Here is a 56,361-nt window from a genome sequence, read left to right on the forward strand (position 1 = left end):
TATGGATCCATTTGATTATGAATCGGACAACGATTGGAGTAAGATTTTTGACAACAACAACGGAGTGACGGTCATCCAACTTGAGGGATATGACCAAGATGAGATCAAAAAATTACTAGCAGAGTTTATTCTTTGGGATTTATGGTATTATTCTTTATCTGGTTCAGAAAGCCGACCGATGCCGGTCATCTTGGATGAGGCGCAGAACCTATCTTTCCGTAAAGGTTCTCCATCTGAGAAAATCTTAAGAGAAGGTCGGAAGTTCGGTTGGTCGGCTTGGTTCGCCACACAATCGTTCAGCAACTTCGATAAAGAAGAACTTGCGATTTTGGATAATGCCGCTACAAAGATTTACTTTGCACCAGCTGACAGCGAATTAAAAGTGATTGCTAATCGTATTGGCGCAGTCTCACTTGAAGATCTAAGAGGTCTAAAGAAAGCACATTGTTTGGCGGTAGGACAATATAAAATAAATGCCGAGGAATTAAGTAACCAAGAGCATCATCATCTTAAAGTCCCGCCAATGAATTAAAAAATCACGCATCCTTTTTCGGATGCGTGATTTTTTGTCACTCCAGAACTTCCTCTAAATACAATCCCTTCTCAAATCCACCCTTCCGCTCCCGCTTCTCTGCACGAATCGCATTCATCTCTTCGAACGAAGCCCCATGCATTTTACCGAGCTCATACGCGAGTTCAAGAATATCCGCTAGCTCTTCAAGACATTCCTCATCGATATTCGTCTCTTCATACTCTTTCAGTTCTTCATATAGCTTCAGGCGTGCCTGTTCAAAGTGCTCGGCTTGATTCAACTGTTTGACGATGACTCGTTTTCCGTCCGCACGGATCAGTTCAGGTACACGGTCTCGGACCAACTTATTATGTTTCACCATAGCTGCCTCCTACTCCACAATCTCAAACGCCTTCACATACACGACATGATCAAGGAAAATGATCCATTCATCCTCGAACTGGACGAAGCCGTCCGAAGCATGCCGGAACGACTGATAGATGGCTTCAAGTGCCGCATAGCGACTATCTGCCTCGACGACTTGCGTCAACACCTCATCATTGATCATGTGGAATTCGATCTCGAACTGTTTCATCGTCCTCACTCCTTTCTCACTCGTTTCCGTACTTTCTCTTAACCCTTTTCCCCATTCTGCTCGATTCTCCTTCACTACGTCCAATAATACTCTGTCTTGTAAGAGATGGATTCTTTACGAATTTATTCTTACAGGTATCTTTATACAGAGTCTTTATGGAACGGAATCTCTTCACTTCGGCTCATACCGGAAATCGGAGACTTTTGCGCTTGCTCTCGAGTAAAGAGTTTCCATCGAGAAGCGACTTGGACTGTTCGTGCCTCCACCGTATAACTCCTCGATGGTTTGATTGATATACGTGTTTTCCGCTTCTAAATATTCAACAACGAGGTCTTTGAACTCATCGGCCGAGGGGTCTTCATGCTGTAGTCTTTCAAGTTCGGCCAAATACTTGTCAGTGTCTGCTTTCATCCCCTGCAATTCTTTAACCGCTCCGGATATTGCGACGATATCTGTTGGCATACTCGATAACATGAGCATCTTGGTTTGATGGTCGCGTGCTGACGAAATGATTGAAGAGGCATCGAAATGAATGACGGGTCTGTCGTCAATCGTTTCAACCGTGCCCATTCCTCCGCAACCGGTTAAAGCCATCGTTGCTCCTGTGAACAAAGAGACGGACAAGAATAACTTTTTCATCATCGATCCCCTTTCGCACTTGTTAGACGTTCTTAAGAAAGTTCATCTATGGTTTCCACCACAACCCCTGTATTCCCGACTTTCCCCAAGTCGCGGACGGTCGGATCGTCGTATGCCAAGACGTGAAACTCTTGTTCAAACGTATTAAAATCCGGTCACGCCCCTCGCACCACGTCAACAGCATCGTCGCATCATTTCGACTGGTAACTATGCTGTTCGTCCCCTACGCTCAGACACTCTCCCTTAACATTTCAAAATCCTCATCCATAATATCCGGATTTTCTTGTTTCATCTCTTTGAAACTGGCTACAAGTTCTTCATCAGAGAGATCGATACTTTCTTCAAGTGCAGTGAACAGTCTGTTCCCCATCTGCCTCATCGATGAATACGTGATCCAACCCGAAAGCACACCTCCTGCGATTGGAATCACTTTAGACACACTTTGAGCAAACGATCTTCTCGTCATCTTCACCCCGATGTAGCTTCCCATTTTCTTAAGAATCGGATAATAAATCGTCCGCATCATGGCTCGATTCGGAATTTTCTTCAATGCTTGATTCGAGAATTGCGAAGACAGTACTTTAATGGTGGCCGTCGCTCCCCCGACACCGAACATCACACCGAGAAACAAAATCAATTCTCCGTTCACCCGATCAACATCCAACCGGTTCTCATCCCAAAAATCTTCATACCCGTATAAATAACCGATTTCTTGAGCCAATCGGATTGCCACGCCAAAAAATTGGGCGGTATCAGCCGGAATAGTGGCCGCCATCGCGACGCCACCTGGTAATCCTGCGGCAAACGACGCTGATGTACTTTTCATAGTCCGATTCCGAACGGTCTTCTTCGCGATTCGTCTGATTAATTTTTTAGGGATGTTCGCTTGAACAGGGCCTTTCTCAAGAAGGGCTGCTAATTGATTCGGGGTCACGTGCTTGCTAAAACTTGTGGCTAAAAACTCCGTTCGGTCTACTTTCACACCTGGTAATTTAACTCCATTCACCACTAACAGTTCGAAAAATTTTGCACCATTGTCCATTTATCCACACCTCTTCGCCTTCGATATATGCTTTGCCTTAAGCTCTCGCTCCTATACTCTTTCCTGCAAGTCCGTTTGGGGAAACATTTATCACCAGCTCCATGCTGCTGACACAAATAAAAAAGGAACGCCTCGGGAGCGTCCCAGTTTTATGTTCAATAAAAGATAAACCACAGCGCCGCTGCCACTAAAAACAGCCCGGCCCCGATAAAGAGAATCTTTGCCAATCGTTCGTATACCATGTCTTCACCTCACCAACGCCGCGCCGACGACGAGCGAGACCCCGATCGAGAGCATGAACGCGAGCAATCCGACCGCGATGTTGCCTTTCCCGATCTCCTCGTTCACTTTGAGCGACGGCGTCAAAAATTCAAACAACCAATACGTGACGAGCAGTAAGAAGAAGCCGAAGCTCCCTCCAACCAACACGTCGACCATCCGCTCGTGATGGCTCTCGACGACACGGAAGATGTTGGCCAGCCCGACGACCTTGCCCCCGGTCGCGAGCGCGACGGCGATATTCCCTTTTTGAACCTCGCGCCAGTTGCTGTACGGCGTCGTCATCTCGAAGATGGCGAGCCCGACGACGATCATCAGACCGGCGATCGAGTACAATCCGAGCGACTCGAGCATCACGCCAAACGTTACGTTCCCCATCATCATGCGTCCCTCACTTCAATTCGACGACCGTGACCCCGAGTCCACCTTCGCCCATACCACCCGGGCGTTGACTCTTCACGTGACGATGTCCTTTCAAATACTCTTGCGTCGCTTGTCGCATCGCGCCCGTACCGAGCCCGTGGATGATGCGGACGTTGTCGTATCCGGACACGAGCGCCTCGTCGATATATTTGTCTAGGCGCGAGAGTCCCTCTTCGACCCGAACACCGCGAAGATCAAGCTCCGACTTCGTCGAACTCTGCCGCTTCAGTGAGCTGCCTTTCGACTGGAGCGCTTGTTCTTTCGAGGGTCCGACTTTTTGAAGGTCGTCCGCTTTGACGTTCACTTTCATGATCCCGACTTGGACGTTGTACTCGTTGTCGTTGATCTGGTTCACGATATACCCTTTTTGGTTGAACGTCGTCACTTTCACTTCTTCGCCTTTACTGAACGTACGTTTTTGTTGCGCTTTTTGTTTCACTTTTTTGATCTTTTTATCTTGAAGCGTCGGTTTCGCCGATTCGAGCTGTTTCTTCGCGGCGATGATCTCGTGCTCTTTGACGATGCCTTGCTCACGCAGCTTCTTCAACCGGTCGATGACTTCGTTCGCTTCCCGCTTCGCTTTCTCGACGGCCTTCTCGGCACGTGCCTCGGCCTCGCCGTACATCGTGTCGCGTTCGGTCTCGAATTCACTCATCTTCGCCTCGAACGCCGCTTGCTCTTGTTCGAAGTCGTGGCGTTTGATGATCAGTTCTTGCTCGAGCTGCTCGGCGCGTTGTTTCGCCGACTCGAGCTCGTTGATCATCGATTCGACCGACTCGGCGTCGGTGCCGACGTGGCTCCGTGCCTTATCGATCACTTGTTCGGACAGACCGAGGCGTCGGCTGATCTCGAACGCGTTCGAGCGTCCCGGTACACCGATCAACAAACGATACGTCGGGCTGAGCGACTCGATATCGAACTCCATCGAGGCGTTGACGACACCTTCTCGGTTATAGGCATACGCCTTCAACTCGGAATAGTGGGTCGTCGCCGCGACGCGGGCCCCGCGACGCTTCACTTCATCAAGAATCGCGATGGCGAGCGCGGCCCCTTCTTGCGGGTCGGTCCCGGCACCGAGCTCATCGAATAGGACGAGCGACATGAAGTCGACTTTGTCGAGCATGCTGACGATGTTCGTCATGTGCGAGCTGAACGTCGACAAGCTCTGCTCGATCGACTGTTCGTCACCGATGTCGGCGTAAACGGCGTCAAATACCGAGAGCTCTGTCCCGAACTCGGCCGGGACGTAGAGCCCTGACTGGACCATCAGTTGCAGTAATCCGATCGTCTTGAGCGTGACCGTCTTACCACCCGTGTTCGGCCCGGTGATGACGAGCGACGTGAAGTCTTCCCCGAGCTCGACCGTGATCGGGACGACCTCGTCTTGCGGAATGAACGGATGACGCGCCTGCTTCAGTTTGATCTCGCGGGCGTCGTTCAACTTCGGCTCCGTCGCTTTCAGTTGATGTCCGTACGCGACTTTCGCGAACACGAAGTCGAGTTCGGCCAAGACGTCGAGGTTCGTCACGACGGAATCGGCTACTCCGCCGACGAGATTTGACAGTTCTGTCAAGATGCGGTCGATCTCCGAACGTTCTTTCAAGCGGACTTCTTGGATCTCATTGTTGATCGAGACGATCGCTTGCGGCTCGATGAAGAGCGTCTGCCCTGACGCCGACTGGTCGTGGACGATCCCGCCGAACGCTTGGCGATACTCTTGCTTGACCGGGACGACGAAGCGGTCGTTCCGGATCGTGACGATCGCGTCTGAGAGCATCTTGGCGTTGTTGCGGAGGATGTTGTCGATCCGCGAGCGGACACTGCCCTCAAAGCTGCGGAGTTGCGTCCGCAGACCGCGCAGTTGCGAGCTCGCCGAATCTTGGACCGTACCTTGGTCGTCGATGGCGTGACGGATCGATTGCTCGACCTCGATCAGCTTCGTCAAACGCTCGGCATATTCGTCGAGGCGCGGGATTTGGATGTCTTCGTTGTCCTCGTGCAACTTCTCGAAGAAGTTCTTCACTTGGCGGCCGCTGTACATGACGGCGGCGACGGCGAGCAGTTCGCTCGTCGAGAGCACCGAGCCGATGGCAGCCCGTTTCACTTCGGCGCGGACGTCTGAAAGTCCACCGAGTGGCAAACGGTCCCGGAGCCGGACGACCTCGGTCGCCTCGCGCGTGACGTTCAAGTTGGCGAGTACCCGGTCGTACGAGTAGTCAGGCTGCATGTTTTGCGCCCGGTTTTTCCCGAGCGAGCTGGCCGCATGCACGGCGAGCTGTTGACGTAACTTTTCATATTCTAATACGCGTAACGCGTGATCCATCTAGCATGTTCCTTTCTGTCGCTTCGCGTCGAAGAACGCTGTCGCTTCTTCGAACGTGAGGCAGTTAATAATGTCTGACGGTTCGAGATAGGCTTTTCTTGCGTGCAAGACGCCGAGTGCCATATCTTCCATCATATCAGGGTGGTGGGTGTCGGTGTTGACCATCAGTTTGACACCGGCCGCCTTCGCTTTCTTCAGCGTCGAGGCGGTCAAATCGAGACGGTTCGGGTTGGCGTTCAGTTCGAGCCCTGTCCCTGTCTCTTTCGCGAGGGCGATCAAGCGCTCCTCGTCGATCGGGTAGCCGTCACGACGTCCGATCAGGCGGCCGGTCGGATGGGCGATGACGTTGACGTACGGCGAACGGCACGCATTCTCGAGCCGCACCATGATTTCGTCGACACCTTGGTCCATTTTCGAGTGGATCGAGGCGACGACGTAATCGAGCGTCGCTAAAAACTCAGGCTCGTAGTCGAGCGTCCCGTCCGGACGGATGTCCATCTCGACTCCGCGCAAGACGTTCATGTCATGTTTTTTGGCAGCGGCATAAATCTCTTCCGCTTGCGCTTCAAGTCGTTCCTCGGTCAACCCGTTGACGAACGACATATACTTGCCGTGATCGGTGATGGCGATCCACTCGTAACCGCGCGCTTTCATCGCGGCGACGAGCTCGTCGACCGTCAACTTTCCGTCCGACCAGACCGTGTGCATATGCGCGTCGGCCTTGATGTCGTCGAGCGTGACGAGCTTCGAGAGGTCATGCTCGAACTCCGCGTGCCCTTCTCTGAGCTCCGGTGGGATGAACGGGAGGCCGTAACGTGCGAACAGCTCCGCTTCCGTCTCTGGCTGCCAGAGGCCGTCAGCGGTCTCGACCCCGTACTCCGAGATCGATTCGCCTTTTGACTTGGCGAGCTGACGCATGCGCACATTATGGTCTTTTGATCCGGTGAAGTGGTGGAGCGTCGCCGCGAAAGCACCGGGCTCGACCATGCGGAAGTCGACCGACACCATCTCTTCACGCTCTAAGACGAGCGACACTTTCGTCTCACCGGCCGCGATGACTTCATTGACGAACGGAAGTGCGAGCAGTTTGTCGCGCAGTGCGACAGGTTCCTCGGTCGCGATGATGAAGTCCAAGTCTTTACACGTCTCTTCGGCCCGGCGGAAACTCCCCCCGACAGAATGGCGCAGGACGAGTGCCTCGTCTTCTAGCACTTTGTCGATCTCTTCGACGACCGGACGCATCATCGCGTACGCGAGACGCTCGGGACGCGACTCCAAGTTCCGAGCTGCTGTGAGCAACTTCTCGACGCTCTTTGTGCCGAAGCGCGGCAGCTCTGAGGCCGTCCCGTCTTCTAGCACCCGGATGAGTGACTCGAGGTCAACGACACCGACTTCTCTTAACTGGGCGAGTTTCTTGCCTCCGAGTCCTTGAATTTTGAGCAATTTCATCAAGCCGTACGGAATCTCTTCTTGAAGTGACTCGAGCACTTCGCTTCGTCCCGTCTGGCGCCACTCCTCAAGTACGGCTGCCGTCCCTTTACCGACACCAGAAATCGTCGTCAAATCATCGATCTCGTCGAGTTCGAGCTCCGTGTTTTCGAGCGCCGTTGCCGCTTTCCGGAAGGCGTTGATCTTGAACGGGTTCTCGCCTTTGATCTCCATGTATTGCGCGATTTTCTCTAACAGCATCATCGCTTCTACTTTATTCATCGTATTTCCCCCTTTTTCATACAGAAAAGACCGAGACACAAGCGCTTGCTTGCATTCCGGCCTGTCGTGTCACAGCATCTTATTCGAGAACCATTCAGAGAGATATGGCGTGTCTTGGATGATATACGTCGCGAGCGACGAATTGTCGACCGCGTTTTGGACGCCCGCCATCGGGACGAACGCGATCACCCAAAGGATGAAGAACGTGATGACGTATGACTCGAAGAATCCGAGCACGGCACCGATGATCCCTTTCAGTTGGCGCAAGATTGGCAAGTCCGTCAAGAAGTCGAGCATCGACAAGATGAGATGCAAGACGAGCTTCGTGATCAGGAACAAGATGACGAACCAAAAGACGTTATAGAATATCATCTCGATGCCTGACAGTGAGTTCAAGTCGAGCACACCGCCTGGTAACGTCCCGTCAAGTTGTGACGGATATGGGATCCAAAGCTTGAACGCTTCGGCGAGATCCCGGTAATAGGCGTTGGCGACAAAGAAACTGATGATGAGCGCGACCCAATGGCCGAGCTGGAGGATCGCTCCACGGCGGAAGCCGTTAATGATCCCGATAAACAAGAAAAACAGTATAAGTAGAGTAACCATGGATTGATTTATTCTCCCGTATTTCGTTTAATTTTGACGTGATCGCTCGCAATTTGGATGGCGGCGAGGACCGCTGCCTGACGAGCGTCTAGCTGAGGGGACTGTTCACGAATCTCGCGGATCTTACTATCGACGAGAAAGCCCACTTCCCTCACATGATCGGCTGACTCCTCGCTAACAATCGTATAGTCTTGCCCCGCAATGTGAATCGTTGTTCGTTGTACCTGCACGTGTCACCCCTCCTTTACGTCTGTTCCAAATTAATCATAACATCGTTTGTATATTAGGAAAAGGAGAAGACCCCTTCCTTTTTCCCACTAACATTTTGTGATACCCTGTTCAGAAGTTGTCAAACGTCAATCTTCACTAAAATTCGAAGATAGGCTGGCAACACGCAGGGAAATGTGCGAAAATAGCAACAATTCAAACATTTAGAAAGGATGATTTATTTGAAATTAAGGATTGGTCTTCTAGGCCGCATCATCATCGCTATCGCTTTCGGGATATTAGTCGGTAGCATCGTACCAGAAAGCCAGAACTGGATTGTACGGACGTTCGTCACGTTCAACACGGTCTTCGGACAATTCTTAGGCTTCGCCATCCCGCTCATCATTCTCGCCTTCATCATTCCAGGTATCGGGGAACTTGGAAAAGGCGCCGGGAAACTAGTCGGCTTGACGGCCGCGATTGCTTACGTATCGACGATCGTCGCCGGTACACTCGCCTACTTCGCGACGAGCAACCTGTTCCCGCAGATCTTAGCACGCAGCACGGCATCAGCTGAAAACCCAGAAGAAGCACTCTTGAAAGGTTTCATGGAGTTTGAGATTCCACCGGTATTCGGTGTCATGACGGCGCTCATTCTCGCGTTCGTCATCGGAATCGGGATCGCCGCGATCGAGAGCAAACGCTCACTCGACCTCGCCATGGACTTCCGCGATATTATCGAACTACTCATTAGTAAAGTCATCATTCCATTTTTGCCGATCCACATCGCCGGAATTTTCATGAACATGACGTACGCCGGTCAAGTCGCCGAAATTTTGTCGGTGTTCTCGCTCGTATTCGTCACGATCATCGTCCTTCACGCGACGATGCTCATGATTCAATATTCAATCGCAGGCGGGCTCAATAAAGAGAATCCGTTCAAACTGCTCAAGACGATGATGCCGGCTTACTTCACAGCCATCGGCACACAGTCGTCAGCCGCGACGATCCCGGTCACGCTTCGTCAGGCAAAATTGAACAACGTCGATGAAGGCGTCGCCAACTTCGTCGTCCCGCTCTGCGCGACGATCCACTTATCAGGCTCGACGATCACGCTCACATCGGTCGGTGTCGCCCTCATGTACTTGAACGGCATGCCGATGTCATACGCGATCGTCCTCCCGTTCATCCTCGCCCTCGGCGTGACGATGATCGCGGCGCCAGGTGTTCCTGGTGGGGCCGTCATGGCATCACTCGGATTGTTCGGGTCGATCCTCGGATTCGATGCGACGATGCAAAGCCTCGTCATCGCGCTCTACTTGGCGCAAGACAGCTTCGGTACGGCGACGAACGTCACAGGTGACGGCGCCATCGCCAAAATCGTCCATTACTTCAAACGCAACACGAACTTGCTCGACGACGCGAAAGCGCGCGAAGACATCGCTTAACGAGTTACGAGCTAGACAACGGGCAGGCCTCACGGTTTGCCCGTTTTTCATACATATACAGAAAGGGTGTCGACTTTGGAAGTGAAAGTTTGGAACGACCCGTTCGCGTTTTCGGAACGCATCATGTCGGAATTGTTGAAAAAAGAGGCCGAGAACAGCTTGATGATCGGCATCCTTGAAAATATTAAGCGAGACCTATACGACACCTACCATCAGTTGACGGTCGAGGACGATGGACAGCTCCTCGCCATCATGCAAGTCACACCGCCGCACCCGTTCAATTACGTCGTCGTCGACACGTCTCAGGCAACATCGATCCACGCGGCTGTCATCCCGGCTCTACTACAGCTAGACATCCCGTTCACAGAAGTCGTCTCCGAAAAGACACATGCCGAGACGTTCGGTGCCATGTGGGAGAAACGGACGGATAAAGCAGCGTCGACGTTCATGTCGCAAGGGCTCTATCGATTAGACCGCGTCAACGACATCGTTCTGGCCGGCGGGTCGATGCGCCAGGCGACCAAGTCCGACCAGCCTCTTTTAGAGACGTGGTACCGTGCCTTTGAACAAGACTCGGGACTCGAACCATCACGTGACGAAAGAATGGTCGCTGTCGTCACTTCAATGATTGATAACGATGACGCCTTCATCTGGGAAGTCAACGGCATACCCGTTTCGTGCGCAAAGCGCTCCCGCCCGACGTTGAATGGCATCACGGTGTCTTTCGTTTACACGACTCCTGCGAAACGCGGAAACGGATACGCTCGCAGTCTCGTCGCTACTCTCAGTCGCCGATTGCTCGAAACGAAATCGTTCTGCACGCTCTACACCGATTTGACCAACCCGACATCAAACAAGATTTATCAAGAAGTCGGCTACCGGCCGATCATGGAATCTTCGTGGATCCGGCTCGCTAGATGAATCATCCCGCCTCCCCTATACTAATAGGTGGAGGCGATTTTTATGAGGAACTGGTGGAAGCAAATCCCGAAACGAGTCCGTTCGGTCGTGTCGACCGTCTTCGTCGGCTCGATCGTTGCCTACATGCTGATCGTCGGTGGCATGAGCGTCTTTGCCGACCCGAATCTCGACACGCTCTTGCTGAGCGTCATCGGGGCCGCCTTGCTGACGTTTATCGCTTATCGGGCAATAAAAAAGTGATCGACGCGTTCGTCGATCACTTTTTGTATACGTTTAGAAGAATGAAGCTGGGTTGACCGTGCTACCCGCGCTCGAAGACGAGTACGAGTAACCGCCACGGTGAATCTCGAAGTGCAAGTGCGAACCAGTCGAGTTACCTGTGCTACCCATGCCGCCGATGTTCTGACCTTGCGAGACACGTTGGCCAGCCGATACCGACACCGAGCTCAAGTGAGCGTAGACCGTCGTCCAAACTTGTCCGTTCAAGACGTGCGTGATGATGATGTGGTTCCCGTAGGCGCCGCCCCATCCTGCCGTCGTGACCGTACCTGTTTGCGCTGCATAGATCGGTGTGCCGACCGGTGCCGCGATATCAAGACCGTTGTGGAACGTATAACCGTTCACACCACTTGCAGGTCCAAAAGGTTGTGTAAGACGACCGCTAGCAGGACGTTGGAACATGCCGCCGCTTGCCGGTGCCGCCGCTACAGGCGTTGCCGCTGACGCGCTCGGCTTGCTTGACGAACCTTGTTGCTTTTGTTGTTTCGCTGCTGCTGCAGCTGCCGCCGCTTCCGCCGCTGCTTTACGTTTCGCTTCTTCAGCCGCACGACGTTGTGCTTCGATTTCTGCCTTGATTGAAGCTTCTTGTGCTTGGAGCGTTGATTCCATTTCTTTCAAACTCATCAATTTCGATTCGAACTTGATTTTTTCAGCGTTGAGCTTCTTGACTTTAGCCGCCCGCTCTTTCATTTTCTTGTCGAGCGCTGCTTTACGTGCTTCAAGTTCTTGCTTTTGTTTAACGAGAGCGTCGCGCTCGGCTTTCAATTCAGCCTGTGCTGTCGCAAGCTTTTCTTTCGTCGCTTGGTACTCTTCAAAAATTTGCTTGTCGTTCTCTTGAATCGTACCTGCTGTGATCATACGAGTAAGCAAGTCACCGAAGTCTTTTGATCCGAAGATGAACTCGGCCCAGTCGATCGACCCGCCGCCGTTCTTTTGCATCGTTGCCATGCGCTCTTTCATAAGTTCTTCTTGTGCTTTCATTTTTGCTTCATACTGCTTGATTTGTTTTTCAAGCACGGCAATTTTTTCTTGCGTAGCACGAATCTCAGCTTTCTTTTGTGCGACGTCGTTGATGACGTCTTGGAGTTCAGCGTCTAGCTTATTGATTTCTTGCTGCTCTTTGCTGATCGCTTGTTCGCGTGATTGGATCGAAGAGTTCGCTTTGCTCTGCTCAGTGCTATTCTTTTGTTGCTGCTGTTGGACCTTTTTTTGCTTGTCTGTAAGTGACGCTGCAAAACCAGGTGTCGTGCCGCTGATTAGAAGAGCGCCTAAAGTGACGGTTGCTGCAAGTTTCTTCAAGTTAATCAATGTGCTTACCTCCGCTGAGTCGTGTGAATTTCTATAGAATAATAGATGAATGAGTTCTGTATAGTTTTGCGAGAATCCGTCTCGCCCTGTGACTCATTATAGCAATCTAAACCTAAAGTTATTTTACACTTATATTTCATTCGCGTTACATTGACCTGATTTAGGTTTTATCCTCGATAAAACGTGGGTATTTAACGGGCTCAATCCACAAATTGTCACAAAATATGAATTTAGTAAAAAAGAAAAACGCCTTATGAAAGCGCTTTTCAAATAATAACCTATACTATTTTTTATCTACCTTACCGATACATAACCTCTCCGTTGGTGTTTGTTACGCTTTCTGACGAACAAATAATAGCCACCAAAGAGCAGGACGCCGCAACAAGCGCCGAAGCTGTCTAATACGACGTCTTGAATGAGCGGGGTGCGTTCCGGGGTCAGACTCTGATGAAACTCATCAAAGATGGCGACCGTGTTCGCGAGCGCCCACGCGAACAACAACACGAGCCACGCGTTCAGTCTCGTCCGCGACACGGCTTTGACGAACAACGCACCTAAGACGAAGAAGACCGTGAAGTGTGCCGCTTTCCGAATTAAAAATTCGATCAAGCCGACGCTTCCTTTGTCTTCGAGCGAGACCGGGCTGCCGGCATAGTCGAAGTCGACGTTCGAGAGGGCTGGTTCGGCCCACGTCCAATCGAAGCGTTCGAGCGGCGAGACGATGCTTTGGTCAGAGTACGGCGTCGCACTCGAGACGAACAAGCCGATCAGGATCAATGCGATCCAAATAAATTCATTTTTCAATATGTACATAACACCTTTCCTCTCTACAACGATTCATTATACGGGTTCCGTTTGATTTCATTGTAACAGCGACCTCATCGTTTCGTGACAATTTGATTGCGGACAACCGGTTCAAAGTCGTTCGCAATCGAACGGCTTGCTATAATGAACATAAAAAGGGGGAATCAGATGATGATCTATCAGTACGAAGCAGCCGACATGAGCGGCAAGCTGCAGCCTTTATCCAAATACGAGGGGGACGTCCTCTTGATCGTCAACACGGCGAGCAAGTGCGGCTTCACACCTCAATTAGACGGCCTTGAAAAGCTATTTGAGCGCTATCAAGGTCAAGGTTTCCATATTCTTGGCTTCCCGTGCAACCAGTTCGGCAACCAAGACCCGGGCTCGAACGAAGAGATCAGCGAGTTCTGTCAATTGAACTACGGCGTGACGTTCCCGATGTTCTCGAAAGTCGACGTCAACGGCAAAGACGCCCACCCGCTCTTCCAATACTTATCGAAAGAAGCACCTGGCCTGCTCGGCTCGAAAGCGATCAAGTGGAACTTCACGAAGTTCCTCGTCGACCGGAAAGGCAACGTCATCGAACGGTTCTCACCGCAGACGACACCGGACGAGATCGAGCGAGCTTTGAAACGCCTGCTCTGACCGCTAAAAAAGGATGGTCCGCCCCTCTAGGGTAGACCATCCTTTTATCGTGGTGTGATGAAGTTAATCGTATAGAACGGGCTGTTGTCTTCATTATAGACAAGGCCGACTGAGGCGTGCGTGAAGTCCCGCTTCAAGATGTTCTCGCGGTGACCGAGCGAGTTCATCAGCCCCCAGTGAGCGTGAAAGACGCTCATCTGTCCCATCGCCAAGTTCTCCCCGGCGAGCGAGTAGGCAAGTCCGGCCTCATTCATCCGTTCGAACGGGTCGCGTCCTTCGGGGTCGGTGTGGCTGAAGAAGTTGTTCACCGCCATGTTCTCACTATGCGCCCGGACGACCGGGAGCAGCGGCTCATAGTCAGCGAGCGCGGATAACCCAAACTTTTGACGGTCCCAGTTCATGAGCATGCGCATGAGCGTCTCGTTGGATACGATGCTCTCGGCCGAGACGTCTCCATAATAACCGTCGCTCGACTCCTCGACGCTCCGTTCAACGGAAAGGATGCCTTTCAGCTTGTCTTCGTCATGTTGGTCAAAGAACATCGTGACGTAATTGCCGTTCATCGCATAGACCGAGAACGAAGGATCGTCCGGGATCAAGTAACGTTTCAACCCTTTATCGTAAGACTTCACTTCGTCGAAGCCGATGTTCTCGACTTGTTGTCGTGTCGTCTGGTCAAGGACGAGCCCTTCGAACGTACTGCCCGACTCGAATTGGTATTGCCCTTTTTTGGCACCATCCTCATCGACGAGCTCAAGCGTTCGGTCGCCATTTTTCTCGAGCAAATACCAGTCGTGGCCGACATATTGGCTCGCGAACTTTGGAGCGTCGGTCGCGACGCGCTCTTCCACCACTTCCGTCGACTTCACCTGGACGCTCGTCGGCGCTGATACGTTCGGCACCTCATAGTTCCAAGCCGTATATAGACCAATCCCAATCAATAGAATAAACAGTTTACGAAACATATCGTCTCCTTTCGTGAGAACCTAGCCCTGTCGCTCACCGAATTCACGCAGACGCGATTTGATATCGATGAGCATCTCCATATAAGCGAAATAAGTCGCTTCGTCTATATTTAGCATACCACTCACTTTGACCGGCACGTCCTCGGCCTGCTCACGAAGTGCGCTGCCCGATGCAGTGAGCGACACCAACACCCGGCGCTCATCATCGGTCGCCCGGATTTTCTCCACGTACCCGAGTTGGGTCAATCGTTTGATGAGCGGTGACAGCGTGCCCGAATCAAGCGTCAACCGTTCCCCGAGCTGTTTCAAATCGATGTGATCTTCTTCCCATAAAACGAGCATGACCAAATACTGGCTGTATGTGAGTTTGAGCGGCTCTAAGATCGGCCGATACAAACGTGTCAATTCTTTTGAGGCGGTGTAGAGCTGAAAGCAAATCTGATGCTCTAATGTTAACGAACTTTTCATATAAATTCCTCCGGCTAAAGTCTTAGGTCAAGCATATCACTTGAATATCTGTTTGACTGCCCTATAATTAAATTGTGCACAACTTAATTGTTAAAAACGAAACGGAGGAATTAAATTATGAAACCATTATTCACAGCTTCAGCAACAGCTCTTGGTGGCCGCGAAGGTCGCGTCACATCTACGGACGGCGTCATCGACTTGAGCGTCGCAATGCCAGGATCGAAACAAGCAGAAGAGTCGACGAACCCTGAGCAATTGTTCGCAGCCGGATACGCAGCTTGCTTCGGCAGCGCGTTGAACCTCGTCATCGGTAAAGAGCGCGTCAAGACAGATGGCACGAGCGTCACTGGCCACGTCACACTCAACCAGAACGACGAAGGTTTCTTCATCTCGGTCGAGCTCGAAGTCGAAATCAAAGGTGTCGACCAAGCAACTGCTGAGCGTCTCGTCGAAGCAGCGCACCAAGTGTGCCCGTATTCGAAAGCGACACGCGGCAACGTCGACGTCAAATTGACGACAAACGTCGCCTAATCCCCTGCCCACTCAAATATGAGTGGGCTTTTTTTTGCGTCCACACCTATTAACAGAGTAGAATGAAAAGACAAACATCCGACCGAGGAGGCGACACGATGCTAAAAGGAAAACGAAAGTACATCACGTTCGGCATCGTGGTCGTCTTTCTGTTCGCCGCCCTTTACAACGGGCTGACGATTAGAGAGTACGAGCTGACGACCGATAAGCTCGAAACTGGTCAATCGTTACGCGTCATCCTCCTCTCGGATTTGCACGGCTATTCGTATGGTGAAGACCAAAAAAATCTGATTGAAAAAGTTCGTGAACAGCAACCTGATCTGATCGCGCTTCCCGGTGATTTGCTCGATCGATACCGCTCGCCAGACGCCGCTTTCGAACTGATCGAAGGGCTACAAGGAATCGCCCCGATGTATTTCGTCACCGGCAACCATGAAATTGATGAATCAAGTGATTTCGTCCGGCACGACGTCAAAGACGTGTTTCGTTCGTTTGGTGTGATCGTGCTCGAGAACGAAGCCGAGGCCGTGACGGTCAACGGAGTCGAACTCATCATCGGCGGCGTCGAGGACCCGCTTCGCACGTACGCCGAAAACATATACGGGAACTGGGAGCAAGACGTCTTGACCGCACTTGACGACGTCGAAACGGACGACACGTTCAGCCTGCTCTTGTCCCACCGGGCGGAACAAGTCGAGACGTACGCCGAGCTTCCGTTCGACCTCGTCTTGTCGGGCCACGCCCATGGCGGCCAGGTCCGTATCCCTTATCTGTTGAACGGGCTTTACGCGCCTGACCAAGGCTTCTTCCCAAAATATGCGGGCGGCCTGTATGAACACGATTCGTTCACCCATATCATCGGCCGCGGCTTCAACTACACAGTCAGCGTACCGCGTATCTTCAATCCACCCGAGATCGTCGTCATCGACATCGCGGGCACTGGGACTCCTTTGTGAGTCCTTTTTTCTATTCCCGTTCGCGGGTAGATTCATGCTCGCACCATACGGGTACAGTAACCATGTCGTCGTTCACCTGTCTTTCAAAAAAGGAGGTAACCAACGTATGCGTGCTGTTACTTATCAAGGGACGAAAAACATCGAAGTGAAAGATGTGTCGGACCCGGAAATCGAGAACCGAGAAGAGATCATTGTCAAGATCACGTCGACGGCCATCTGTGGGTCTGACCTTCACATTTACCAAGGCAACATGCCGGCTCGGCACGGGTTTATCATCGGACACGAACCGATGGGCATCGTCGAAGACATCGGACCAGACGTGACGAAAGTGAAAAAAGGCGATCGCGTCGTCTTACCGTTCAACGTCTCTTGCGGCCATTGCTTCTATTGTGAGAATGAAATGGAGAGCCAGTGTGACAACTCGAACCACGCCCCGCACACAGATGCGGGCGGACTGTTCGGTTACACTGAACAGTTCGGGAACCACCCGGGTGGTCAGGCCGAATACTTGAAAGTACCGTATGGTAACTTCATGCCGCTCGTCATCCCAGAGTCGTGCGAGCTCGAGGATGAGGCACTGTTGTTCCTCTCCGACGTCATCCCGACCGCATGGTGGAGCTTGGACAACGCTGGGATGAAGGCCGGTGACACGGTCGTCGTTCTCGGGTCGGGCCCTGTCGGCTTGATGACACAAAAACTCGCCTGGGTGCGTGGCGCAAAACGCGTCATCGCTGTCGACCCGGAGATCTATCGATTGAACCGAGCCAAACTCTCAAACAACGTCGAAACCGTTTTGTTGAAAGACCCGGTCGAGACCGGCAAATACATCCGGGAAATCACGGGTGGTGGCGCCGATATCGTCGTCGACTGTGTCGGTATCGACGGGAAGAAAACCCCGATCGAGAAAGTCGAGCAAAAGCTGATGATCCAAGGCGGAACGCTCAGCGCCATCAAAGTCGCCAAAGAAGCCGTTCGCAAGTTCGGTACGGTCCAATTGACCGGTGTCTACCCGATGAACTATAACCAGTTTCCGATGGGTGACTTCTTCACGCGCAACGTCACGCTTAAAACTGGTCAAGCTCCGGTCATCCACTACATGCCTGAGTTGTTCCAGATGATCGTCGACAAGAAGTTCGACCCGACCGACATCATCACCCACCGCCTGCCGCTCGAACAAGCCGCGGACGCCTACAAGATGTTCAACGACCATCTCGACGACTGCGTCAAAGTCGTCCTGAAACCATAACAAAAGCGGTCCCCGACTCTTGTCAGGGACCGCTCGTGCGTTTACCAGATCGTTCGTTCCTCGCAGTGTGCCGTCTCTCGTTCGATTTGAACGGTCGAACGACCGAACGACCCGTACTGCTTCATCCGCTCCGTCACATCGTGCAGCACGCGTTGATCATCTGTCGCTTCATCGATCAACACATGGCACGTGACGGCGTACTCCTCAGACGTGATCGACCAAACGTGGAGGTCATGCACTTCTTTGACGCCTTCGACGGTCGCAAGGTCACGCTGCATCGCCACGACGTCAACTTTGTCAGGCGCCCCTTCCATCAAAATATGGACGGCGTCCCGAGTCACGCGGTACCCGCTCACCAAGATGAGGAGCGCGACGAACATACTGGCGATCGGATCAGCGAGCGTCCACCCGAACATTAGAATGAGCAGCGCCGCCGTGATGGCCCCGACCGATCCGAGCAAGTCTCCGAACACGTGCAGGAGCGCGCTCCGGACGTTCAAGTTGTCCCGCTCGCCACGCATCAAGATCCACGCCGCGAGCACGTTGACGAGCAACCCGATGACGGCGATGGCGAGCATGCCGCCGCTTAAAATCTCTGGTGGCACGAACAAGCGCTTATACGCCTCGATGATGATATAACCTGAGATGACAAGGAGCGTCAATCCGTTGACGAACGCCGCCAAAATCTCAAAGCGGCGGTACCCGAACGTCTGGTTCGGTGTCGCCTTCCGGGCGCCGAACCGGACCGCCAAGAAACTGAGCCCGAGCGCTGCCGCGTCGCCGAGCATGTGCCCCGCATCCGATAAGAGCGCGAGACTGTTCGTCCACAGACCGCCGATGACTTCGACGACCATGAACGTGACGATCAACAGAAATGCTAGCAATAAAGCTCGTTGATTCGTTGTGTGGTGGTGGCCTTCGTGGCCATGATCATGTTGTTCCATGCGTCATCGCTCCTCTCTCCCTTCATTATATCCCTTTTCTCCCCATCATTCAAACGTTCGTTTGAATGAATTCAAAAAAAGAAGCGCCGACAGGATGCACCCTCTCGACGCCAGCATTTACTTTTGTTCAATTCGGACCCGCATGACCCCGTTATACGGGAACAGCTTCAATTGAAGCGTCTCCCCGTCATACCAACTGCCCGCGCTTTGGGCGCTCGCCGCCTCAAGTTCAGGCGTCACGGCCGTCTGACGGTCCCAATCGATCGCTTTCACTCGTTGGTCACGTACCATTAAAAAGAAGCCATTGTAGAAGTGGTACTCGTTCACTTGGTCGCGCTGGACGGACGCCGGTGCCCCGAGTGTCGATCGGACCGTCGCCACGTCTTGTCCGAGCCAGTCCAAAGCAGACGCTGAAGCCGTCGGCACGACCGTTTGCCACGCCTGTTCCACTTCATCGTCCGAGACGCTAGTCGCTTCCTCGGTCACGCGCTCTTCCGTCACCCATCCGGTCGTCCGGTCGTTCAACTGAAGTTTGACGAATCCACTGACGGCTTCGAGCCGTTCGAACCGGTCTCCAAGATCCGCCTCATATAGAACGGTCACACGATCATCAGCATACACTTTCGTGTACGGCGTCGCGATGTAGACGACGTCCTCACTCGGCTCTTCTTCAGTCGCTTCCTCTTCAGGTTCCGCCTCTGTCCCGCTATCGACTTCTTCCGTCGAGATGTTGTCCGACTCAGGCAGTGCCGTCTGCTTTTGCGAATCGATGTACGCCGCGAACGCGATGACACCGATCAATGAAGCGATCAACAAGACCGCCGTCGCTAACCGTAACAACCGTTTTCGTTTCCTTGACGCGGCCCGTGATGACCGAACTTCTTCCTTCATTATTCTCCACTCCTACTCGTTTCGTCTCATCTGTTCCGATTCGTCAAACGGCTTCACGTTTCCTGCCTCGTCAACAAATTTTTGTTCGTCATTCGTCAGCGCCTCGAGCGTCTGAATCGTCGCTTCGACGTCGATGGGGGGCGTGTCTTGTCCGGCTTCTAAAATTCGCACCGTCTCGCCGAGCTCGATCGTCCGGTCCGTCAGCTGATGGAACGTCCGGTCGTGCGAGATGAGGATGAGACCGCCCCGGTAGATCGATAAGGCCGCCTCGATTTGTTCGCGTGTCGCGACGTCTAAATAGTTCGTCGGTTCATCAAGCGCGAGCATGTCTGCGTCTGAGAAATAAAGGATGAGGAATGCGATCCGACACTTCTCGCCCATGCTCGCCTCACGCATCGGTTTATAGACGTCGTCACGACGGAACAAGAAATGGGCCAGGAGCGTCCGCGCTTCCGTCTCCGGAATGTCGCTCGCGGATAATAGTGCGTCAAGCAGCGTCCCATCCTCGGGCAACCGCTCGAGCGTCTGTGAGAAGTAGCCGATTTTCAGTTTCGGATGGCGATGCACAACACCCTCGTTTGGCTGAAGCTGCCCTAAAAGCAGCTTCAACAGCGTCGTCTTCCCACTCCCGTTCGGTCCGACGATCGACAAGCGGTCTCCTCGATTGAACGTGAACGAAAGATGCTCGAACAACGGCTCGTCATACCCGAACACGACGTTCTCGACCGTGATCCACGTCTTCGCCTCAAGCGGTTCCGCTTCGAAGCGGACCGAAACGCGCCCCGCGTCTTTCGGTTTGTTGGGACGCCCTTGTTCGAGCTGATCGAGTTTTCGTTGCCTTGCTTTCATCTTGACGGCAAGGTTCGCCGCCCCTTTCTGAGCACCAGGACTGCGGACGCTCGCCGTCGCTTTCGCCTTCAAGTGCCAGCCTTTGTACTGGACGATCATATCGAGCAGTTCCGACTTGCGCGCCACATAGCGCGCGTGGGCCCGCTCGTCACGCACCCGTTCCTCGGCTTTTTGCTGCTTATAGGCGCTATAGTTGCCCGGATAGCGGACGACCTCGCCGTCACTCAGTTCAAGGATGACCGTTGCGACGTCATCGATGAACTGGCGGTCGTGTGAGATGGCGAGCACCGTGCCCGGAAACTCACGCACCCAGCGCGTCAGCCAGTCGATCGAGTCGACGTCGAGATGATTCGTCGGCTCGTCGAGCAAGACGACGTCGACGTGACGCATCATGAGCCGGGCCAATTGTGCCCGCGTCTGTTCGCCGCCGCTCAAGTCAGAAAGCCATCTTAATCCCATTCCGTCCATGCCGATCCGTTTCAACGCTTGGTTCGCCTCGGCCTCGAGTCCGAAAGCGTCACACGCCATCGCCTCGTCATACACCCCGAGCACGCGCTCCGTGTCGCCCGATGTGACTTCTTCGTATAAGCGGAACCGTTCGTCGTCACCTTTCATGACGTACGCGAGCGTCGTCCCATCCCCAACAAACACGGTCTGTTCGACGACACCGACTTTCCCTGCTACTTCGATTCGACCGGCCTGAGGGCTCAGTTCACCGACGAGCAATTTGAACAACGTCGTCTTCCCTGACCCGTTTTGGCCGAACAAGACGGCCCGTTCGCCTGTTGCCACATCGAACGAGACGCTGTCAAATAGCGGTTGCTGGTTGTAGTCGAACCGGACTTGATTTACAGATAACATAATTGTCTCACCTCGCTTATTAGTCCGCTACGCGATGAAACAAAAAACACCATTCGCTAGAAAGCGATGGTGTGAAGATCTCCGGTCAAGCGAAAAAAAAGGGTCACCCCGCAGCTTGAGATTGGACACACTTCACCCGTGACTGTTCGTGCGAACAGTGATGATTCGTTTCATCAGTTGAGTGAGTGTGACTTTTTCATAGCACGCGGTACCTTCCTTTCCTAATCTACTGCCACCTTACCAAAATGTAAGCGGATTCGCAACCGGCAAACCCACAATCTCCCATCGTTTCTACGCCTATGGGCGGATGCATGTCTTAGTCGTCAGCGTTAAGATGAAACTATCCTATATAACGAGGTGACTCACATGAAATTACGCAACTTACTCGTCCCGAGCGCTGTCTTGGCAAGCGTCGGCACGTTCTTTTATACACGACTGAAACAGCGGTTACCGCGTCCTGACTTTAAAGAGGCGCCGATCAAACCGGACTTGTCCATTTTCGACGAGACGAGCGTGAGCGCCACGTGGATCGGCCACTCGACCGTGCTCATCCATTGGTACGGCCTCAAAATTTTGACCGACCCGGTATTCTCAAAACGGATCGGTGTCCACGTCGGTCCCGTCACGTTCGGCATGAAACGGCATACCGCTCCTGCCCTCTCGATCGAAGAGATCGGTCACGTCGACGTCATCTTGCTCAGCCACGCCCATATGGACCACTTCGACCATAAAAGTTTGAAGCGGCTCATCACCCGTGACACGGTCGTCATCTCGGCACCGGGGACGAGCAAACTGTTGCGTCACTATCCGAGCCTACAGACGCTCGAGATGCATCCGCACGACAAGTTGACACTCGCGAACGGACTTAACGTCCAAGCGATCCCGGTCGCGCATTGGGGCAACCGCTTCCCGTGGGACAAACATATGGGCTATAACGGCTACGTCTTGAAATATAAAGGCGTCCGTATGCTGTTCGCCGGCGACACGGCGTACACCGAAGCGTTCAACGGGCTCGCGAACAAAGAACCGATCGACCTCGCCTTCTTCCCGATCGGTGCGTATCAACCGGACTCGTTCCAGGAAGCGCACTGCACCCCGGAGCAAGCGTGGACGATGTTCAAACAGAGCGGAGCGAAACGGTTCTTCCCGATGCACTGGGACACGTTCGTCTTATCATACGAGCCGGTCGAGGAGCCGTATGACCGCCTCGTCGCCGCGGCCAAACTCGAACGCGATCAAATCGTGATTAAGGCGCACGGAGAAAGCATTCGGCTGTAGGTTTCGCTTTCACTTTGTCGTGATTTTCGGTAACGTTAGATGTGAGAGGGAGGGAATCAAATTATGGAATGGACAACACTCAATAATGATGTGAAACTGCCGATGCTCGGTCTCGGCGTGTACAAAGTTGAAGACGGGACGGTCACGGTCGACACGGTCAAGGCGGCACTCGACGCCGGCTACCGGTTGATCGACACGGCCGCCATCTATCAGAACGAAGAGAGCGTCGGGCAGGCGATCCGCGAGTCGAGCGTCCCGCGCGAAGACATCTTCGTAACGACGAAGCTGTGGAACGAGTTTCACGGCTACGACGAGGCGCTCCAGGCGTTTCAAGACAGCCTCGACCGACTCGGTCTCGATTATGTCGACTTGTTCTTGATCCATTGGCCGATGCCGCGCTTCGGTAAGTTCGTCGAGACGTACAAAGCGCTCGAGCAATTGTATGAGGAAGGCAAAGTACGGGCCATCGGCGTCTCGAACTTCGAGATTCAACACCTCGAACAGATCATCCAATCGTGTGCGATCGTACCGGCGGTGAATCAAGTTGAGATCCACCCATACTTGTCCCAAAAAGAATTGATCGCGTACTGCAAGCGCTACGACATCCAGATCCAAGCGTGGAGTCCGCTCATGAAAGGTCGTGAGGCGCTCGAGGATGCGACGATCGTCGACATCGCGAGCAAGTACGGCAAGTCCCCGGCCCAAGTCATCTTGCGCTGGCATCTTCAAAACGGTGTCGCCGTCATCCCGAAATCGGTCACACCGAGTCGGATTCGTGAAAACATACAGGTATTCGACTTCACGTTGACGAAAGAAGACATGGCAGCGATCGACGGACTCAACCGGAACGAGCGGACCGGGTCCGACCCGGTCGAGATGCACAAAATCCACTACTGAGGAGAGACTGTACATGTTCAAAAAACTAGCTTCTGATTTGACAGGCTTTAGCGATATCGGTGAAGTCATCGACCCGAAAGACTTCGACAAGGCCGATGCCGACGATTACGTCTTACATGAGGACAACGAGAAGATTTACTTCTTGATCAAGTCGAAATCGGATGAGTACTGCTTCACGAACCTCGCGATGATCCATCTCGACGGCGCGAGCGCCATCAGTTCGAAGCGCGTCTTGTATCGTTATCCGTACGCGCAACATCCGCTCCAACACGTCATGTTCGAGACGGCCGGCACGGTCGACTTAGACGTTGAGATCAAGTTCACAATCGGCGATAAGCCATACTCGATCGACGTAAACAAAAAGCAAATCGAGCACGTCAAAGACTTGTACAAATCACTCCTCGCCATCGCCGATAAACAGCGTGAAGGCCGGAAGATGCTTGAATTTGCCAACGCGTCGCTCACGCATTCCGTGTCAGTTCTGAGCGGCCTCCGTCAAGGGGACATGAACGTCGCGACGACGTTCAAAGACTTGTCGCAACAATCGTTCGACTGGCTCCAAGGCCACTATCACGAATGGAACCGGAAAGATTTCGGTGACGTGTTCGAGAAGTACATCAATAATTAACTTGGTGGTGACGTATGGACTACATGTGGTTGTTGATTGCGTTTTTCTTGTTCATGCTCGTGATTTTGACTGTATTCATCAGTAGTGTGCTCAACGCCTTGCTCAGGAACCTCCACCCGTTAGTTCATATCACCGTCATTTTGTTTTTGTCGTTCACGTATGAGCGTCTAATGTTAGATTATAATCTCTTATGGACGCTTTTCATTCTTGTGACCATCAGTTATTTAGCACCACTTCTCGTCGTGAAAATGTACAACAAAGGTGAGCGCTTCGAACGCGAACATCTAAAATGACAAAATGTCCCCTAGACTACAAACGGAGTCTAGGGGACATTTTTATTTACTTTCGTCGATCAACCGTTCGGCGAGCCGTTGGTACAAGTGGCTCATATGCACGGCCGAGGCAATGGCGAGCGACTGTTGGATTTCACTCGCTTCAGTCGCTTTCACGTTCGCGAGCAGCGTCTCGGCTTGCGTCTCGAACGCCTGCAAGTTTTGTTCTTTCTGAGCCTGATAGGCGTCATAAAAGTCTTCGAGCGAGAACGCCTCGTCCGATTCATTCAGCGGCCGGAGCGTCTCTTTGATGTCGTTGATCGACAACAGCCCTTTCATCTCATAGATCAACCCGAGGAGCATCAAATGCTCGTTCGTGTACTTCTTGTTTTTGACGGGATGGAACAACTTGCCTTTAGCGTAGTTGTTGATCATCGTCTTCGTTAAAATCGTCTCGTCTTCATTACGTTTCATCTTGCCGTAATGCTGCTCGAACAGTTGGATGACTTGGTCCATATATAAGTCGATCGTCGGCAATACCGCTTTCGGGAGCGCGCCTTCCGTCCGTACAATCTCGTTCGGTTTCATCGAATCACCTCACTTTCAGTATACGGACAATCGTCGTTTGTCGAAACAAAAACCTTGTTCTTCTTGCCCATACCGCTTATCATGTAGTTATGGATACTACATGACGTCATAAGGAGTGTTTTTGCATGAATTCGATTTTTCGGGAACCTATTAACGCGCTGACCCATCTCGCCGGAGCGGTACTCGCCTTCATCGCCTTGATCGCGATGACGGTGAAAGCGTCACTGCTCGGCTCACCGCTCGCCATCATGGCGGCGATTTTGTTCGGAATCAGTCTCGTCTTTCTTTACCTGTCGTCTGGCTTGTACCACAGCATCATCGCTTCGCCGAAAGTCATCGCGTTCTTCCGACGAATCGATCATGCGATGATTTACGCCTTGATCGCCGGGACATACGCCCCGCTCACACTGCTCGCGCTCGAAAGCCCGATGCGCTGGGTGCTGTTCGGTATCGTCCACGTCCTCGCCTTGTTCGGCATCATCTTCAAACTTGTCTGGTTCCACGCCCCACGCTTCTTGTCGACTGCTCTCTACATCGGTATGGGCTGGCTGTCGGTCTTCTTCATCGGACCGCTCCATAGCGTGATCGGCAACGGCGGCATCTTTTGGCTCTTGCTCGGAGGCTTCATGTACACGGTCGGCGGTCTCATCTACGGCTTCAAGCCGAAGTTCGTCAACTGGCGCGGTTGGGGCTTCCACGAGGTGTTCCACTTGTTCATCTTGTTCGGCAGCTTCGCCCACTTCGTCTGCGTGTTCTGGTACGTCTTTTAAGTCCTCCTCGTGAGGGCTTTTTTTGTGAGCACATTCATTTACTTCAATTTCAAGACATCCTACACTGACTGTAGGAGGGATTCACTATGAAAATTGAAGTTTGGTCAGATTACGTCTGTCCGTTCTGTTATATCGGCAAGCGCCGTCTAGAAGAAGCACTCGAACAGTTCCCACACGCGGACAACGTCGAAGTGGAGTTTAAGAGCTTCGAACTCGATCCGAACGCCCCGACGACCGATTCACGTTCGATTTATGAAGTGCTCGCGAAGAAATACAGCATGCCGCTCGAGCAGGCGAAAACAACGACGGCCCAAGTCGCCGCTCAAGCTCAATCAGTCGGACTCGACTATGACTTTGACAACATGGTCGTCACCGGCACGCTCGACTCGCACCGGTTGACGCACTATGCGAAGACGGTCGGTAAAGAGAAGGAGCTGTCGGAAGCGCTCCTCAAAGCGTACTTCATCGAGGCGAAACATATCGGCGACCACGACGTCCTCGTCGAGATCGCGACAAGCGTCGGGCTCGATGCTGACGCCGTGAAAGACGTACTCGCTTCAGACGTGTACACGGAAGAGGTTCGTGCTGAAGAAAGACGCGCGAGCGACCTCGGCATCACCGGTGTCCCGTTCTTCGTCTTTGACGGCAAGTATGGCGTCTCAGGCGCCCAGCCGACCGAGGCGTTCACACAAGTGCTCGAGAAGACATGGGCCGAATCGGCACCGACACTTCAAGTGCTCTCGAGCGGTGCGACGTGCACGGATGATAACTGCGATATTTGACTTCAAAAGAACGACAGAGAAGCATTCGTCTGAATACGGACGAATGCTTTTTTAGGTTTAATCTAAGTTTGCAAATCCTTTAGCATGGCCTCGAATGAAATTGCCTCAGAATGTTCTTGATGTGCACTCATTGATTCATGATAAAGCACTATGTCTAATTCATCTTCTATTCGTTCTAGGACAGCTTCCCGAACAAGCATAGAGAGGGTAAGATTTTTTGTTTTCGCATACTCTCTAATGAGAAGTTCGTCTTCCTTATTGAGTCGCACAGATATCGTTCCCATACAATCACCCTCCTTCATACACATTGTATTACGAAATCAGAGTGTTTATATAATCAGTTCGCATGAATTAATGAATGGGAGAAGAAGTCGAATCTCGGCTTCTTTTTTGTGGCTTAATGAATCATTCTCGAGCATAATTATTATTAACTGATAAGAATCGAGGACTTAACATATGTGGAAAAATCGGAACGTCTGGATCATCTTGACCGGGGAGTTCGTCGCCGGCCTCGGGCTTTGGCTCGGTATCATCGGCAACTTGGAGTTCATGCAGGAGAAAGTCCCGTCCGACTTCGTCAAAGCGCTCATCCTCGCAGGCGGCCTACTCGCAGGCGTCGCCATCGGACCGCTCGCCGGTCGTCTCACCGATCAGGGCTCGAAAAAGAAAATCATGCTCATCTCTAGCATCGTCCGGGCGCTGAGCGTTCTCTTCATGTTCGTCGCCATCGAGACGGGAAGCGTGCTTTGGATGGTCGTCTTCCTCGTCTTCTTGCAAGGGTCGGCCGCGTTTTACTTCCCAGCGCTCCAAGCAGCGATCCCGCTCATCGTCAAAGAACGCGAGCTGCTCGCCTTGAACGGGGTCCATATGAACGTCTCCACGCTGTCCCGGGTCATCGGAACGGCCATCGCCGGCATCTTGCTCACGCTCATCTCGCTGCGAGACGTCTACGCGCTCTCGCTCGTCGCCTACTTGCTGCTCGCCGTCGCGACGTGGTTCTTGAACATCGACGAGACGACGACACCGTCCGCCCGAAAAGTCGATACGAAGTCGTCCGGCGGATTCAAGGACGTCTTCCCGATCATCAAGTCGATCCCGGTCATCTTCATGACGCTCGTCATGACGCTCATCCCGCTCCTCTTCATCGGCGGGTTCAACTTGCTCGTCATCAACATTAGCGAGCTGCAAGATTCGACCGCGATCAAAGGCTGGATTTATACGGCGGAAGGGATCGCCTTCATGGTCGGCGCGTTCGTCATCAAACGGATCGGTGAGAAGTTCTCCGTATTCTCAATCTTGTTCACGTTCTCGTTTTTGATCGGGATCGCTCAGCTCATGCTGTACTTCGCCGACATCCCAGTCGTCTCGATCGCAGCGTTCGTCTTGTTCGGCTTCTCGGTCGGTTGTTTCTTCCCGACCGCGGTGACGATTTTCCAGACGCGGATGCCGAAAGACTATCACGGACGCTTCTTCTCGTTCCGGAACATGCTCGACCGCATCGTCTTCCAAGTCGTGTTGCTCGTCACCGGCTTCTTCCTCGACTTGATCGGTCTGCAGCTCATGGTCGTCTTGTTCGGGGTAAGTTCGATCGCGATGACCGCTTCCTTCCTCGTCTATACGCGGAAACACAAGCTTTATATCGAAACGGACGAGACCGAACGGATCTCGTCCTAACAAAACAAGCGCTGACCGAATTCGGTCAGCGCTTGTTCATGTCCTCGATGTCACGCCACCACGTGTTTGTATCGTTGCGTCCGTCGAGCGTGATGCGTTCCCCAATCATCGGAGTAAGTACGTGTTCTTGCGGCAACAACTGCGTCATCTGTTCGGCCGGGTCGTACCAGGCGTGGAATGATAGCGTGAACGCGCCCCAATGGATCGGCAACATCTTATCGGCCCGCACGTCGCGGAACGCCTGAGCCGTCTCTCGTGGCTGCATGTGCACATCCGGCCAACGCTCATCGTATTGCCCGCATTCGAGTGCCGCGAAATCGAACGGTCCGTACTCGTCCCCAATATCTTTAAAGTGAGGACCGTAACCGCCGTCACCGCTAAAGAACAAGCGGTCCGTCTCACCGATGACGACCCATGACGCCCAAAGCGTCGCATTGCGGTCGGTGAGCGATCGACCCGAGAAGTGACGGGCCGGCGCACAGACGAACGTCCACGTCCCGAACTGATACGTGTCGCCCCAATCGCGTTCGACGATGCGTTCGGCCCCGACGCCCCAACGTTTCAAATGGCTGCCGACGCCGAGCGGGACGATGAACATGGCGACTTTGTCTTTGATCGCTTGAATCGTCGCATAGTCCAAATGGTCGTAATGGTCATGCGTCAGCAAGACGACGTCGATTGACGGCAAATCGTCGAGCTCGAACGGCAAGTCCTCGCTGAACCGTTCATTCTTCGCGAACGGGAGCGGTGACGGGCTCCGGCCAAACATCGGATCGACGAGCATCGTCTTGCCGTCCATTTGAACGAGCATCGCTGAATGGCCGAGCCAATAGATGCGGGTGAAGCTCGAGCCGAGTGTCTCGGTTAAGTCGATCGGGACGACCGGCAACCGAACGCTCGGCTTCCGGAGCGAGTCCGGATGCAAAAATTCTTTCGACATCGAGATCATGTCGTCGCTTGAAAACCGCATCGGTGTCTCCAGCTGATTGCGGAACTTGCCGTTGACAAGATTCGGCGACTGGAGCGCTTTTGGCTTGCGTCCGAGCGGCTTATATTGTGTGAGTGCTGTACCCGTCACAGCAGCCAAACCCATCAATGAAACGAGTAGTGTTTTTTTCAAAAATATCCTCTCCTCTATTGCTTATTATACGGCAACATACCGGATTCCCCTGTTTTTGAATACGCAAAAAAGGACGACATCGCGTCGCCCTCAAGATTTCTGTAAAATTTTAATATCGTTGACGATATCCTCGATCGGTACGTCTTGGAACCCTTGGTACGCCTTGACGATTTTTCCGTCTTGATCGACAAGATAGAACCAAGTCGCGTGATCGACTTGCGTGCCTTCGTCGGGCTTGCGGACGAGCGCCTTGAAGTTCTGTTGCGCGAACGCCTCGATCTCATCTTGCGAATAGCCGGTCAAGAACTGCCAGTCGGCTTGCGCCAAGTCATACCCGGACATGAACTGTTTAATCTTATCCGGTGTGTCGACGGTCGGGTCGACGCTGAACGACACGAACTGGACGTCCTCGACGCCTTCTTCGATGAGCGCTTCATTCAGCTTCGTCATGTTGTACGTCATCGGCGGACAAACCGTCTCACAGTTCGTGAACACGAAGTCGGCCATCCACACTTTGCCTTTCAAGTCGTCGAGACTGACCATCTCCTCGTCCTGGTTCATATAGTCGAACGATTCGATCTCCCAGTTGAGCGGGTCTTCGATCTCATTGCCGCAAGCGGCGAGCACAGTGAGTAAACTCATAAGCCCGATCAGCATCCATTTTTTCAAACGTTCCATCCCCTTACTTGTCCGTTTTTATGTTGAGCAATAATACCGTGATGAGTGTGAACGCCGTGAGCGCGAGGAACGGGATCGTCACGAAGCCGAACCAGTTGATGTACTGCACGTTACACGGCACGCCTTCGACACACGGTTTGATGTCGGCAAAACCGGGTACTTTTTGCACGAGATAATGGTAAAGTGAAATCATACCGCCGCCGATTGCTAGCGGCAATACATATTTCTTCACTTGACGATCGTTCGTGAATACAGCCATACCGAGCACGAAGACGAGTGGATACATGAAGATACGTTGGATCCAGCACAGTTCGCACGGGACGAACTCGCGAATCTCACTGAAGTATAAACTGCCGAGCGTCGCCGTGAGCGCGACGAGCCAAGCGAGATACAAGCCGTAGCGGCTCAAGAACGACTGCTTCATGGTGCCCCTTGTTCAATCAATCGTTCGATCGCCTCATAGTCGAACGGGTCTTCTAGCATGACGCCGTTGATCATGATCGACGGCGTGAACTGGACCCCGTATTCTTTGACGAGTCCGTCATCTAGACTCACCTGTTCGAGCACGCTCGAGTTTTCATTCAAGTCGTCTTCGAACTTCGCCATGTCGACCGACGTCGTCTCGCCTGCGATCTGCTTCAACCGCTCGACCGTGACCCACGCCTCGTCGTGCTGCTGGCTCGCCGGTTGCGCGTCATAGAGTGCCTTATGGAAGTCCCAGAACGCATCCGGGTCTTGCTTATAGACCGATTCTGAAGCGAGTGACGCCAAAATCGACTCTTGTCCGTGGAACAAGACGTTGATATAGCTGAAGCTCGCGTCACCCGTATCGATATAGTCCGCCTTTAGCTGCGGATAGATCGTCTCGCCCCATTGTTTACAAGACGGACATTTGTAGTCCCCGAACTCGACGACCGAGACCGGTGCGTCCGCTTCCCCGAGCGTCGGTTGCCCGTCTGTCGGCACGTGCTCGCTCGTAGCCGGCGGCGCTGTCTCTGCCTGCTCGGCCGGTCGGTTCAAGAGAACGACCACGACCGCGATGAGTGCGACCGCGATGAGCGTCCCGACGACCAATGCTTGATTTTGTTTCATTCGTCTCACCTCTATTTTTATCGATTCGTCTTTCATTATAGCGAAAGCGCTATCCGATTCCACGAAATCGACTTGTTTATTACCGACTTTGCTTCAAGTCGTCCATATTTTGACGATGAATAAAGTGGATGTTTATTGTAGGAGGAATACTTCATGAAATCGTTTTCGATGCGCCTCGGGTTAATCTTGGCACTCAGCATTGCCAGTCTCGTCTTTATTCTAACACTCGCCTTAACGTATACGATCAGCGAACGGTCGGCCGCGTCGCTTGAACGAGAGATCGGGGAACGTCTATCGACGACATCGCATCAGCTCGTCGATAAGCTCGACTTTTATATGTGGTCGCGCTATCAGGAAGTCCAATTGCTCCAAGGACTCGACGCCTTGAACGAACCGCGCGAAAGCCGGGCCCTTCTCGATGAGGTCCAAACGAACATTCCTGCTTTCTCGTGGATGGGGGTGACCGATGCATCTGGGACTGTCACCGCCTCGACGGACGGGATTTTAGAAGGGATGTCAATCGCCGAACGTCCGGTCTTCTCGGAAGCGCAACAACAACCGTTCATCGGGGACGTCCACGAGGCCGTTCTCCTCGCTGAAAAACTCCCCAATCCGAGTGGAGAACCTCTCCAATTCGTCGACATCAGCGTCCCAATCGTGCGCGACGGTGAATTTAAAGGCGTCTTGGCGACCCACCTGAGCTGGGAATGGGGAGAAGAAGTGCTCCAGCACTTTAACCGCACGTTGCACCATCACTCGGACTATACCGACATGTTCGTCGTCAGTGGACGTGACAACACCGTGCTGCTCGGTCCCGATCATCTCGTCGGAACAACGCTCCCGACGACGCTCGAAGACGGTTGGCACGTCGAGACATGGGAAGATGGAACGTCATACTTGACCGGTGTCGCTATCGGAGAAGGGTACGACGACTACGCCGGTCTCGGCTGGAGTGTCGTCGTCCGGCAACCGGTCGACGTGGCGTTCGCCCCCGTCACGTCGCTGCAAAACAACATCTTATGGATCGGGCTCGTCGCCTCGATCGTGACCGCCCTGCTCGGTTGGCTGCTCGCCTTGTTCGTGACGCGGCCACTGCAAAAAATCACCGAGACGGCGACGCTCATGAAGCAAGGAAAAGCGAAGACGTTCCCGCATCAATCCGGCATCCATGAGATCGAGTCGCTCGCGTTCGCCCTTGAGTCACTCGTCACGTCGCTGACCAATTCAGAGACCGAACGGGTCCGCTTCGAATCACTCGCTAACCACGATGTATTGACCGGTCTCGCCAACCGGACGGCGCTCCGTCAGTACTTGAATGACGCACAACTGACAACGAACGACTATATCTGCTTCTATATCGACCTTGACGGCTTTAAAGCAGTCAACGATACGTACGGGCACGCGTCAGGCGACGAAGTGCTAGTCGAGATCGCCGACCGGCTGAAGCAACTGCCTCTCGAAGGGCTATACCCGGTCCGATTGAGCGGAGATGAGTTCTTCCTTCTGTTCGAACGAAACAACCGAAGTGACCGCGACGTCCAGCAGATCGGGGAAGATGCCATCGCCGCGTTGTCCGCACCCGTATCGTTTGACGGCGGGACGGCTGCTGTCGGTGTGAGTATCGGTGCTGCGCTCTGGCATTCAAACACGCCGCCGCATCTCACCATCGAACGGGCCGACCAGGCGCTCTACCGCTCGAAAGCGAGCGGCAAGAACCAGATCACGCTCGATGAGACGCTGCTTGCATAAGAAAGGTCCATGTCACTTGCGACATGGACCTGTTTTTTACGCTTCGAACAACAACTGTTCTGGATCTTCAATCATATCTTTAATGTGTTTGAGGAACGTCACGGCCTCACGACCATCGACGATGCGGTGGTCGTATGAGAGCGCGACGTACATCATCGGACGGTTCTCAATCGTCTCGGCGTCGATCGCGATCGGACGAAGTTGGATCGTGTGCATTCCGAGGATAGCGACTTGCGGTCCGTTCAAGATCGGTGTCGATAAGAGTGAACCGAACACGCCGCCGTTCGTGATCGTGAACGTGCCGCCAGTCAGGTCGCTAAGCCCGAGCTTATTGTTGCGCGCCTTGTCGGCAAGATGGATGATATCCTTCTCGATCTCGCCAAAGTTTTTACGGTCCGCTTCCCGGACGACCGGGACGACGAGTCCGTCCGGTGCCGATACGGCGATGCCGATGTCGTAATATTTCTTCAAGACGATCTCGTTGCCTTGAATCTCAGCGTTCAAATACGGCATCCGTTTCAGAGCCGCGACAGCCGCTTTCGTGAAGAACGACATGAAGCCGAGTTTGACGTCGTTATCTTTAATGAACTTCTCTTGGCGACGTTTCCGGAGCGCCATGACCGCCGTCATATCGATCTCGTTGAACGTCGTGAGCATCGCCGCCGTCTGTTGGACTTCGACGAGACGGCTCGCGATCGTTTGACGACGACGCGTCATCTTGATGCGCTCTTCGTCTTTGCCGCTCGCGACCGGTTGTGGTGCCGCAACCGGTGCTTTCGGTGCTTCTGGCTTTGGAGCCGGTGTTGCGTTGTGGTTCGACACGTCATGGACGTTGATGCGGCCGATTGGGTCGTTCGTCTGAACGGCCGAGAGGTCGATCCCGCGCTCACGAGCGAGCTTGCGTGCCGCCGGTGTAGCGATCGGGCCTTTACCTGGGCTTGCCACGTGCTCTTCACGACGCTCGACTTTTTTCGCTTCGCCGACTTCTTCTGTTTTCGTCTCAGCTGGAGCCGGAGCAGCTTCTGTCGCTGCTTCCGTCTTCGTCTTCGTCGCAACGGCCGTGCCGCCGGCTGAACCTGAACTTAAGCGGGCGATGACTTGACCGACTTGGACCGTGTCGCCTTCCCCGGCGAGTTGTTCTTCTAACGTTCCCGACTCATCGGCCGGCACTTCGATGTTGACTTTGTCTGTCTCGAGCTCGACGATGGCCTCCCCTTTTTCAACATGGTCGCCTGGCTGCTTGAGCCAAGACGCGACCGTTCCTTCCGTAATGGACTCTGCTAATTCCGGTACTTTAATTTCGATCACAATGAGTTCCCCCTTAACTTATTTACGATCTTTTTGGTATGTGCTCGCTCCAGCCGCACTTGAGACGGCGTCACGGGATAAGGCTTCACGGATGATGCGTGCTTGTTCTTGTTTGTGTGCTGTCGGATTTCCTTCAGCCGGGCTTGACCGGCGACGGCGCCCGATGTAACGGACGTTCAGACGGTTCGATGTCACCGCTTCAAGACGCGGCTCGATGTATGTCCAAGCTCCCATGTTTTTCGGTTCTTCTTGTACCCAGACGATTTCTTTGGCGTTTGGGTAGCGACTGATGACGTCGCGAATCTCACGGACCGGGAACGGATAGATTTCTTCGACGCGGATGATGTGGAGGAAGTCGAGTGACTCCTCTGATTTCATCGTCGCTTCTTGCAGATCGATCGCCATCTTCCCTGAACAGAAGACGAGGCGTTCGACTTTGTCCGGCTGTTCGCCAAGACCTGTTTGTTCGACGATCGGGCAGAAGCTGCCATCTGACAACTCTTCGACCGTTGAGGCTGCAAGTGGATGACGAAGCAGGCTCTTCGGTGTCATGATGATCATCGGTCGGATTTGCTCAGTACCAAGCATCTTCGCCTGACGACGCAAGATGTGGAAGTATTGGGCAGCCGTCGACAAATTAGCGACCGTCCAGTTCTTTTCACCGGCGAGCGTCAAATAACGTTCCATCCGCGCGCTCGAGTGCTCCGGACCTTGTCCTTCGTAACCGTGCGGCAATAGCATGACGAGACCCGATTTTTGACCCCATTTCGCACGACCAGCCGAGATGAACTGGTCGAACATGACTTGGGCCGAGTTGGCAAAGTCACCGTACTGCGCTTCCCACAACACGAGCGTATCTTGTGCGAACACGTTATAGCCGTATTCAAAGCCGAGCACCGAGCCTTCCGAGAGCGGGCTGTTGTGCACCGTGAACGAGGCTTTCGCCGTCGACAACTCGTGGAGTGGCGAGAATTTCTTGCCGGTCTCGACGTCGTTCAACATGATGTTACGTTGCGCGAACGTACCGCGCTCTGAATCTTGACCGCTCAAACGGATCGGTGTCCCGTCCGAGATGATCGAGGCGTAGGCGAGCGTCTCGGCATGGCCCCAGTCGATCTTCCCGTTATCCCCGAACGCGTCACGACGACGGTCGAGTACTTTTTGAAGCTTATGGAACAAGCCGAACCCTTCAGGCCAGACGAGCAGCTCATCGTTCAACTGTTGCAACAAGTCGCGTTCGACTGCCGTATCGACGTAAGGGAATCCTTTATAGACTGCTTCCGGCAAGACGATGTCCGCATCTTCTTCCTCAGCCGGGACGAGGTCGCGCGCTGACTTCAAGCGATCTTCAATCGATTGTTCGATCGTCGCTTTGTCTTCTTTCGTCATGACGCCTTCTGCTTCGAGAAGATCGGCATAGACGTGACGGACCGATTGATGTTCTTTGATTGCTTTGTATAGAACCGGGTTCGTGTTCATCGGCTCATCCATCTCGTTGTGTCCATAGCGGCGGTAGCCGACCAAGTCGACAAGGATGTCTTTATGGAACTTGGCACGGTATTCGCTGCACAATTTCGCGACGGCGACACACGCTTCCGGGTCGTCGGCGTTGACGTGGAAGACCGGGATCTCGTAGCCTTTGGCGATATCACTCGCATAACGTGTCGAGCGCGAGTCGCTCGGGTCCGTCGTGAAGCCGATCGTATTGTTGGCGATGACGTGAACGGTGCCGCCTGTCCGGTAGCCCGTCAAGTTTGTCATGTTGAGCGTCTCAGCGACGATGCCTTGGCCTGGGAACGCGGCGTCCCCGTGGATCAAGATCGAAGCAGCCTTGTCATCGTGTTGGACCGGCATCCCTTTTGCAGAGCGGTCGTCTTGGGCGGCACGCGTGTAACCTTCGACGATCGAGCCGACGAATTCAAGGTGGCTCGGGTTGTTGGCGAGGTTTAAGCGGACTTCTTTCTTCTCATCTAACACGCGGCGATCGAGTCCAAGATGGTATTTCACGTCGCCCGACCAGCCGAAGTTGATGCCAATCGAACCTTCTGACGGAATGAGTTCTTTGTTCGGTGCGTGCTGGAACTCGGCAAAGATCATTTCGTACGGTTTACCGAGCACATGGGCGAGGACGTTCAAACGTCCACGGTGTGCCATCCCGATGTTGATGTGTTCCGAACCGCTCGAGATGAGCCGTCCGACCATCGCGTCAAGGAGTGGGACCATGCTGTCGAGTCCTTCGATCGAGAAACGTTTTTGTCCGACGTACGTCTTATGAAGGAACGATTCAAACAGTTCCGTCTCGGCTAAACGCTCGAACAATTCGAGTCTCTCTTCTTTTGAATACGCGGCTTTCAATGCGCCTTGCTCGATGCGGCGGCGAATCCAGCGCTTCTCTTCCATGTCATCCAAGTGGCGCAACTCGATGGCGACCGTCCCTGTATAGACGTCGAGTAAATGACGGACGAGTTCAAGTGCGTTCGCGCCGGGCTTCGGCACGTCTTCTGACAGTAAGTGTGCCGGGATCTGCTCGAGGTCTGACTCGTTCAACCCGTAACGGTCGAACGCAAACAACCCGTGCTCACGCGGATGGTCTTTGAGCGGATAAATATCAGCCGCTTTATGACCGAGCGCCCGGATGTCGTTGACGAGCCGTGTCGCTGCCACGACTTTTTCCAAATCAAATGAAGCGACCGGTGCGACCGGTACCGCTTGTTCGGGTGAACCGTTCTCATCAAAGTAACGACGCGTCTCCGCATCGACCGATTCTCTGTCTTCCAAATATTGCTCGTACAATTCAACGATGTAGCCTAAGTTTGGACCATAAAATGTTTGCGATTGCTCGCGACCGTTCGACGACTCTCCCATTGAATAAATCCCCCTGTCCGTTCCTATGCGCCCGATGTGTGAACGCTTTCATTTTTTAAGGCCGCGCGAATCAGTTCATCCAGCTGATTCAGGCCGTGAAAAGAGCCAAATCTTGCCTCTTACTCTCTTCTTCATACTACACCTTTCCAGGTCGAAAGACCCTTTCAAATTCACAATTCGTCCATACTAATTCAATAAGTTTTACTTATCGACTAATTGTGAAACTTGTCGTTTGATTCAATTGTTTCAAAAAAAGGTGAAACCTTCTTTCAGTCTTGTCGTATACAATGTTAGCAAGCTTGGAAATAAATCTCAACGAAAGCAAGGTGACAACATGTTATCCGTCCAAAATGTCCACAAAAAACTGGGCCAGACGAACGTTCTGACCAACGTCAGCTTCGAAGTCACACCCGGCGAAATCTTCGGCTTCCTCGGTCCGAACGGTGCCGGAAAGACGACGACGATCCGTATCATCACCGGTCTAATGCCGGCAACGCACGGCACCGTTACCGTCGACGGGTTCGACGTATCAACCGATCGCCAAGAGGCGCTCAGTCGCATCGGTGCCATCGTCGAAAACCCGGCGTTCTACCCTTACTTGACTGGTCGAGAAAACTTGATCCACGCCAAGAACTTGATCCCCAATTTGAAAAAAGTCGACTTGAACGCCCTCGGGGCACTCGTCGGGCTCGAATCGAAGCTCGACATGAAAGTCAAACAGTACTCGCTCGGGATGAAGCAGCGGCTCGGGATCGCCCGTGCGCTCCTCCACAATCCGAAAGTGCTCATTCTCGATGAACCGACGAACGGGCTCGACCCGGCCGGCATCGCCGACCTGCGCAACTACTTACGGCATCTCGCCGAGCACCGCGGCATCGCCATCTTGATCTCGAGCCACCTGCTCAGCGAGATGGAACTGATCACGGACCGGTTCGCAATCATCGACCACGGTCAAATCAAATCGGTCCAAGACGGGACGACGCGTGAAGAAGGCGTCATTCTATGTAAAGTATCACGCGAGCAAATGAACGAGGCGCTCGACGCGGCCGCCATGCTGTTTGACGATGTGAAAATCGTTCAGCAATCGGCTGAGACGTTCCTTGTCCCCCGCCCTGAGACGGATATCCCGGTTCTATTGAAACGACTCATCAATCAAGACATCAACGTCTTCCAAATCGGGATGAAGTACGAGACGCTCGAGGATCAATTCCTCAAAGTGACGAAGAAAGAAGGAGGAACGAACAATGCGTTCATTACTAGCCAATGAGTTTATGAAATGGCGGCGCACGATCAAGCCGCTGATCGCCCTCGGCATGTATACGGGGATTATCATTTTAACGTACGTCATCGTCACGAGTGGAAACGAGTCGGGAGATGCGACAACGTTCGTCAACTATGCCACGATGGCCGCGATGACGTTCCTCGGTATCTTCACGATCGTGTTCACCGCTGAGATGATCGGGAATGAACTGAAGTTCGACACGTTGAAACACTTGCTCATGAGTCCGTACTCCCGTGACCGGATCTTGCTGTCGAAACTCGTTGCCGCAATCCTAATCATGCTCGCCCAGTTCGTGTTCATCCTTGCCGTGACGTATGGCTTCGCTTTGACGCTTGACGGGAACTTGACGTTCGAGCAGTTCCGTAACGTCCTACTTAGCGTGTCGAGCGGCGTGTTCGTCATCTTCTTGACGCTCATGTTCTCGGTCGTCTTCAAATCGGTCGGTGTCGTCATTGGGTTCACCGTGCTCGCGAACTTCGTCTCGACGATGATCGGCGGCCTCCTCATCGCATGGAAGCCGGCCATTGCTAAATGGATCGTCTTTTTGCACACGGACTTGTCTATCTATTACCAAAGTCCAGGCTTCATGGAGACGATGGACGTGACGATTTGGTTCTCAGCGTTTTACGTATTGATCCATATTATCGCCTTCTATATCATCACGGCGTTCATGTTCCGCAGCAAGACATTCGCGGAATGACCTGCCCCTCTCTATGAACGTGACAAAACCTCTGACTGTCGGACACACAATCCCAACATTTCAGAGGTTTTTTTGTTTGATGATACGGTATTCTAGGTATAGAAACGTTAAAGGAAGTGGTATGATGTATCTCACAATCGGATTATCGCTAGTCGTCTGCTTGATCGCCCTCGTCTTCACGATCATGGTCGGTCTCGGAAAAGACAAATCAGACTATAGCCAAAAGAAAAGCTGGTCGCTCGTGTCTTGGACGTATATCGTCCTATTCCCGGTCTCATTCGTGGCGCTCGGACTGCTATACTATTTCATCACTCGATGACTCGTTCATCGGGTTTTTTTGTGGTACGTTTTTGCTAATGGAAAAGAGGTGTCCCTTTGAGTCGATTCGAGAAACTATACCCCATATTCATACTTCTATCTGTTGTGACTGGTCTCGCGTTCGGGACGATCGAGACGCTGCGTCGAATCGCGGACGGTGCGATCGTTCCATTGCTCATGGCGATGCTATTCTTTACGTTCATTCAAATCCCGTTCGCCCAAATCCGGCATTCGTTTTCAAACCGCACGTTCACGATCACGAGTCTCGTCCTCAACTTCGTCTGGACACCCGTATTCGCATTTGCACTCGCGAGCGTCTTCTTGTCCGACCACCCGGCGCTTTGGATCGGGTTCATCATGCTCATGGTCACGCCATGCACCGATTGGTATATCGTCTTCACCGGTCTCGCTAAAGGCGACGTCGTCGCTTCGCTCAGCATCTTGCCGCTCAACCTTATACTTCAACTCGCGCTGTTACCGGTCTATCTTTATGTTTTGACAGGAACGTCGAGCGTGATCTCAGTTTCGGTGTTACTACATAGTCTAGCCGTTTTAGCGATCCCGCTCGGCTCAGCGATTGGACTGAGGTACTTCCTCACCAAGTCGAACCAGTTGCGGCGGCTCGAACGGGTCAGCTTATGGCCAATCTTCTTGTTAAGTCTCGCCGTCATGTCGATCTTTGCCTCACAAGGACGGCTCTTGATCGAGCACGTCTCGATCCTCGGATTGTTAATTGCACCGTTGCTGTTATTTTTCATCGTCAATTTTGTCATAAGCCGCCGTGTCGGCAAGAAACTGTTGCGTGAAGACGCGGCCGTGACGAGCCTACAAATGACAACGCTCGCCCGGAATTCACCGATCGCGCTCGCCATCGCGACGACCGCATTCCCGAACGAGCCGCTCATCGCCCTCGTCTTGGTCATCGGGCCGTTGATTGAATTGCCGGTGCTCGTCGCCGCTTCCTTCGTGATCCGGCGACTAAATCGAGCCGAACGTCGACTCGGTTAGCGCACGAGCGTCGGTTTGACGGCGAATGAGGCGGCGAGGATGCCGATGACCGGGAAGACGAGCGAATACCAAATGATCGACTCGTAGTTGCCGAATAGATCGTAGGCGATCCCGAACGGCAACGGTCCCACCGCCGAGCCAAGTACCATGACCGACGTCGCCAGCCCGCTGATGCTACCGAGCGCGGCCCGACCGAAGTAGTACGGCCAAACATAGTTCAAAGCGATGCGCTCAAAGCCGTTACTGATGCCCCAGACCACACCGAACAAAATCGCGATTGAGAACGTCGACGTATATTGCAGGATGATCATGAAGATGATCTCGGTCACAAAAATACCGATCAATACATAATTGATTTTCACGACGTCGATGAGCCGTCCCGCGATGAACGTCGCCGGGAAACCGAGAACCGCCATCAAGCTCAAGACGAGTGCGGCCGTCGCTGGTGGTAGGCTCTGCTCTTCAAAGATTGAGATCAAGTGGAACGTGATTGCCGTGTTGACGAGCGCCGGGATACCGATGCACGACAAAATCAGCCAAAATGCGCGTGTCTTGAGCGCTTCTTGGAACGTGAAATCGACGTCGATATGAACCGGTGTCGTTGTCGATTTGTTGCTCGGATGAGGGTTCGTCCCTCCGTCCGGCAACAGTCCGATGTCTTCTGGGCGGTTGCGGACGAAACGATAAGCGAGCGGTGTGAACAAGACGAGCACGAGCAGTCCCCACACTTGCCACGTCGTTTGCCAACCGATCAAACCGACGAGCCAAACGTTGAGTGGCGGAAAGACGGCGGCACTTAAAAACCCACCGATTGCCATATAGCTGAGCGCTTGGCCACGCTTCGTGATGAACCATTGTGGGACGAGCGTATTCGGGACGAGCGTCATCGACCCTTGTCCGAATAGACGGAGCATCCAGATGCCGAAGAAGAGCATCGTCAAGTTCGTGACGTAACTGTTGAACAGACAAGCCGCCGCCAGCAGTATCGAGGCGATGACCATCATCGCCCGTTGCCCGAAACGGTCGATCAACCGACCGACGAAAAATAAACAGGCGGCCGACGCGAGCGTCGCGGCCGAATAAACGCTCGATACTTCAGAGCGCGACCAGCCGAAGTCGGTTATGTATTGGTCGATAAAAACGGAGATAAAGTACGTCTGACCGGGACCTGAGAAAAATACACCGAGGCCCGCGATCATGACCATATACCATCCGTAGTAGGATGGTTTTCGAAGACCTTTCATGTTTTCTGCCCCTTTCGTTATGTAAAATAAAGCGTTCAATCCTCATCTTACAAGAATTGAACGTTTTTTTCTGCGTTTTATTTTTTTCTTTCCGCTCGCTTGGCAAACCGGACATTCCTTAACGAACGGAAATCCTTTCATGATGGGAACGGTCCCGATCCCATCGCACTCGGGACAAATGATTTTCACACTCATCTCATCACCTCCTGCTTGGCCTCATCAACACGTTCACATCATTTAATAGCGACGGCAATTCCAATCGGATAATGTACCGCTTCTCGTTTCGGTTCGATCAGCACGCCACGTTGGTAATAAAAATCTGTCGAACTGAATGACGTGAAAAGCGCCTTAAACTCTTGATCGGTAAATTGATGAACGTGGAACGGTTCGTTCGTCGGTTTACCGATGCCTTGACCGAACGGCGTCGACAAGACGAGCATGCCACCCGGCTTTAACAATTCTGAAACGTTCGCCATGAACCCTGCAAAGTCTTCAACGTGTTCGATTGTCTCAAAACTGACGATACAGTCGAACGTGCCGAGTTGATCTGGTAGCGTCCGGTCGAGCACGTCTCCGACAATATACTTCACTTTCGGGTGAAAATAACGACCTTGCGCATATCGAATCGCATCTTCTGAAATATCGAGCGCGACGACCTCAGCGACCGATTTTTTTTGTATCTTCGCAATCAATTGACTGCCAAACCCGCTCCCGCTCGCAAAATCGAGCACACGTCCTTCGAGAAACAACGCGGCGAACTGATAGCGGGCGATATGTTCGAGCAACATGCCGTTCATCGGGTTCATTTGATCTGGGATGACCCGCTCTCCCGTATAATCTAATGTCATAAGCTCCTCCTTTTTTTACACAGCAAAAGCGCCACGAAAGTTTCGTGGCGCTGTCTGTTAACGAACGATGATCACAGGTGACAACGATCGTTTAGCAAGCTTGTGGCTAACACTGCCCAATACGAACTCTTGGAACGTATTGAGACCACGCGAGCCGACGACCACGAATTCAAACGGTTCATGGTTGGCGTAGTTGACGAGTTCAACGTCAGGTTCGCCGCGGAGTTCGATATACTCGTACGAAACGCCCGCTTCGGTGATCGCATCGAAAAACACTTGAAGACGTTGTTTCCGTCTCACTTCAAGATCGATTTTACCCGTCGATTGAAGGGCGCTTTCTTTTGATTCTTTCGGTGACACGACATGGACGACATCGATTGAAGATGATGTCACTTTGGCGAGTTCGACCGCTTTTTGGGTGGCACGCATCGAATGGTCTGAACCATCAATCGCTAGAAAGATTTTACTCATTGTAAGTTCCCCCTTTTAGTGGCCGACGTTCGCATCTTGTTGACGAAGATGGAGCGCCAGCGTGTTCAACAGCTTCTCTGAATCTTTGTTCAAGTTTAACAGTTCTGGTTCGATTCCGACCGTCCGATATTTGAAGACGACTTTATCGATGGCCCCGATGGCCGAATCGTCCCAAAGGTGGGTGTTGGAGAAGTCGATACTGACTTGTTTCACATCTGCTTCGACATCCTCTTCGACATCGAACTGGTTGACAAAGTCAGACGTAGACGCGAAGAATAATTGTCCGTTCACTTCATAGTGAGCACGGTGTCCGTCTTGGTGGCGCTTCAGCTCGACACGCGAAATTTTCGCAGCGAAGATGACGGCGGCCGTCACGATCCCGACAATGACACCGATCGACAAGTCGTGTGTGAGCACGGTCGCGAGTACCGTCGTGACCATGACGAGCGAATCGGTCTTTTGACCTGTCTTGAGCGTTTTGAGTGAGCCCCAGTCGAACGTCGCATAGGCGACGAAGAACATGACACCGACGAGCGCCCCGACTGGAATCAGCATTAAAATGTTACTCATCGTCATGATCATGATGAGGAGCGCAAGTCCTGCCGAGAACGTCGACAAGCGACCCCGTGCTCCAGACGAGACGTTGATGACCGATTGTCCGATCATCGCACATCCTGGCATCGCACCGAAGAAACCAGCGATGATGTTGGCGATCCCTTGACCTTTTGATTCACGGTTCTTATTCGAATCTGTACCCGTCATGTCATCGACGATTTGAGCCGTCAATAGCGACTCAATCAAACCGACAAAGGCGAGCGAGAACGAATAAGGCAAGATGATCATAAGTGTCTCGAGTGTGAGCGGGAGGTCCGGCAAGAGGAACATCGGCAGCGTTGCCGTGATCGTCCCCATATCTCCGATCGTTTTCGTCTCAAGTCCCATAAAGAACACGAGCAACGTCATCGCCACGATGGCGACAAGCGGCGCCGGGATTGCTGACGTAATGCGCGGGAACAGAAGGATGATTGCAAGCGATGCTGCAACGATGGCCCACATGATCCACGTCTCGCCTCCAAATTGCGGAAGCTGGGCTTGGAAGATCAAAATGGCAAGGGCGTTAACGAAGCCGACCATAACCGCACGCGGGATGAACTTCATTAAACGAGCTATACCAAGAAAACCAAGCACGATTTGGATAATACCAGCTAGTATCCCTGCAGCGAGCAAGTACTGAAGTCCATAATCTTTTACGAGATCGACGACAAGGAGTACCATCGCACCCGTCGCGGCCGAAACCATCGCGGGGCGTCCTCCTGTAACTGAAATGACCATCGCGATGATAAAGGACGCATATAGTCCTACCATCGGGTTTAATCCAGCGATCAGTGAGAAGGCGATTGCCTCCGGAATGAGTGCAAGGGCCACGACGATCCCTGCCATTACTTCGACTCGAACGTTTCCGAGCCATTCTTGTTTTACCGTATTCAATTTTTCCAAATGAACACACCTCTCTATAAAAATTTTTAAATTGATTTCTGACTCTCACAGAAATCAACTTAATTAAATTATAGGGGCCGTATTCACAGTTCGTTCATAACTTCACAACAACTCAGATATTACCCGAGAATGAGCACGATGGCAACCGATGAGCCTCAACTTTTTCCGAGCTATCTGCGAGCGGATTCGTTCATTTTTATAAGACTATAACGACACACCGCGTTCTCTCTCTTCAATTTCTCTCGCTGTTTCGACTTCGTATTCCCCTTCACACCAACCATGTAATCGCTTACCTCACCTACCCTAATTTCCACCATAGTCGATCCGGTTTCGCCGCCGATTTATTTTTCAGACAACAAAAAAGAGAGAAAAGATTTTTAAAATCTTTTCTCTCGAGTGTTTAGTTATTTTCTTTAAAGCGAAGCAAGTCCGAATAGATGATCTTATCGTTCATCTCAAGTACTTTGTTCGCCTCGTCTTCAAGTGGCGTACATACTTTCGCGTCATCGACGACTTCTCCTGTCTCGGCGTCATAACACGTTGACTGGGTGAACAAATAGTCGCTTGTCACGATCGTACCGTCACGGAAGATGGCGCGATCGTTGCGTTCTGGCGCGAACAAGTCGTTACCGAATCCGATTTGATCAGACGTATCGAACCCGAGCAAGTGTTGAATCGTCGGGTTCAAGTCGACGTGGCTCCCGATCGTCTCATGGACTTCACCTTGACCTTGACCAGGCAAATGAATCGCGAGCGGGACAGACTGGAGTTTTGCCACGTCATATGGCGTCAACTCATCTTTTCCGAGCAAGTCGGCCATGGCAGCGTTATGGTTCGTCGAGATACCGTTATGGTCACCATAAACGACGAAGATCGTATCGTCCCATGTCCCGTTCTTTTTCAACTCATCAATGAACAACCCGAGGGCGTAGTCTTGATACGCGAGCGCTTGCGGGAAGTTATTGAGCGTCGTCGAGTTCGTCTCGAATTTCGGAACGAGTTCATGGTCCGCACTCGGCATTGTGAACGGGAAATGGTTCGTCAGCGTGATGAACTTCGCGAAGTAAGGTTCCGGCAGTTCTTCGAGCATCGGTACCGACTGTAAGAAGAATTCATCGTCGAGGAGACCCCATTCCGTCATGTTGGCCGGGTCGCCTAAATCGTAGCTCTTCTCATCAAAGAACTCATCGACGCCGATGTTTTGATACATCTGGTCGCGGTTCCAGAACGATTTGTTGTTGGCGTGGAACACCGCCGAATAGTAGTTGTCTTCTTTGATGACACCAGGAAGCGCATCATATTCGTTGTCGGCGTTCGTGAAGTAGACGCCGCCACGCGACAATCCGTACAGCGAGTTGTCGAGCGCGAACTCAGAGTCCGACGTCTTCCCTTGACCGGTCGTATGGTAATAGTTCGGCCAGAAGTGAGACTCGTCGATCAACTTGTTCAAGTTTGGCGTGATGTACTCGCCGTTCGAAGCTTTCATATTGTGCGTAAAGCTCTGTGTCGATTCGAGCGAGATGGCGATGACGTTCTTGCCTTTATACTTCCCGAACATGTCCGGGTCCGGCGCCGCATAGTTCTGACGCGTGTAGTTCTCGACTTCATCGAGTTCAGAACCGTCCGCGAGCGCTTTTTGCGCCGATGTCTTCGTTTGAAGCATCGCGTCATAGACGTGGAAGTTGAACGTACCTAAGTTTTTAACAAGCAGTTCACGGTCGAACGAACGCGTCAACAGTTCTGGGCGCTCCGTCTCTGCGAGGACAAGGTTAAAGCCGAACACGGCGGCAGCTGCACCGAACGTGAGCAACACGCGGCGTTGTGACGCTTTGCCTGTCTCTTTTAGTTTCCAGAGCAAGAACGGAAGCACGACGAGATCTCCTAACAGAAGCAAGTCTTTCCATTCAAGCAACGACAGGAATGACGACGATAACGTCTCTAGGTTCGACGATTGGAACAATAACGGCACAGTCAAGAAGTCCGTGAACTCACGGTAGTAGGTTGTATCCGCAAACAAGATGAGCGAGGACACCGTGTAAAGACCGTATAGCGCCCACTTCCGTTTATTGCCTCCGAAGAAGAAACTAAAGGCAAACAAGAACAACGTGAAACTTAACGGGTTGATGAACAGAATGAACGCTTGGACCGCGTTCTCAGGTGGCATGTTAAAGAAGAACTGATACGCAATCAGTGACTTCGTCCATAACAGGATCGTAAATATCCAAAACAGGCGATGCGTCCGGAACGAGTCGGTTGCCGCGTGACGGAACCGCTCTAATTTCCCGTTCGATTGATTCGTGTGATTCATTCAAACACTCCTTAGGTCATTTTCATATGGTAAGTTAGTGCGTCGACTAACAAACGTACAGACGTATAAAGAGTATTTTAACGTTCTTTTGAACTTAATTCAACTTTTTGACGTTTACAATGCTACATAAACTTAACAATTTCATTGCAATCTTCATCTAAAAAAGGCTATCGAGTGAACTCGATAGCCTTTGAAACACGATTCATTTAGCCGATGATGTCCATCCAGATCTTGACCGTACTCGCTAAAATGAGCAACGCCAAAATCATCTGGAGCGACTTTGTCTTCATATTTTTCCCGATGTTCGCCCCGATCGGTGCCGCAATCAAACTCGCGATAATCATGACGAAAGCCGGTTCCCAGACGATTTGGTCGGTGATGATCTTACCGGCTGTCGACCCGATCGATGAGATGAACGTGATCGCAAGCGAACTCGCGATCGCCATCTTCGTCGGGATACGGAGCACGACGAGCATGATCGGCATCAAGATGAACGCTCCAGCCGCTCCGACGATCCCGGCTGCGATCCCGACGATAAACGCCGAACTGGCCGCGATCAGTTTATTGAACGTGACTTGGTCGAGCGGCAAGTCTTCGACGTTCGCTTTCGGCAAGAACATCATGATCGTCGCAATCGTCGCGAGGACCGCATAGACGACGTTGATCAAGTTCTCCGACAACAGCGTCGAGCCGTAGCCCCCGATGAAACTTCCGATCAAGACGGCGACACCCATATACAGGATGAGTTGTTTATTCAAATAGCCGCCTTTACGATATGCGTAAATCCCACCGATCGTCGCGAAGAACACTTGAATCGCGCTGATCCCAGATACTTCGTGCGCGCTGAACGCCGCGAAGCCAAGAAGCGGCGGAATGTACAACAACATCGGATATTTGATGATTGACCCGCCGATCCCGACCATCCCTGAGATGAATGATCCGATAAAGCCGATCAAAAAGATTGTGATGATAAACTCTAACTCCATACTAGCTCCTCCAGTTTCCTACCCTATTAGATAAGTAAGTTTTATTTCTGTTCCCAAGCGATCATACCGCCTGAGACGTCATAAATTTCCGTATAACCTCGATCCTGCAACAACTCGGCCGCCTGGGCGCTTCGATTGCCACTGCGGCAAATAATATAGATCGGTTCATCTTTCGCATAAGGTAATTCGGTTTCATTTAATGAAGAAAGTGGTGCGTTCACCGCTCCTTCGATATGCCCCCCCTCGTATTCATCTAGTTCACGGACGTCCAACAAGGTTATTTCTTCGTTTTCCAATCTGTTTTGTAGTGTTTCGACGTCGATTTGGGTGATTCCATCCTCTTTCGAAGTGAAAACTACGATTCCGACAGTCACAATCACTAAAATCGATAAGATGATCGTTAATTTACGCAATTTTTGACCTCCAATTCTTTTCCTTGCATTGAGTATACCTTAGGGGGTATATTAAAAACAACGAAAGTTACTCACTTTAAACATAACTTGATTAGAAAAGGGGATTAATACCACATGAAGACGATTACGACGACTGAATTAGAAACATTGCTAAGCACGGATGAAACGCTCAACTTGATCGACGTTCGTGAAACGGATGAATTTGCAGGCGGACACATAAAACAAGCGAAAAACGTACCGTTGTCTGACTTCAGTGCGAAAGTCGATGAGCTCGACCGCACGAAACCGATTCATGTCATCTGTGCGGCAGGCGGACGCAGCATGAACGCGTCAGCTTACCTCGACTCACTCGGCTTTGACGTCATCAACGTCGACGGCGGCATGATGAGCTGGACAGGCGAAACGGTTTAATCACTTCTTAATTAATATAAAGCAGCACAACAACTAACGTTTACAGTCAACTATTCTAGGGGGTATATCATATGTTATTACGTTATTTCTATGATCAAAAATTAGCACAGGCATCTTACATGGTCGGTTGCCAAATGACCGGCGAAGCGGTCGTCATCGACCCGGCTCGCAACATCACACCGTACTTGCAAGAAGCTGAAAAAGAAGGCATGACGATCGTCGCGACGGCTGAGACACACATCCACGCCGACTTCGTCTCAGGTTCGCTCGAACTTGCGAAACGCACTGGCTCGACAGCCTACTTGTCAGATGAAGGTGACGCGTCATGGAAATACGCGTTCGCGAAAGACATCGACTCGAAACTCGTCAAAGACGGCGACACGTTCCAAGTCGGTAACGTCACGCTCGAAGTCATGCACACACCAGGCCACACACCGGAACACATCTCGTTCTTGCTCTATGACCGCAACCAAACGCAACCGATGGGTATTTTCACAGGCGACTTCGTCTTCGTCGGCGATATCGGACGCCCTGACCTGCTCGAAGAAGCGGCCGGCGTGAAAGGAACGACGGCCATCGGTGCCGAGCAAATGTTCCACTCGCTTAACAAGTTCAAGGCTCTCCCTGACTTCGTTCAAGTCTGGCCTGGCCATGGTGCCGGCAGCGCTTGCGGGAAAGCGCTTGGCGCGATCCCAACGTCAACGGTCGGTTATGAGAAAGCGACGAACTGGGCGCTCCAAATGACGGACAAAGACGCATTCATCAAAGAGTTGACGACAGACCAACCAGAACCGCCGAACTACTTCGCGATGATGAAAAAAGTGAACAAAGAAGGCATCCAAGTGACGAACGAGATCGCTCGTCCAGAAGTCGTCGGCACGGACCGTCTCGACACACTCGTCGAAGCGACGCAAGTCGTCGACACACGTAGAGGCGAAGACTTCGCGCAAGGTCACGTCCCTGGGACGATCAACATCCCTTACAACACGAAATTCGTCTCATGGGCCGGCTGGCTCGTTAACTTCGACAAAGACATCACGCTCATCGCGAGCGCGGAAGACGTCGAAGAAGTGCAGACAGACCTTCAATCAATCGGTCTTGACCGTCTCCGCTTCATCGTCCCTGTCGAAGAGCTCGGTCAAGAACTATTGACAGAAACGTACACGGACGTGACGGCTGAACAAGCGATCGAATCAGCTGAGAAGAACGACGTGTTCGTCCTCGATGTCCGCAACGCGACAGAATGGAACGCGAGTCACTATGAGAAAGCAGAGCGCATCTTGCTCGGTAAACTCATGCGTGACCACGACGGTCTACCGACAGACAAGACGATCGCCGTCCACTGTGCGTCAGGCGTCCGTTCACGTATGGCCGCGAGTGTCCTTCAATCGCTCGGCTACAAGGATATTCAAAACATCCTCGGTGGCTATGCTGCGATGAAGACCGTCCTCAACGCAGAACAAATCGGCTAATGCTATACTAAAAACAAAGAAAGCGCCCACTCGTTTGGGCGCTTTTTCTCTAGGAGGGATATCGTGATTGCAATCGGTCCACTGAACGTCCGACTCGACCTGCTCGTCTTCATGGTCAGTCTGCTCGGTCTCTACATCGGCTTCAAAAAAATCGGCTTAACGGAAAAAGACCGCGACGCCGTCCTCGGGACGTGGTTCGCCGGGTTTCTCGCCTGGAAACTGAGCGCCATCATCATCGGCCTCGCCTCGACCGGTAGTTTGGCGCTATCGCTGTACGCGACGGGCGGTATCTGGTCGATCCTGATCGCCACTGCAACGATCGGATTTTTCGTCTTTCGGCTTGCTCCCGGGCTTCGGGGCTATTGGCTATTTTCAGCCCTACTTTTATGGTTCGGTGTGACGATCGTCGTGCCGAAGTACGGAACGCTCCCGTTTATCGCGACCGCTCAACCGCTCCATCTGTACACTGCCCTGCTCATCGCAGGCTTAATCGTTGTGACGTGGCGCTGGATGCGCTCGCCATCGGTCGGTGCCTTGCTATGGACGACGGTCGGTGCGTTTGCTATCTGGCTCGTGAGCACGTATGCGACCTCAACGGTGAATCTGCTGTGGCTCATCCCGTTCGCAGCTTTAGTCGGACTCGCCGGGTACGTCGCCAAACCGTCACGCCGCATCGTCCAATCCGGTCTCGGTGTCCTCGTCGCGCTCGCGATCATCAACGCGAGCTTACCGGACGAGACACCAACGCTCGTTGCCGACTCGTCTCAAGCAGCCGGGCTGAACATCGGCCAAGTTCCGCCGAATTTCGAATTGAAACGAACGGACGGGACGACGCTTAACTTAGAAGACTTACGCGGAGAGCGTGTCGTCGTCAACTTTTGGGCGTCTTGGTGCCCGCCGTGCCGGGCCGAGATGCCAGACATGGCCAAGTTTGCCCGCGAGCAAGATGATGTGACGATCGTTGCCGTCAACACGACGACGAGTGAACGTGACGTCGACGAGGCGCGGTCGTTCGTCGCGCCTTATGAAGACGCGTTCCAAGTCGTCTACGATGAGGACGGTGCCGTCGGGAACGCCTACCGGATCCAAGCGATGCCGACGACGTATGTGCTCGATGAAAATGGTGTCATCACAGCCAAACAGTTCGGGGCGATTGACCACGCTTGGCTCAATGCCCATACAAATTGAAAACGAAGGAGCGGCTTTCTCTCGATTGAGATTAGCCGCTCCTTTGTTCGTCTCGAATTGTTTCCTATGACGGGCACTATGCTTCTCTCGTCTGAAACTCAATTGATTCTTTTTTTGTAGTCTTCAAATTCTTTCGATCCTCTCTTTGGAGGTCCAGGATCATTTTGAATGGATAGCCAACCTACTAGACCGATAACAAGGGAAAAAACAAGAATCCCGAGTTGAGAAATCGACACCGACGCCATCAATCGGTCGATGATGTGCAGTATGATATATGTACTCGCGATGTGCAGAAACAGGGCTAACACCCCTGTATGGGATGGGATGATATCGAGAGTAGTCAACGCCTGCAAGCATGCAGATAGAAACAAGTTGGTCGGGATTTCAGAAATTCCATATACGATGAAGAAGAGTAGCAGACTCCACAACGACTCATACTGTAGACCAAGTATCTTCAAAATTAGAAATTCCAAAGATGTAAAGACAACCAGTATGGTTGAAACGATCAATATACAGATTAATAGAGATTTAGTTCCTTTAATTGTGATTGTCTCCCTTCGTTTTTAAGACGACGTATCCCCCAAACTGAAAACCGCCTCCCGGCGGTTTTCTTATTGCTTCAAATAGCCTTGTGTCTTCAAGAAGTCTTTCACATCGAGCCGAGTCGGCTTCGACAACATCCGTCCCATCTGGCCCGTCCATGTATCGCTGCGTTGGTTCGATCCGCGTGCCGCATAGTAGTCGTGAATCGTCTGGTCGTAAGCTGTGAGCTCTTGCTTCAGTTGAATCGGATCAGCGTCGTACGTGTTCTCATGATAGATATGCTCGAGTGGGAGCCGCGGTTTTTGATCCTCGACGTGCGCCGGGACACCGACCGCGAGCCCGAACAGCGGCAACACCCGCTCCGGCAAACCGAGCAACTCTTTGACCGCCGACATATCGTTGCGGATCCCACCTATGTAACAAATGCCTAACCCCATCGATTCGGCAGCGACGACGGCGTTCTGTGACGCGAGCGCGGCGTCGATTACGGCGACGAGTAGCTTCTCATCTGTCTCAAGCGTCGGATTGACGGCGGCTTCTTGCAGTTGCCCGATCAGTTCGTGCCGGTAAAGGTCAGCACAAAAGACGAAGAAATGACCGTTGTCGACGACGTACTGCTGATTGCCGGCAATCTCGGCGAGGCGTGCCTTCTTCTCCGGGTCGGTCACGCCGATAATCGAATACGCCTGGATGAAGCTCGACGTCGAGGCGCGCTGGGCACTCTCGACGATGAGACGGATCTGTTCGTCGGTCAGCGTCTCGTCCGTGAACGAGCGGACGGAGCGGTGGTTCAGTAATGTTTCGATGATTTGATTCATGCAGCTTCCCCCTTTTTTCTTATCTTGGCATACGGGAAGACTCCCGACAATTTTGGAGGCTTTCACTCACGTTTGCACTTCGTAGAGTATCCACGGTAAACAAAAAAACAGAGATACGGTTAGGTATCTCTGTTGCTGATGATTTATTCCGTCACTTGACTCAAGAACGGCGTGATATCGACGTTCAATTCTTTCGACAGGCGTTCCCCGAGGTCGCGGTCGGCACGGTAGAAGTTGCAGATCAAGAGAAGGATCGTCTTCTCATGACGGACTTCTTTAATGTGGGCGACCAAGTTACGTACGAGACCATCTTTCTCGTCTTGCGAGTAGCGGCGGTACACTTCGCCCGCTTGCCCGAAGTCGTTCGTCTTCTCGATTTTCTGACGACCCGTTACTCCTGAAATCGGTTGCTCGGTTTCGATATAAGCCGCATCCGGTTTCGGTGTGTCCTCGTAACGATTCGGCTCGTAGTTGACCGGGCTCGTCTGTTGTTTGAACGGCATCGCACCGTCACGCTGGTTGTTCGACACTTGTGCGAACGGGCAGTTGATCGGGAGTTGGAGATAGTTCGCCCCGATACGGTAACGTTGCGTGTCTGAGTATGAGAACAAACGGCCTTGCAGCATCTTGTCTTCCGATGGTTGAATCCCAGGAACGAGCACGCCCGGGTTGAACCCGACCGATTCCGTCTCGGCGAAGAAGTTGTCGACGTTCTTATTGAGCGTCATCGTGCCGACGAGTTGATACGGTATGACGTCTTCGAACCAGTCTTTCGTCGCATCGAGCGGGTCGAAGTCGAAGTTGTCCATATCGGCCGGATCGAGGATTTGGACGTAAAGGTCCCATTCTGGGAAGTCGCCTTCTTCGATCGCGTTGAACAAGTCGCGCGTCGCATGGTTGAAGTCTTCCGCTTGCACTTTGGCCGCTTCGTCCATCGACAAGTTTTTGATGCCTTGCTTCGGAACCCAACGGAGCTTTATGTACACCGTGTTCCCAAATTCGTTTACCCATTTGAACGAATGGACCGATGAACCGCGCATGTGACGGTACGACGCCGGGATGCCTTCATCACTGAACAAGTGAACGAGCATGCTCGTCGATTCCGGTGTGAGCGACATGAAGTCGAAGAAACGGTCCGGGTCTTGAAGGTTCGTCCGTGGGTCCGGTTTGAGCGAGTGGATCACGTCTGGGAACTTGATCGCATCACGGATGAAGAAGACCGGCAAGTTGTTTCCGACGAAGTCGTAGTTCCCTTCTTCGGTGTAGAACTTGACTGAGAATCCACGCGGGTCACGAAGCGTTTCCGGTGAACCGAGACCGTGGATGACCGTCGAGAAGCGGGCAAAAATTGGTGTTTCTTGGCCAACTTCTTGCAAGAACTTGGCTTTCGTATATCGTTTCATGCTATTTTTAACTTTGAAGACACCGTGTGCTCCGGCACCACGGGCATGAACGACCCGCTCCGGCACGCGCTCACGGTCAAAGTGGGCGAGTTTCTCAATTAGCTGATAATCTTCGAGAAGCGTTGGGCCGCGGCGGCCGGCTGTGATGGAGTTGGCGTTGTCCCCGATTGGAACGCCTTGGTTAGTAGTTAGATGACGATGTTGATCCATATTGTTGCCTCCTCTTAATAATCATTATTACTAAGTTAATAATATTAAAAGATAATAATTATTACAAATAAAACGCTCGAGACGTCTCGAACGTTTTGTAAGCGCTATTATTTTTAGGTGGTTCCATTCTTCTTTTTAATCTGCTCTTTCCGATGGATTTCTGTCACCAATAAGGCAGCGATGACCCCACCGAGCGATCCGGCAATTATATCGACCATCGTGTCATCGTTCCCGTTCCCTTGCATCGTCGTCTGCAACACAATGTCTGACGTGAACTCATACATCTCCCATAGCGCCGCGCCCGCCATCGAGAAGACGACGATGTAGACGAAGAGGAAGCGCTTCGGCATCTCGAGCCGGATGTCTTCATCGAGACGACTAAAGAAATCAAAGCCAAGAAACGCCAAAAACACCCCGCTCAACACGTGCAAAAACGTGTCCCACCATCCATTGCTGTATAATCCGACGATCGAACCCAAATATTGCGAGGCGAACAGGAAAATAATATAGGCGATTTTCATCTTGGCATCGAACTCGGTTTTAAACGCCTTCTCCAACATGAACGGAATCAGTCCCGAGACGATGCCCGCCCCGGCGACACTCGCGTTAAACCACGCCCCTTGAATGATGGACGTGATGAGAATAATTCCCATGAACAAGACGAATCCGAATTCTAGCATACTTCCTCGTGTCAGCTTCATCTTCCGCACCCTCTTTCTCAGAAACTCTCTCTTCACTTATTCCCGTTTCCCTATCAGATTGAACAATCGAGCGGAGGCAGCCATCCTTTATCGACTTGAAAAAAACGAACATATGTTCTATAATTAAGAAAATGATTCAAGGAGGAACTTGTATGCCCATCCATCCGTACTTGAACTTCAATGGGAACTGTCGCGATGCCCTCGAGTTTTATGCACAAGTGTTCGGACAACCCACGCCTGATATCATGGCGTTCGGTGATCAGACTGGTTCGGACGGAGAGGCCGTACCTCAAGACATGGCCCATCTCGTCCTTCACGCTCGGCTCAATGTCCATGGAACATCGCTCATGTTTTCCGATGCGATGCCGGATGGTCCGGTCACGTTCGGTCAAAACATCACGCTTGCCGTCGTGACGGATGATTTGGACGCAATCACTCGTGAGTTTTCTGCTCTATCTGTCAGTGGTCGTATTCTCATGCCGCTTCAGGAAACGTTTTGGAGCAGAGCTTACGGTTCGGTCGAGGATCGGTTTGGCGTCCAGTGGCAGTTCAGTCACGAGGTTTAATCATGACAAAGACCCTATCGCTTCACGCGATAGGGTCTCGTTTATTTCTGGGCGACGAAGAAAATTCGTTCGGCGTTTTGGCCCGGGGCTTGATCCGTGAAGTCGGCCGTGACCGATTTCACGTGGAAACCGGCACCGATGAGCCATTGCATATACTGCCCTGGCTCATACGTCCGCTGTTCGTGCGTCTCTTCGACGCGTTCATACATGCCATCCTCGAGCGCGACGAAAAACGTCAAATCGTGGATGACCGAGAGCGGCTTCTCGCCCGGGTCAGCGAACCAGATGTAAGAACAGTCTTCCCCGTTCGACGCATACGTCTTCTGGTTGAAGAGCGTCTCCATCTTGTTCGGTGAATGGACGTCAAAGATAAACGTCCCGCCCGGCTTCAGCTGCTCATATACCGCCTCGAACGTGTCGACGACGTCGGCCTCGTCCGCAAGGTAGCAAAGCGAGTCACAAAGGATCGTCACGGCATCGACCGGAGCCGGCAGTTCGAGCTCACGCATGTCTTGTTGCCAGAGCGGCAGCGTGACGCCCGCTTCGAGCGCTTTCTCTTGGGCGACTTCGAGCATTGACTCAGATAAGTCGAGACCGATCGTGTCGTAATGCTCGGCCAGCCGGATCGTCGCTGAGCCCGTCCCGCATCCGACGTCGGCAAGCGATGCACCGTCCGCGACGTGGCGCCGCACGAACGCGACCCAATCCGCGTACGGGGCATCTTTCATCAACTCATCGTATACGTAGGCGAACCCTTCGTACGTCATTAGCCGACTTCCACGTCGACGTGCGGCGCGTCAGCCCATAATTTTTCAAGGTTGT

The 56,361-nt window shown here is 52.5% G+C and carries 61 protein-coding genes (2 of these 61 running past the window's edge); 24 read left to right on the plus strand and 37 right to left on the minus strand.

The annotated features are described in order from the left end of the window. On the plus strand, window positions 1-532 hold the 3' portion of the coding sequence (gene dptH / locus KNP77_RS09005) for a DNA phosphorothioation-dependent restriction protein DptH (protein ID WP_214890216.1). The gene continues 4,646 nt to the left of window position 1, outside the view; only the last 532 of its 5,178 coding nucleotides appear in the window; its start codon lies off the left edge, out of view; the stop codon is at window positions 530-532. 37 nt (window positions 533-569) lie between these two features. Here dptH and KNP77_RS09010 read toward each other — a convergent pair whose 3' ends face one another. The 9 genes from KNP77_RS09010 to zapA form a co-directional block, all read right to left on the minus strand. Further along, window positions 570-893 carry a nucleoside triphosphate pyrophosphohydrolase gene (locus KNP77_RS09010; RefSeq protein ID WP_070327760.1) on the minus strand — a complete coding sequence of 108 codons (324 nt, stop codon included), beginning with the start codon at window positions 891-893 and terminating at the stop codon, window positions 570-572. Window positions 894-902: 9 nt separating this feature from the next. Then, on the minus strand, window positions 903-1,106 hold the full coding sequence (locus tag KNP77_RS09015) for a hypothetical protein (RefSeq protein WP_131441029.1): 204 nt from the start codon (window positions 1,104-1,106) through the stop codon (window positions 903-905). A 171-nt stretch (window positions 1,107-1,277) separates the two neighbouring features. Further along, window positions 1,278-1,745 (minus strand): hypothetical protein, encoded by a 468-nt coding sequence (locus KNP77_RS09020; RefSeq protein WP_214890219.1) that lies wholly within the window; start codon window positions 1,743-1,745, stop codon window positions 1,278-1,280. A gap of 229 nt (window positions 1,746-1,974) precedes the next feature. Beyond that, entirely contained in the window at window positions 1,975-2,787 is an 813-nt protein-coding gene (locus tag KNP77_RS09025; RefSeq protein ID WP_071399309.1) for a pectinesterase, read from the minus strand. 246 nt (window positions 2,788-3,033) lie between these two features. Next, window positions 3,034-3,450, minus strand: a complete 417-nt coding sequence (locus KNP77_RS09030) for a DUF350 domain-containing protein (RefSeq protein WP_083273989.1) — start codon at window positions 3,448-3,450, stop codon at window positions 3,034-3,036. A gap of 7 nt (window positions 3,451-3,457) precedes the next feature. Then, window positions 3,458-5,812 (minus strand): endonuclease MutS2, encoded by a 2,355-nt coding sequence (locus KNP77_RS09035; protein ID WP_214890222.1) that lies wholly within the window; start codon window positions 5,810-5,812, stop codon window positions 3,458-3,460. After that, entirely contained in the window at window positions 5,813-7,522 is a 1,710-nt protein-coding gene (gene polX / locus KNP77_RS09040) for a DNA polymerase/3'-5' exonuclease PolX (protein ID WP_214890224.1), read from the minus strand. It abuts the gene before it with no gap. Window positions 7,523-7,591: 69 nt separating this feature from the next. After that, window positions 7,592-8,128, minus strand: a complete 537-nt coding sequence (locus tag KNP77_RS09045; protein WP_214890232.1) for a CvpA family protein — start codon at window positions 8,126-8,128, stop codon at window positions 7,592-7,594. An 8-nt stretch (window positions 8,129-8,136) separates the two neighbouring features. Further along, on the minus strand, window positions 8,137-8,358 hold the full coding sequence (gene zapA / locus KNP77_RS09050) for a cell division protein ZapA (protein ID WP_070327767.1): 222 nt from the start codon (window positions 8,356-8,358) through the stop codon (window positions 8,137-8,139). A 210-nt stretch (window positions 8,359-8,568) separates the two neighbouring features. Between zapA and KNP77_RS09055 the strand changes: the two genes are divergently transcribed. The 3 genes from KNP77_RS09055 to KNP77_RS09065 all read left to right on the plus strand — a co-directional run bounded on the left by KNP77_RS09055 (window position 8,569) and on the right by KNP77_RS09065 (window position 10,944). Then, window positions 8,569-9,783, plus strand: a complete 1,215-nt coding sequence (locus KNP77_RS09055; protein ID WP_070327768.1) for a dicarboxylate/amino acid:cation symporter — start codon at window positions 8,569-8,571, stop codon at window positions 9,781-9,783. 81 nt (window positions 9,784-9,864) lie between these two features. Next, complete coding sequence (locus KNP77_RS09060; protein WP_353048820.1) at window positions 9,865-10,704, plus strand: GNAT family N-acetyltransferase; 840 nt, start codon at window positions 9,865-9,867, stop codon at window positions 10,702-10,704. Between the two features lie 42 nt (window positions 10,705-10,746). After that, a complete protein-coding gene (locus KNP77_RS09065; protein ID WP_233589617.1) occupies window positions 10,747-10,944 on the plus strand; it encodes a hypothetical protein in 198 nt (65 codons plus the stop codon). A gap of 33 nt (window positions 10,945-10,977) precedes the next feature. Here KNP77_RS09065 and KNP77_RS09070 read toward each other — a convergent pair whose 3' ends face one another. Together KNP77_RS09070 and KNP77_RS09075 are read right to left on the minus strand one after the other, a co-directional pair. Then, a complete protein-coding gene (locus tag KNP77_RS09070; protein ID WP_214890237.1) occupies window positions 10,978-12,291 on the minus strand; it encodes a murein hydrolase activator EnvC family protein in 1,314 nt (437 codons plus the stop codon). Between the two features lie 294 nt (window positions 12,292-12,585). Then, window positions 12,586-13,104 (minus strand): VanZ family protein, encoded by a 519-nt coding sequence (locus KNP77_RS09075; RefSeq protein ID WP_214890240.1) that lies wholly within the window; start codon window positions 13,102-13,104, stop codon window positions 12,586-12,588. Window positions 13,105-13,263: 159 nt separating this feature from the next. Between KNP77_RS09075 and KNP77_RS09080 the strand changes: the two genes are divergently transcribed. Then, entirely contained in the window at window positions 13,264-13,740 is a 477-nt protein-coding gene (locus KNP77_RS09080) for a glutathione peroxidase (RefSeq protein WP_131489927.1), read from the plus strand. A gap of 44 nt (window positions 13,741-13,784) precedes the next feature. Here the strand turns inward: KNP77_RS09080 and KNP77_RS09085 are convergent, their stop codons facing one another. Further along, window positions 13,785-14,705, minus strand: a complete 921-nt coding sequence (locus KNP77_RS09085) for a CAP domain-containing protein (protein ID WP_214890244.1) — start codon at window positions 14,703-14,705, stop codon at window positions 13,785-13,787. Window positions 14,706-14,726: 21 nt separating this feature from the next. Next, window positions 14,727-15,173: a MarR family winged helix-turn-helix transcriptional regulator gene (locus KNP77_RS09090; RefSeq protein WP_070327775.1), complete on the minus strand. Its 447-nt coding sequence runs from the start codon at window positions 15,171-15,173 to the stop codon at window positions 14,727-14,729. Between the two features lie 117 nt (window positions 15,174-15,290). Between KNP77_RS09090 and KNP77_RS09095 the strand changes: the two genes are divergently transcribed. The 3 genes from KNP77_RS09095 (at window position 15,291) to KNP77_RS09105 (ending at window position 17,906) form a co-directional block, all read left to right on the plus strand. Continuing rightward, window positions 15,291-15,704 (plus strand): organic hydroperoxide resistance protein, encoded by a 414-nt coding sequence (locus KNP77_RS09095; protein WP_083273990.1) that lies wholly within the window; start codon window positions 15,291-15,293, stop codon window positions 15,702-15,704. Window positions 15,705-15,802: 98 nt separating this feature from the next. Further along, window positions 15,803-16,660, plus strand: coding sequence for a metallophosphoesterase (locus tag KNP77_RS09100; protein ID WP_131504824.1), 858 nt, complete (start codon window positions 15,803-15,805; stop codon window positions 16,658-16,660). A gap of 106 nt (window positions 16,661-16,766) precedes the next feature. Beyond that, window positions 16,767-17,906, plus strand: coding sequence for a zinc-dependent alcohol dehydrogenase (locus tag KNP77_RS09105; RefSeq protein ID WP_070327777.1), 1,140 nt, complete (start codon window positions 16,767-16,769; stop codon window positions 17,904-17,906). Window positions 17,907-17,947: 41 nt separating this feature from the next. On the opposite strand, the gene KNP77_RS09110 is transcribed toward KNP77_RS09105, so the two are convergent. The 3 genes from KNP77_RS09110 to abc-f form a co-directional block, all read right to left on the minus strand. Beyond that, on the minus strand, window positions 17,948-18,850 hold the full coding sequence (locus KNP77_RS09110) for a cation diffusion facilitator family transporter (RefSeq protein ID WP_214890247.1): 903 nt from the start codon (window positions 18,848-18,850) through the stop codon (window positions 17,948-17,950). Window positions 18,851-18,967: 117 nt separating this feature from the next. Next, a complete protein-coding gene (locus KNP77_RS09115) occupies window positions 18,968-19,741 on the minus strand; it encodes a hypothetical protein (protein ID WP_131489932.1) in 774 nt (257 codons plus the stop codon). A 12-nt stretch (window positions 19,742-19,753) separates the two neighbouring features. Next, a complete protein-coding gene (abc-f, locus tag KNP77_RS09120; RefSeq protein WP_214890250.1) occupies window positions 19,754-21,451 on the minus strand; it encodes a ribosomal protection-like ABC-F family protein in 1,698 nt (565 codons plus the stop codon). Between the two features lie 366 nt (window positions 21,452-21,817). Between abc-f and KNP77_RS09125 the strand changes: the two genes are divergently transcribed. The 4 genes from KNP77_RS09125 to KNP77_RS09140 all read left to right on the plus strand — a co-directional run bounded on the left by KNP77_RS09125 (window position 21,818) and on the right by KNP77_RS09140 (window position 24,547). Beyond that, window positions 21,818-22,729 (plus strand): MBL fold metallo-hydrolase, encoded by a 912-nt coding sequence (locus KNP77_RS09125; protein WP_131465567.1) that lies wholly within the window; start codon window positions 21,818-21,820, stop codon window positions 22,727-22,729. Between the two features lie 63 nt (window positions 22,730-22,792). Beyond that, window positions 22,793-23,626, plus strand: a complete 834-nt coding sequence (locus KNP77_RS09130; RefSeq protein WP_131457518.1) for an aldo/keto reductase — start codon at window positions 22,793-22,795, stop codon at window positions 23,624-23,626. Between the two features lie 13 nt (window positions 23,627-23,639). Further along, complete coding sequence (locus KNP77_RS09135) at window positions 23,640-24,254, plus strand: PH domain-containing protein (RefSeq protein WP_131457520.1); 615 nt, start codon at window positions 23,640-23,642, stop codon at window positions 24,252-24,254. 14 nt (window positions 24,255-24,268) lie between these two features. Then, complete coding sequence (locus KNP77_RS09140; protein WP_131457522.1) at window positions 24,269-24,547, plus strand: hypothetical protein; 279 nt, start codon at window positions 24,269-24,271, stop codon at window positions 24,545-24,547. Window positions 24,548-24,589: 42 nt separating this feature from the next. Here KNP77_RS09140 and KNP77_RS09145 read toward each other — a convergent pair whose 3' ends face one another. After that, on the minus strand, window positions 24,590-25,114 hold the full coding sequence (locus KNP77_RS09145; RefSeq protein WP_214890253.1) for a DUF1836 domain-containing protein: 525 nt from the start codon (window positions 25,112-25,114) through the stop codon (window positions 24,590-24,592). Between the two features lie 125 nt (window positions 25,115-25,239). On the opposite strand from KNP77_RS09145, the gene trhA reads away from it, so the two are divergent. Next, the gene (gene trhA, locus KNP77_RS09150) at window positions 25,240-25,884 is read left to right on the plus strand and encodes a PAQR family membrane homeostasis protein TrhA (RefSeq protein WP_070327786.1); all 645 of its coding nucleotides are present in this window, start codon (window positions 25,240-25,242) and stop codon (window positions 25,882-25,884) included. Window positions 25,885-25,970: 86 nt separating this feature from the next. Continuing rightward, a complete protein-coding gene (locus KNP77_RS09155; protein ID WP_214890255.1) occupies window positions 25,971-26,666 on the plus strand; it encodes a DsbA family oxidoreductase in 696 nt (231 codons plus the stop codon). Between the two features lie 62 nt (window positions 26,667-26,728). Here KNP77_RS09155 and relB read toward each other — a convergent pair whose 3' ends face one another. Further along, the gene (gene relB / locus KNP77_RS09160; RefSeq protein ID WP_131504827.1) at window positions 26,729-26,950 is read right to left on the minus strand and encodes a type II toxin-antitoxin system RelB family antitoxin; all 222 of its coding nucleotides are present in this window, start codon (window positions 26,948-26,950) and stop codon (window positions 26,729-26,731) included. A gap of 172 nt (window positions 26,951-27,122) precedes the next feature. Between relB and KNP77_RS09165 the strand changes: the two genes are divergently transcribed. Continuing rightward, window positions 27,123-28,340 (plus strand): MFS transporter, encoded by a 1,218-nt coding sequence (locus tag KNP77_RS09165; RefSeq protein WP_131465575.1) that lies wholly within the window; start codon window positions 27,123-27,125, stop codon window positions 28,338-28,340. Window positions 28,341-28,365: 25 nt separating this feature from the next. On the opposite strand, the gene KNP77_RS09170 is transcribed toward KNP77_RS09165, so the two are convergent. The 4 genes from KNP77_RS09170 to KNP77_RS09185 all read right to left on the minus strand — a co-directional run bounded on the left by KNP77_RS09170 (window position 28,366) and on the right by KNP77_RS09185 (window position 31,230). Next, window positions 28,366-29,460: an MBL fold metallo-hydrolase gene (locus KNP77_RS09170; RefSeq protein WP_251139009.1), complete on the minus strand. Its 1,095-nt coding sequence runs from the start codon at window positions 29,458-29,460 to the stop codon at window positions 28,366-28,368. 90 nt (window positions 29,461-29,550) lie between these two features. Further along, a complete protein-coding gene (locus tag KNP77_RS09175) occupies window positions 29,551-30,138 on the minus strand; it encodes an SCO family protein (RefSeq protein WP_131465577.1) in 588 nt (195 codons plus the stop codon). 4 nt (window positions 30,139-30,142) lie between these two features. Then, the gene (locus KNP77_RS09180; RefSeq protein WP_214890259.1) at window positions 30,143-30,562 is read right to left on the minus strand and encodes a disulfide oxidoreductase; all 420 of its coding nucleotides are present in this window, start codon (window positions 30,560-30,562) and stop codon (window positions 30,143-30,145) included. Continuing rightward, a complete protein-coding gene (locus tag KNP77_RS09185) occupies window positions 30,559-31,230 on the minus strand; it encodes a DsbA family protein (RefSeq protein ID WP_214890262.1) in 672 nt (223 codons plus the stop codon). Before KNP77_RS09185 ends, KNP77_RS09180 begins: the two co-directional genes overlap by 4 nt. A gap of 153 nt (window positions 31,231-31,383) precedes the next feature. On the opposite strand from KNP77_RS09185, the gene KNP77_RS09190 reads away from it, so the two are divergent. Further along, window positions 31,384-32,979 carry a diguanylate cyclase domain-containing protein gene (locus KNP77_RS09190; RefSeq protein ID WP_214890272.1) on the plus strand — a complete coding sequence of 532 codons (1,596 nt, stop codon included), beginning with the start codon at window positions 31,384-31,386 and terminating at the stop codon, window positions 32,977-32,979. Between the two features lie 36 nt (window positions 32,980-33,015). On the opposite strand, the gene odhB is transcribed toward KNP77_RS09190, so the two are convergent. Both odhB and KNP77_RS09200 read right to left on the minus strand, forming a co-directional pair. Continuing rightward, complete coding sequence (odhB, locus tag KNP77_RS09195) at window positions 33,016-34,287, minus strand: 2-oxoglutarate dehydrogenase complex dihydrolipoyllysine-residue succinyltransferase (RefSeq protein ID WP_214890275.1); 1,272 nt, start codon at window positions 34,285-34,287, stop codon at window positions 33,016-33,018. An 18-nt stretch (window positions 34,288-34,305) separates the two neighbouring features. Further along, window positions 34,306-37,152, minus strand: coding sequence for a 2-oxoglutarate dehydrogenase E1 component (locus KNP77_RS09200; RefSeq protein WP_214890278.1), 2,847 nt, complete (start codon window positions 37,150-37,152; stop codon window positions 34,306-34,308). Between the two features lie 334 nt (window positions 37,153-37,486). Between KNP77_RS09200 and KNP77_RS09205 the strand changes: the two genes are divergently transcribed. The 4 genes from KNP77_RS09205 to KNP77_RS09220 all read left to right on the plus strand — a co-directional run bounded on the left by KNP77_RS09205 (window position 37,487) and on the right by KNP77_RS09220 (window position 40,460). Further along, complete coding sequence (locus KNP77_RS09205; protein ID WP_214890281.1) at window positions 37,487-38,419, plus strand: ABC transporter ATP-binding protein; 933 nt, start codon at window positions 37,487-37,489, stop codon at window positions 38,417-38,419. Beyond that, window positions 38,397-39,134, plus strand: a complete 738-nt coding sequence (locus tag KNP77_RS09210) for an ABC transporter permease (RefSeq protein ID WP_070327797.1) — start codon at window positions 38,397-38,399, stop codon at window positions 39,132-39,134. Before KNP77_RS09205 ends, KNP77_RS09210 begins: the two co-directional genes overlap by 23 nt. Before the next feature lie 124 nt (window positions 39,135-39,258). Next, window positions 39,259-39,453: a hypothetical protein gene (locus KNP77_RS09215; protein WP_236633421.1), complete on the plus strand. Its 195-nt coding sequence runs from the start codon at window positions 39,259-39,261 to the stop codon at window positions 39,451-39,453. Window positions 39,454-39,557: 104 nt separating this feature from the next. Continuing rightward, complete coding sequence (locus KNP77_RS09220) at window positions 39,558-40,460, plus strand: arsenic resistance protein (RefSeq protein WP_214890284.1); 903 nt, start codon at window positions 39,558-39,560, stop codon at window positions 40,458-40,460. Here the strand turns inward: KNP77_RS09220 and KNP77_RS09225 are convergent. From KNP77_RS09225 to KNP77_RS09255, 7 genes are all read right to left on the minus strand, one after another. After that, entirely contained in the window at window positions 40,457-41,704 is a 1,248-nt protein-coding gene (locus KNP77_RS09225; RefSeq protein ID WP_201738414.1) for an MFS transporter, read from the minus strand. The genes KNP77_RS09220 and KNP77_RS09225 overlap by 4 nt on opposite strands. A 233-nt stretch (window positions 41,705-41,937) precedes the next feature. Then, window positions 41,938-42,552: a class I SAM-dependent methyltransferase gene (locus KNP77_RS09230; protein ID WP_131443508.1), complete on the minus strand. Its 615-nt coding sequence runs from the start codon at window positions 42,550-42,552 to the stop codon at window positions 41,938-41,940. A gap of 57 nt (window positions 42,553-42,609) precedes the next feature. After that, a complete protein-coding gene (locus tag KNP77_RS09235; protein WP_131443509.1) occupies window positions 42,610-43,023 on the minus strand; it encodes a universal stress protein in 414 nt (137 codons plus the stop codon). Between the two features lie 15 nt (window positions 43,024-43,038). Continuing rightward, complete coding sequence (locus KNP77_RS09240) at window positions 43,039-44,520, minus strand: SulP family inorganic anion transporter (protein WP_214890287.1); 1,482 nt, start codon at window positions 44,518-44,520, stop codon at window positions 43,039-43,041. 400 nt (window positions 44,521-44,920) lie between these two features. Then, a complete protein-coding gene (locus KNP77_RS09245; protein ID WP_131504834.1) occupies window positions 44,921-46,828 on the minus strand; it encodes an LTA synthase family protein in 1,908 nt (635 codons plus the stop codon). 206 nt (window positions 46,829-47,034) lie between these two features. Next, window positions 47,035-47,814: a sulfite exporter TauE/SafE family protein gene (locus KNP77_RS09250; protein WP_016508199.1), complete on the minus strand. Its 780-nt coding sequence runs from the start codon at window positions 47,812-47,814 to the stop codon at window positions 47,035-47,037. 41 nt (window positions 47,815-47,855) lie between these two features. Then, window positions 47,856-48,227, minus strand: a complete 372-nt coding sequence (locus KNP77_RS09255) for a rhodanese-like domain-containing protein (RefSeq protein WP_131465595.1) — start codon at window positions 48,225-48,227, stop codon at window positions 47,856-47,858. A gap of 114 nt (window positions 48,228-48,341) precedes the next feature. On the opposite strand from KNP77_RS09255, the gene KNP77_RS09260 reads away from it, so the two are divergent. The 3 genes from KNP77_RS09260 (at window position 48,342) to KNP77_RS09270 (ending at window position 51,298) form a co-directional block, all read left to right on the plus strand. After that, window positions 48,342-48,638: a rhodanese-like domain-containing protein gene (locus tag KNP77_RS09260; protein WP_070327805.1), complete on the plus strand. Its 297-nt coding sequence runs from the start codon at window positions 48,342-48,344 to the stop codon at window positions 48,636-48,638. 71 nt (window positions 48,639-48,709) lie between these two features. Beyond that, window positions 48,710-50,110: an MBL fold metallo-hydrolase gene (locus tag KNP77_RS09265; RefSeq protein WP_214890290.1), complete on the plus strand. Its 1,401-nt coding sequence runs from the start codon at window positions 48,710-48,712 to the stop codon at window positions 50,108-50,110. Window positions 50,111-50,173: 63 nt separating this feature from the next. Then, window positions 50,174-51,298, plus strand: a complete 1,125-nt coding sequence (locus KNP77_RS09270) for a TlpA family protein disulfide reductase (protein ID WP_214890292.1) — start codon at window positions 50,174-50,176, stop codon at window positions 51,296-51,298. 98 nt (window positions 51,299-51,396) lie between these two features. Here the strand turns inward: KNP77_RS09270 and KNP77_RS16155 are convergent, their stop codons facing one another. The 4 genes from KNP77_RS16155 to KNP77_RS09290 form a co-directional block, all read right to left on the minus strand. After that, a complete protein-coding gene (locus tag KNP77_RS16155; protein WP_159429461.1) occupies window positions 51,397-51,807 on the minus strand; it encodes a YrvL family regulatory protein in 411 nt (136 codons plus the stop codon). A gap of 102 nt (window positions 51,808-51,909) precedes the next feature. After that, complete coding sequence (gene nfsA / locus KNP77_RS09280) at window positions 51,910-52,659, minus strand: oxygen-insensitive NADPH nitroreductase (protein WP_131504836.1); 750 nt, start codon at window positions 52,657-52,659, stop codon at window positions 51,910-51,912. A gap of 143 nt (window positions 52,660-52,802) precedes the next feature. Further along, complete coding sequence (locus KNP77_RS09285) at window positions 52,803-54,272, minus strand: catalase (RefSeq protein ID WP_214890295.1); 1,470 nt, start codon at window positions 54,270-54,272, stop codon at window positions 52,803-52,805. Between the two features lie 113 nt (window positions 54,273-54,385). Further along, a complete protein-coding gene (locus KNP77_RS09290) occupies window positions 54,386-54,973 on the minus strand; it encodes a DUF2238 domain-containing protein (RefSeq protein ID WP_214890298.1) in 588 nt (195 codons plus the stop codon). 152 nt (window positions 54,974-55,125) lie between these two features. On the opposite strand from KNP77_RS09290, the gene KNP77_RS09295 reads away from it, so the two are divergent. Next, window positions 55,126-55,539 (plus strand): VOC family protein, encoded by a 414-nt coding sequence (locus KNP77_RS09295; protein ID WP_070327812.1) that lies wholly within the window; start codon window positions 55,126-55,128, stop codon window positions 55,537-55,539. A 41-nt stretch (window positions 55,540-55,580) separates the two neighbouring features. Here KNP77_RS09295 and KNP77_RS09300 read toward each other — a convergent pair whose 3' ends face one another. Continuing rightward, a complete protein-coding gene (locus KNP77_RS09300; RefSeq protein WP_131443514.1) occupies window positions 55,581-56,306 on the minus strand; it encodes a class I SAM-dependent DNA methyltransferase in 726 nt (241 codons plus the stop codon). Beyond that, a protein-coding gene (rsfS, locus tag KNP77_RS09305) for a ribosome silencing factor (protein WP_070327814.1) crosses the window boundary here: on the minus strand, window positions 56,306-56,361 show its 3' portion. Its footprint extends 292 nt past the window's final position; only the last 56 of its 348 coding nucleotides appear in the window; its start codon lies off the right edge, out of view — the gene reads right to left on this strand; it ends in the stop codon at window positions 56,306-56,308. Before rsfS ends, KNP77_RS09300 begins: the two co-directional genes overlap by 1 nt.

This window comes from Exiguobacterium sp. s142 (assembly GCF_018618455.1).
Classification (GTDB): Bacteria; Bacillota; Bacilli; order Exiguobacteriales; family Exiguobacteriaceae; genus Exiguobacterium; species Exiguobacterium aurantiacum_A.

Coding starts and splice junctions, on each gene's coding strand:
- KNP77_RS09010 (WP_070327760.1), bottom strand. CDS start 893: ATGGTGAAACATAATAAGTTGGTCCGAGACCGTGTACCTGAACTGATC.
- KNP77_RS09015 (WP_131441029.1), bottom strand. CDS start 1,106: ATGAAACAGTTCGAGATCGAATTCCACATGATCAATGATGAGGTGTTG.
- KNP77_RS09020 (WP_214890219.1), bottom strand. CDS start 1,745: ATGAAAAAGTTATTCTTGTCCGTCTCTTTGTTCACAGGAGCAACGATG.
- KNP77_RS09025 (WP_071399309.1), bottom strand. CDS start 2,787: ATGGACAATGGTGCAAAATTTTTCGAACTGTTAGTGGTGAATGGAGTT.
- KNP77_RS09030 (WP_083273989.1), bottom strand. CDS start 3,450: ATGATGATGGGGAACGTAACGTTTGGCGTGATGCTCGAGTCGCTCGGA.
- KNP77_RS09035 (WP_214890222.1), bottom strand. CDS start 5,812: ATGGATCACGCGTTACGCGTATTAGAATATGAAAAGTTACGTCAACAG.
- polX (WP_214890224.1), bottom strand. CDS start 7,522: ATGAATAAAGTAGAAGCGATGATGCTGTTAGAGAAAATCGCGCAATAC.
- KNP77_RS09045 (WP_214890232.1), bottom strand. CDS start 8,128: ATGGTTACTCTACTTATACTGTTTTTCTTGTTTATCGGGATCATTAAC.
- KNP77_RS09055 (WP_070327768.1), top strand. CDS start 8,569: ATGATTTATTTGAAATTAAGGATTGGTCTTCTAGGCCGCATCATCATC.
- KNP77_RS09065 (WP_233589617.1), top strand. CDS start 10,747: ATGAGGAACTGGTGGAAGCAAATCCCGAAACGAGTCCGTTCGGTCGTG.
- KNP77_RS09075 (WP_214890240.1), bottom strand. CDS start 13,104: ATGTACATATTGAAAAATGAATTTATTTGGATCGCATTGATCCTGATC.
- KNP77_RS09080 (WP_131489927.1), top strand. CDS start 13,264: ATGATGATCTATCAGTACGAAGCAGCCGACATGAGCGGCAAGCTGCAG.
- KNP77_RS09085 (WP_214890244.1), bottom strand. CDS start 14,705: ATGTTTCGTAAACTGTTTATTCTATTGATTGGGATTGGTCTATATACG.
- KNP77_RS09090 (WP_070327775.1), bottom strand. CDS start 15,173: ATGAAAAGTTCGTTAACATTAGAGCATCAGATTTGCTTTCAGCTCTAC.
- KNP77_RS09095 (WP_083273990.1), top strand. CDS start 15,291: ATGAAACCATTATTCACAGCTTCAGCAACAGCTCTTGGTGGCCGCGAA.
- KNP77_RS09100 (WP_131504824.1), top strand. CDS start 15,803: ATGCTAAAAGGAAAACGAAAGTACATCACGTTCGGCATCGTGGTCGTC.
- KNP77_RS09105 (WP_070327777.1), top strand. CDS start 16,767: ATGCGTGCTGTTACTTATCAAGGGACGAAAAACATCGAAGTGAAAGAT.
- KNP77_RS09110 (WP_214890247.1), bottom strand. CDS start 18,850: ATGGAACAACATGATCATGGCCACGAAGGCCACCACCACACAACGAAT.
- KNP77_RS09115 (WP_131489932.1), bottom strand. CDS start 19,741: ATGAAGGAAGAAGTTCGGTCATCACGGGCCGCGTCAAGGAAACGAAAA.
- abc-f (WP_214890250.1), bottom strand. CDS start 21,451: ATGTTATCTGTAAATCAAGTCCGGTTCGACTACAACCAGCAACCGCTA.
- KNP77_RS09125 (WP_131465567.1), top strand. CDS start 21,818: ATGAAATTACGCAACTTACTCGTCCCGAGCGCTGTCTTGGCAAGCGTC.
- KNP77_RS09130 (WP_131457518.1), top strand. CDS start 22,793: ATGGAATGGACAACACTCAATAATGATGTGAAACTGCCGATGCTCGGT.
- KNP77_RS09135 (WP_131457520.1), top strand. CDS start 23,640: ATGTTCAAAAAACTAGCTTCTGATTTGACAGGCTTTAGCGATATCGGT.
- KNP77_RS09140 (WP_131457522.1), top strand. CDS start 24,269: ATGGACTACATGTGGTTGTTGATTGCGTTTTTCTTGTTCATGCTCGTG.
- KNP77_RS09145 (WP_214890253.1), bottom strand. CDS start 25,114: ATGAAACCGAACGAGATTGTACGGACGGAAGGCGCGCTCCCGAAAGCG.
- trhA (WP_070327786.1), top strand. CDS start 25,240: ATGAATTCGATTTTTCGGGAACCTATTAACGCGCTGACCCATCTCGCC.
- KNP77_RS09155 (WP_214890255.1), top strand. CDS start 25,971: ATGAAAATTGAAGTTTGGTCAGATTACGTCTGTCCGTTCTGTTATATC.
- relB (WP_131504827.1), bottom strand. CDS start 26,950: ATGGGAACGATATCTGTGCGACTCAATAAGGAAGACGAACTTCTCATT.
- KNP77_RS09165 (WP_131465575.1), top strand. CDS start 27,123: ATGTGGAAAAATCGGAACGTCTGGATCATCTTGACCGGGGAGTTCGTC.
- KNP77_RS09175 (WP_131465577.1), bottom strand. CDS start 30,138: ATGGAACGTTTGAAAAAATGGATGCTGATCGGGCTTATGAGTTTACTC.
- KNP77_RS09180 (WP_214890259.1), bottom strand. CDS start 30,562: ATGAAGCAGTCGTTCTTGAGCCGCTACGGCTTGTATCTCGCTTGGCTC.
- KNP77_RS09185 (WP_214890262.1), bottom strand. CDS start 31,230: ATGAAACAAAATCAAGCATTGGTCGTCGGGACGCTCATCGCGGTCGCA.
- KNP77_RS09190 (WP_214890272.1), top strand. CDS start 31,384: ATGAAATCGTTTTCGATGCGCCTCGGGTTAATCTTGGCACTCAGCATT.
- KNP77_RS09200 (WP_214890278.1), bottom strand. CDS start 37,152: ATGGGAGAGTCGTCGAACGGTCGCGAGCAATCGCAAACATTTTATGGT.
- KNP77_RS09205 (WP_214890281.1), top strand. CDS start 37,487: ATGTTATCCGTCCAAAATGTCCACAAAAAACTGGGCCAGACGAACGTT.
- KNP77_RS09210 (WP_070327797.1), top strand. CDS start 38,397: ATGCGTTCATTACTAGCCAATGAGTTTATGAAATGGCGGCGCACGATC.
- KNP77_RS09215 (WP_236633421.1), top strand. CDS start 39,259: ATGTATCTCACAATCGGATTATCGCTAGTCGTCTGCTTGATCGCCCTC.
- KNP77_RS09225 (WP_201738414.1), bottom strand. CDS start 41,704: ATGAAAGGTCTTCGAAAACCATCCTACTACGGATGGTATATGGTCATG.
- KNP77_RS09230 (WP_131443508.1), bottom strand. CDS start 42,552: ATGACATTAGATTATACGGGAGAGCGGGTCATCCCAGATCAAATGAAC.
- KNP77_RS09235 (WP_131443509.1), bottom strand. CDS start 43,023: ATGAGTAAAATCTTTCTAGCGATTGATGGTTCAGACCATTCGATGCGT.
- KNP77_RS09245 (WP_131504834.1), bottom strand. CDS start 46,828: ATGAATCACACGAATCAATCGAACGGGAAATTAGAGCGGTTCCGTCAC.
- KNP77_RS09250 (WP_016508199.1), bottom strand. CDS start 47,814: ATGGAGTTAGAGTTTATCATCACAATCTTTTTGATCGGCTTTATCGGA.
- KNP77_RS09260 (WP_070327805.1), top strand. CDS start 48,342: ATGAAGACGATTACGACGACTGAATTAGAAACATTGCTAAGCACGGAT.
- KNP77_RS09265 (WP_214890290.1), top strand. CDS start 48,710: ATGTTATTACGTTATTTCTATGATCAAAAATTAGCACAGGCATCTTAC.
- nfsA (WP_131504836.1), bottom strand. CDS start 52,659: ATGAATCAAATCATCGAAACATTACTGAACCACCGCTCCGTCCGCTCG.
- KNP77_RS09285 (WP_214890295.1), bottom strand. CDS start 54,272: ATGGATCAACATCGTCATCTAACTACTAACCAAGGCGTTCCAATCGGG.
- KNP77_RS09290 (WP_214890298.1), bottom strand. CDS start 54,973: ATGAAGCTGACACGAGGAAGTATGCTAGAATTCGGATTCGTCTTGTTC.
- KNP77_RS09295 (WP_070327812.1), top strand. CDS start 55,126: ATGCCCATCCATCCGTACTTGAACTTCAATGGGAACTGTCGCGATGCC.
- KNP77_RS09300 (WP_131443514.1), bottom strand. CDS start 56,306: ATGACGTACGAAGGGTTCGCCTACGTATACGATGAGTTGATGAAAGAT.